At 63.4% G+C, this 57,671-nt stretch carries 49 protein-coding genes, 1 tRNA gene and 2 pseudogenes (1 of these 52 running past the window's edge); 37 read left to right on the forward strand and 15 right to left on the reverse strand.

Features of this window, described 5'->3' with window-relative positions:
- Window positions 1-218 precede the first annotated feature (218 nt).
- Window positions 219-884, reverse strand: coding sequence for an HAD-IA family hydrolase (locus tag NKJ77_RS18385; RefSeq protein WP_352535566.1), 666 nt, complete (start codon window positions 882-884; stop codon window positions 219-221).
- Between the two features lie 181 nt (window positions 885-1,065).
- Here NKJ77_RS18385 and NKJ77_RS18390 point away from each other — a divergent pair, with 181 nt between their 5' ends.
- A complete protein-coding gene (locus NKJ77_RS18390; RefSeq protein ID WP_023693194.1) occupies window positions 1,066-1,935 on the forward strand; it encodes a transglutaminase-like domain-containing protein in 870 nt (289 codons plus the stop codon).
- A gap of 387 nt (window positions 1,936-2,322) precedes the next feature.
- The gene (locus NKJ77_RS18395) at window positions 2,323-3,591 is read left to right on the forward strand and encodes a class I SAM-dependent methyltransferase (protein ID WP_023747329.1); all 1,269 of its coding nucleotides are present in this window, start codon (window positions 2,323-2,325) and stop codon (window positions 3,589-3,591) included.
- A 66-nt stretch (window positions 3,592-3,657) separates the two neighbouring features.
- On the opposite strand, the gene NKJ77_RS18400 is transcribed toward NKJ77_RS18395, so the two are convergent.
- The gene (locus NKJ77_RS18400) at window positions 3,658-4,395 is read right to left on the reverse strand and encodes an MOSC domain-containing protein (protein WP_023698245.1); all 738 of its coding nucleotides are present in this window, start codon (window positions 4,393-4,395) and stop codon (window positions 3,658-3,660) included.
- Window positions 4,396-4,404: 9 nt separating this feature from the next.
- On the reverse strand, window positions 4,405-6,360 hold the full coding sequence (acs, locus tag NKJ77_RS18405) for an acetate--CoA ligase (protein ID WP_352535567.1): 1,956 nt from the start codon (window positions 6,358-6,360) through the stop codon (window positions 4,405-4,407).
- A 306-nt stretch (window positions 6,361-6,666) separates the two neighbouring features.
- Between acs and NKJ77_RS18410 the strand changes: the two genes are divergently transcribed.
- On the forward strand, window positions 6,667-6,939 hold the full coding sequence (locus tag NKJ77_RS18410; protein WP_023668649.1) for an usg protein: 273 nt from the start codon (window positions 6,667-6,669) through the stop codon (window positions 6,937-6,939).
- A gap of 60 nt (window positions 6,940-6,999) precedes the next feature.
- Here NKJ77_RS18410 and NKJ77_RS18415 read toward each other — a convergent pair whose 3' ends face one another.
- Entirely contained in the window at window positions 7,000-8,034 is a 1,035-nt protein-coding gene (locus NKJ77_RS18415; RefSeq protein ID WP_023698243.1) for an aldo/keto reductase, read from the reverse strand.
- A 44-nt stretch (window positions 8,035-8,078) separates the two neighbouring features.
- A complete protein-coding gene (locus tag NKJ77_RS18420; RefSeq protein ID WP_023698242.1) occupies window positions 8,079-9,260 on the reverse strand; it encodes an MFS transporter in 1,182 nt (393 codons plus the stop codon).
- Between the two features lie 127 nt (window positions 9,261-9,387).
- Here NKJ77_RS18420 and NKJ77_RS18425 point away from each other — a divergent pair, with 127 nt between their 5' ends.
- Entirely contained in the window at window positions 9,388-10,296 is a 909-nt protein-coding gene (locus NKJ77_RS18425; RefSeq protein ID WP_023698241.1) for a LysR family transcriptional regulator, read from the forward strand.
- A 51-nt stretch (window positions 10,297-10,347) separates the two neighbouring features.
- Here NKJ77_RS18425 and NKJ77_RS18430 read toward each other — a convergent pair.
- The 3 genes and pseudogenes from NKJ77_RS18430 to NKJ77_RS18440 all read right to left on the reverse strand — a co-directional run bounded on the left by NKJ77_RS18430 (window position 10,348) and on the right by NKJ77_RS18440 (window position 12,547).
- A pseudogene (locus NKJ77_RS18430) lies at window positions 10,348-11,396 on the reverse strand (aldo/keto reductase).
- A 144-nt stretch (window positions 11,397-11,540) separates the two neighbouring features.
- Window positions 11,541-11,795: a type II toxin-antitoxin system Phd/YefM family antitoxin gene (locus NKJ77_RS18435; protein ID WP_023704952.1), complete on the reverse strand. Its 255-nt coding sequence runs from the start codon at window positions 11,793-11,795 to the stop codon at window positions 11,541-11,543.
- A gap of 89 nt (window positions 11,796-11,884) precedes the next feature.
- Complete coding sequence (locus NKJ77_RS18440; protein ID WP_352535568.1) at window positions 11,885-12,547, reverse strand: YggS family pyridoxal phosphate-dependent enzyme; 663 nt, start codon at window positions 12,545-12,547, stop codon at window positions 11,885-11,887.
- Window positions 12,548-12,695: 148 nt separating this feature from the next.
- Here NKJ77_RS18440 and leuS point away from each other — a divergent pair, with 148 nt between their 5' ends.
- Together leuS and NKJ77_RS18450 are read left to right on the forward strand one after the other, a co-directional pair.
- Window positions 12,696-15,323, forward strand: coding sequence for a leucine--tRNA ligase (gene leuS / locus NKJ77_RS18445; protein WP_023831795.1), 2,628 nt, complete (start codon window positions 12,696-12,698; stop codon window positions 15,321-15,323).
- A complete protein-coding gene (locus NKJ77_RS18450) occupies window positions 15,310-15,906 on the forward strand; it encodes an LPS assembly lipoprotein LptE (RefSeq protein ID WP_023831794.1) in 597 nt (198 codons plus the stop codon). Before leuS ends, NKJ77_RS18450 begins: the two co-directional genes overlap by 14 nt.
- Window positions 15,907-15,995: 89 nt before the next feature.
- Here NKJ77_RS18450 and fsa read toward each other — a convergent pair whose 3' ends face one another.
- Entirely contained in the window at window positions 15,996-16,652 is a 657-nt protein-coding gene (gene fsa, locus NKJ77_RS18455) for a fructose-6-phosphate aldolase (protein ID WP_023831793.1), read from the reverse strand.
- Between the two features lie 90 nt (window positions 16,653-16,742).
- Between fsa and NKJ77_RS18460 the strand changes: the two genes are divergently transcribed.
- The 4 genes from NKJ77_RS18460 (at window position 16,743) to NKJ77_RS18475 (ending at window position 23,082) form a co-directional block, all read left to right on the forward strand.
- Window positions 16,743-18,926, forward strand: coding sequence for a primosomal protein N' (locus NKJ77_RS18460; RefSeq protein WP_023831792.1), 2,184 nt, complete (start codon window positions 16,743-16,745; stop codon window positions 18,924-18,926).
- Window positions 18,927-19,205: 279 nt separating this feature from the next.
- A complete protein-coding gene (locus tag NKJ77_RS18465; RefSeq protein WP_023831791.1) occupies window positions 19,206-21,410 on the forward strand; it encodes a TonB-dependent receptor in 2,205 nt (734 codons plus the stop codon).
- Between the two features lie 8 nt (window positions 21,411-21,418).
- Window positions 21,419-21,799 carry a hypothetical protein gene (locus tag NKJ77_RS18470; RefSeq protein ID WP_155923988.1) on the forward strand — a complete coding sequence of 127 codons (381 nt, stop codon included), beginning with the start codon at window positions 21,419-21,421 and terminating at the stop codon, window positions 21,797-21,799.
- Entirely contained in the window at window positions 21,796-23,082 is a 1,287-nt protein-coding gene (locus NKJ77_RS18475; protein ID WP_023831789.1) for an MFS transporter, read from the forward strand. The genes NKJ77_RS18470 and NKJ77_RS18475 overlap by 4 nt, the downstream gene beginning before the upstream one ends.
- An 11-nt stretch (window positions 23,083-23,093) precedes the next feature.
- On the opposite strand, the gene NKJ77_RS18480 is transcribed toward NKJ77_RS18475, so the two are convergent.
- Window positions 23,094-24,266 carry an MFS transporter gene (locus tag NKJ77_RS18480; RefSeq protein ID WP_031195583.1) on the reverse strand — a complete coding sequence of 391 codons (1,173 nt, stop codon included), beginning with the start codon at window positions 24,264-24,266 and terminating at the stop codon, window positions 23,094-23,096.
- Between the two features lie 118 nt (window positions 24,267-24,384).
- On the opposite strand from NKJ77_RS18480, the gene NKJ77_RS18485 reads away from it, so the two are divergent.
- The 5 genes from NKJ77_RS18485 (at window position 24,385) to NKJ77_RS18505 (ending at window position 31,187) form a co-directional block, all read left to right on the forward strand.
- Complete coding sequence (locus NKJ77_RS18485; protein WP_031195581.1) at window positions 24,385-26,172, forward strand: IucA/IucC family protein; 1,788 nt, start codon at window positions 24,385-24,387, stop codon at window positions 26,170-26,172.
- Window positions 26,169-27,233 (forward strand): GNAT family N-acetyltransferase, encoded by a 1,065-nt coding sequence (locus NKJ77_RS18490; RefSeq protein WP_352535569.1) that lies wholly within the window; start codon window positions 26,169-26,171, stop codon window positions 27,231-27,233. The genes NKJ77_RS18485 and NKJ77_RS18490 overlap by 4 nt, the downstream gene beginning before the upstream one ends.
- On the forward strand, window positions 27,230-29,050 hold the full coding sequence (locus tag NKJ77_RS18495; RefSeq protein ID WP_050589915.1) for an IucA/IucC family protein: 1,821 nt from the start codon (window positions 27,230-27,232) through the stop codon (window positions 29,048-29,050). Before NKJ77_RS18490 ends, NKJ77_RS18495 begins: the two co-directional genes overlap by 4 nt.
- Window positions 29,047-30,381 (forward strand): lysine N(6)-hydroxylase/L-ornithine N(5)-oxygenase family protein, encoded by a 1,335-nt coding sequence (locus tag NKJ77_RS18500; protein ID WP_023831784.1) that lies wholly within the window; start codon window positions 29,047-29,049, stop codon window positions 30,379-30,381. The genes NKJ77_RS18495 and NKJ77_RS18500 overlap by 4 nt, the downstream gene beginning before the upstream one ends.
- 110 nt (window positions 30,382-30,491) lie before the next feature.
- A complete protein-coding gene (locus NKJ77_RS18505) occupies window positions 30,492-31,187 on the forward strand; it encodes an aspartate/glutamate racemase family protein (RefSeq protein ID WP_023831783.1) in 696 nt (231 codons plus the stop codon).
- A 16-nt stretch (window positions 31,188-31,203) separates the two neighbouring features.
- Here the strand turns inward: NKJ77_RS18505 and NKJ77_RS18510 are convergent, their stop codons facing one another.
- Entirely contained in the window at window positions 31,204-31,392 is a 189-nt protein-coding gene (locus NKJ77_RS18510) for a hypothetical protein (protein ID WP_023693181.1), read from the reverse strand.
- A gap of 138 nt (window positions 31,393-31,530) precedes the next feature.
- Here NKJ77_RS18510 and NKJ77_RS18515 point away from each other — a divergent pair, with 138 nt between their 5' ends.
- The 6 genes from NKJ77_RS18515 (at window position 31,531) to NKJ77_RS18540 (ending at window position 37,340) form a co-directional block, all read left to right on the forward strand.
- The gene (locus NKJ77_RS18515) at window positions 31,531-31,926 is read left to right on the forward strand and encodes an AGROH133_08824 family phage infection protein (RefSeq protein ID WP_023745337.1); all 396 of its coding nucleotides are present in this window, start codon (window positions 31,531-31,533) and stop codon (window positions 31,924-31,926) included.
- A 246-nt stretch (window positions 31,927-32,172) separates the two neighbouring features.
- Window positions 32,173-32,733 (forward strand): F0F1 ATP synthase subunit delta, encoded by a 561-nt coding sequence (locus tag NKJ77_RS18520; protein WP_023742211.1) that lies wholly within the window; start codon window positions 32,173-32,175, stop codon window positions 32,731-32,733.
- On the forward strand, window positions 32,733-34,262 hold the full coding sequence (atpA, locus tag NKJ77_RS18525) for a F0F1 ATP synthase subunit alpha (protein WP_023684101.1): 1,530 nt from the start codon (window positions 32,733-32,735) through the stop codon (window positions 34,260-34,262). The genes NKJ77_RS18520 and atpA overlap by 1 nt, the downstream gene beginning before the upstream one ends.
- Window positions 34,263-34,296: 34 nt before the next feature.
- The gene (locus NKJ77_RS18530; protein ID WP_023668672.1) at window positions 34,297-35,181 is read left to right on the forward strand and encodes a F0F1 ATP synthase subunit gamma; all 885 of its coding nucleotides are present in this window, start codon (window positions 34,297-34,299) and stop codon (window positions 35,179-35,181) included.
- A gap of 70 nt (window positions 35,182-35,251) precedes the next feature.
- Window positions 35,252-36,823, forward strand: coding sequence for a F0F1 ATP synthase subunit beta (gene atpD, locus NKJ77_RS18535; RefSeq protein ID WP_023698224.1), 1,572 nt, complete (start codon window positions 35,252-35,254; stop codon window positions 36,821-36,823).
- A gap of 109 nt (window positions 36,824-36,932) precedes the next feature.
- Complete coding sequence (locus NKJ77_RS18540; protein ID WP_023668674.1) at window positions 36,933-37,340, forward strand: F0F1 ATP synthase subunit epsilon; 408 nt, start codon at window positions 36,933-36,935, stop codon at window positions 37,338-37,340.
- A gap of 100 nt (window positions 37,341-37,440) precedes the next feature.
- Here NKJ77_RS18540 and NKJ77_RS18545 read toward each other — a convergent pair whose 3' ends face one another.
- Window positions 37,441-38,943 carry a mannitol dehydrogenase family protein gene (locus tag NKJ77_RS18545; protein WP_023831782.1) on the reverse strand — a complete coding sequence of 501 codons (1,503 nt, stop codon included), beginning with the start codon at window positions 38,941-38,943 and terminating at the stop codon, window positions 37,441-37,443.
- Window positions 38,944-39,118: 175 nt separating this feature from the next.
- Between NKJ77_RS18545 and uxaC the strand changes: the two genes are divergently transcribed.
- From uxaC to NKJ77_RS18595, 10 genes are all read left to right on the forward strand, one after another.
- Entirely contained in the window at window positions 39,119-40,528 is a 1,410-nt protein-coding gene (uxaC, locus tag NKJ77_RS18550; RefSeq protein WP_023831781.1) for a glucuronate isomerase, read from the forward strand.
- A gap of 38 nt (window positions 40,529-40,566) precedes the next feature.
- A complete protein-coding gene (locus tag NKJ77_RS18555) occupies window positions 40,567-41,544 on the forward strand; it encodes a TRAP transporter substrate-binding protein (RefSeq protein WP_023668677.1) in 978 nt (325 codons plus the stop codon).
- Between the two features lie 70 nt (window positions 41,545-41,614).
- The gene (locus NKJ77_RS18560; RefSeq protein ID WP_023831780.1) at window positions 41,615-42,178 is read left to right on the forward strand and encodes a TRAP transporter small permease; all 564 of its coding nucleotides are present in this window, start codon (window positions 41,615-41,617) and stop codon (window positions 42,176-42,178) included.
- On the forward strand, window positions 42,179-43,459 hold the full coding sequence (locus NKJ77_RS18565; protein WP_023684106.1) for a TRAP transporter large permease: 1,281 nt from the start codon (window positions 42,179-42,181) through the stop codon (window positions 43,457-43,459).
- A gap of 23 nt (window positions 43,460-43,482) precedes the next feature.
- Entirely contained in the window at window positions 43,483-44,259 is a 777-nt protein-coding gene (locus NKJ77_RS18570; RefSeq protein ID WP_023831779.1) for a FadR/GntR family transcriptional regulator, read from the forward strand.
- 23 nt (window positions 44,260-44,282) lie between these two features.
- Window positions 44,283-45,140 carry a 5-dehydro-4-deoxy-D-glucuronate isomerase gene (gene kduI / locus NKJ77_RS18575; protein ID WP_023831778.1) on the forward strand — a complete coding sequence of 286 codons (858 nt, stop codon included), beginning with the start codon at window positions 44,283-44,285 and terminating at the stop codon, window positions 45,138-45,140.
- Window positions 45,137-45,904 carry a 2-dehydro-3-deoxy-D-gluconate 5-dehydrogenase KduD gene (gene kduD, locus NKJ77_RS18580; RefSeq protein WP_023831777.1) on the forward strand — a complete coding sequence of 256 codons (768 nt, stop codon included), beginning with the start codon at window positions 45,137-45,139 and terminating at the stop codon, window positions 45,902-45,904. Before kduI ends, kduD begins: the two co-directional genes overlap by 4 nt.
- A gap of 10 nt (window positions 45,905-45,914) precedes the next feature.
- Entirely contained in the window at window positions 45,915-46,253 is a 339-nt protein-coding gene (locus NKJ77_RS18585) for a cupin domain-containing protein (protein WP_023693173.1), read from the forward strand.
- 262 nt (window positions 46,254-46,515) lie between these two features.
- On the forward strand, window positions 46,516-48,354 hold the full coding sequence (gene recQ, locus NKJ77_RS18590) for a DNA helicase RecQ (protein WP_023831776.1): 1,839 nt from the start codon (window positions 46,516-46,518) through the stop codon (window positions 48,352-48,354).
- Between the two features lie 392 nt (window positions 48,355-48,746).
- Window positions 48,747-48,899, forward strand: coding sequence for a hypothetical protein (locus NKJ77_RS18595; RefSeq protein WP_023831775.1), 153 nt, complete (start codon window positions 48,747-48,749; stop codon window positions 48,897-48,899).
- Between the two features lie 769 nt (window positions 48,900-49,668).
- On the opposite strand, the gene NKJ77_RS18600 is transcribed toward NKJ77_RS18595, so the two are convergent.
- Complete coding sequence (locus NKJ77_RS18600; RefSeq protein ID WP_023693170.1) at window positions 49,669-50,607, reverse strand: AraC family transcriptional regulator; 939 nt, start codon at window positions 50,605-50,607, stop codon at window positions 49,669-49,671.
- A gap of 125 nt (window positions 50,608-50,732) precedes the next feature.
- Between NKJ77_RS18600 and NKJ77_RS18605 the strand changes: the two genes are divergently transcribed.
- Window positions 50,733-51,626 (forward strand): SDR family oxidoreductase, encoded by an 894-nt coding sequence (locus NKJ77_RS18605; protein ID WP_352535570.1) that lies wholly within the window; start codon window positions 50,733-50,735, stop codon window positions 51,624-51,626.
- Window positions 51,627-51,902: 276 nt separating this feature from the next.
- Here NKJ77_RS18605 and NKJ77_RS18610 read toward each other — a convergent pair whose 3' ends face one another.
- Window positions 51,903-52,949 carry a class I SAM-dependent methyltransferase gene (locus NKJ77_RS18610; protein WP_023745332.1) on the reverse strand — a complete coding sequence of 349 codons (1,047 nt, stop codon included), beginning with the start codon at window positions 52,947-52,949 and terminating at the stop codon, window positions 51,903-51,905.
- 267 nt (window positions 52,950-53,216) lie between these two features.
- On the opposite strand from NKJ77_RS18610, the gene NKJ77_RS18615 reads away from it, so the two are divergent.
- A complete protein-coding gene (locus tag NKJ77_RS18615; RefSeq protein WP_352535571.1) occupies window positions 53,217-55,196 on the forward strand; it encodes a putative bifunctional diguanylate cyclase/phosphodiesterase in 1,980 nt (659 codons plus the stop codon).
- Window positions 55,197-55,336: 140 nt separating this feature from the next.
- On the opposite strand, the gene NKJ77_RS18620 is transcribed toward NKJ77_RS18615, so the two are convergent.
- Window positions 55,337-55,426, reverse strand: a tRNA-Ser gene (locus tag NKJ77_RS18620).
- A gap of 369 nt (window positions 55,427-55,795) precedes the next feature.
- On the opposite strand from NKJ77_RS18620, the gene NKJ77_RS18625 reads away from it, so the two are divergent.
- The 4 genes and pseudogenes from NKJ77_RS18625 to NKJ77_RS18640 form a co-directional block, all read left to right on the forward strand.
- Window positions 55,796-56,503 (forward strand): 50S ribosomal protein L21, encoded by a 708-nt coding sequence (locus tag NKJ77_RS18625; protein WP_023704931.1) that lies wholly within the window; start codon window positions 55,796-55,798, stop codon window positions 56,501-56,503.
- A 100-nt stretch (window positions 56,504-56,603) separates the two neighbouring features.
- A complete protein-coding gene (gene rpmA, locus NKJ77_RS18630) occupies window positions 56,604-56,873 on the forward strand; it encodes a 50S ribosomal protein L27 (protein ID WP_015315190.1) in 270 nt (89 codons plus the stop codon).
- Between the two features lie 132 nt (window positions 56,874-57,005).
- Entirely contained in the window at window positions 57,006-57,593 is a 588-nt protein-coding gene (locus tag NKJ77_RS18635; RefSeq protein WP_023688901.1) for a GNAT family N-acetyltransferase, read from the forward strand.
- 21 nt (window positions 57,594-57,614) lie between these two features.
- Window positions 57,615-57,671: pseudogene (locus NKJ77_RS18640) on the forward strand (GNAT family N-acetyltransferase) (its annotated part continues 443 nt past the right edge of the window); the annotation flags it as partial.

Here is a 57,671-nt window from a genome sequence, read left to right on the forward strand (position 1 = left end):
TCTGCCACCTGTTCGAGCCGGCCGAATGCCGAAACTTCTTCAAGGCTGCCGGATATGAGGCCAATTAATCGCGACGCGCTTTAGGGGTTCAGGAACGGAAGAACTGGGGAACTGGTGAACTGAAGAGTTGAAGAAAAAGGCGCATAGCAGTCCTCCAGTCCTCCAGTCCTCCAGTCCTCCAGTCCTCCAGTCCTCCAGTCCTCCAGTCCTCCAGTTCCTCAGGCCGCGCTGCGCCGTGCCCCCAGCGTCATCCAGCCGCTGTCATCGATGGCGATGGAGACGGTTTCGTAGCCGCCAATCGAGTTGTGCTGAGTCGTCATTGGATGCTGGTGAGTGGCGCTGATCACCATCACCGACGCGCCCGCTGCTTCCGCCGCCGCGATACCGGCCGGTGCGTCCTCGAAGACCAGACAGTCGCCGATATCGACGCCGAGCCGTTTTGCCGCCAGCAGGAAACAGTCGGGCGCCGGCTTGCCGAGCCACACATCCTCGGCCGCGACCACCAAGGCGGGAACCGGGATGCCGGCGGCCCGCATGCGCAGCAGCGCCAACGGGCGCGGCGCCGAGGTGACGATCGCCCAGCGCTCTGGCGGCAAAGCGTTGAGGAACGGCACGGCGCCGGCGATCGGCAGCACGCCTTCGACATCGTCCGACTCGGCCTGCAACAGCACAAACGCCTCATGAACAGGGTCGAGGCCGGGAAGCGCCAGCCTGGTGATGGTCTCGACCGCCCGCACGCCATGGATCGTCGGCAGGAAGGCTTCGACGTCGACACCGTGCTTAAGCGCCCACGCCGCCCAGACGCGCTCGGCCGAGGCGATCGAATTGAGCACCGTGCCATCCATATCGAACAGGAACGCGGCGAATTTTCTGCCTGCAAACATCAGGTTTTCCAAGGGGGTTAGGGATCGTTTCGGGAGGGTCGAAACATGTCGTGCGACCGTAACGTCGCCACGCCTGCCTGGGAAGCTGCGGGAGAGCCTTTTCGATAGTTCCAGGGAACCATGGTCCCGCCTCTGGCGTTTTGAGCATACTGTTTTCCACGGGATCGAAGGGGCAATCATTGTGCTGATCCGGCTCGGCTACGAAATCGCCATTGAATGCGTCGGCGCCACGCCGGTCATCTCGCTGCTTGATATCCACAGGGATCGTCAGGCCGACATCAAACGGCAGACGCGCGTGCTGACGTCGCCTTCAGTGCCGAGCAAGGTCTATCACGATCTGTTCGGCAATACCTGCCGCCGCTTCACCGCACCCGCCGGCAGTTTCCGCATTCTCTATGACGCAGCCGTCGAGGACAGCGGGGAGCCTGACGCGGTCAACACGCTGGCCAGGGAAGTGCCGGTGGCGGAACTGCCGGACGATGTGCTCGGCTACCTCCTCGGCAGCCGCTATTGCGAGACCGATCATCTGAGCAGTCTGGCCTGGCAGCTTTTCGGCCATGTTCCCTCCGGCTGGGCGCGGGTGCAGGCGATCGTCGACTATGTCCACAACCGGCTGTCCTTCGGCTATGGCTATGCGCGGTCGACGCGCACCGCAGCCCAAGCGCATGAGGAGCAGGTTGGTGTATGCCGCGACTTCGCCCATCTGGCGATCACGCTCTGCCGCTGCATGAACATCCCGGCCCGCTATGTGAACGGTTATCTCGGCGACATCGGCGTACCGGCCGACCCGGCGCCGATGGATTTTTCGGCCTGGATGGAAGTGTTCCTCGACGGCAAATGGTACACGTTCGACCCGCGTCATAATCGTCCGAGGATAGGCCGCGTCGTCATCGCGCGCGGTCGTGATGCCACGGATGTCCCGCTGCTGCACAGCTTCGGCCCGCACCAACTTTCGCTGTTCAAGGTCTGGACCTACGAGCAGGAAGGCAATCTGTTCAACCCGCCCTATCACGGCGTCGACAAGACGGTGAGCGCGCGGATGCTGGCGTGACCGGATTCTGATCCGCTTCGACACACAATCCGGAAATGGAAAAGGCCGCCGCTCCTTGACGAAGCCGGCGGCCTTCCGTGTTTCCGTCCGTGGCGCGGCCAATGGCGGCGACCGACGTCACCCGCCGCGCTTATCGCGCCTTAACGGGAAGACTGCTTCCCGAAAGTGCAATCCGCTGAGGCCACGTTCTGGAAAACGAAATCACTCGACATCGGATCACCTCCTTTCGATTTGTTGAACACGTACAGATGATGGGGTGCGTTGCAGCAAAAAACAAGATGCCGATTTGAAATAGCTGGCGAGCCGCCTTTTGCGCCGGGTTGCGAAGAGCCGCCAGGGCGGGCAAAATCCATGCAAGGTGGATTGTCAGGACTCGGGAGGATGGCCATGGAGGCAGCCGAGAAGGCCGCGCGCATCGTGCGAACGGTGATCGAAACGCTGAAGCCGGGTTTTGCGGTCAAGCTGTGGACCGGCGAGCGGATCGGTCCCGCCACCGGGCCCGTGCTCACCATCAACGACCAGGACATCGTCTGGCAGGTGGTGAAGCGGCCATCGTTGTCGACGCTGATCGAGATGTGGATTTCCAAGACGATAGACATCGAAGACGGGACGATTTTCGATTTCTACGCACTGCCGTCGCAAGGCAAGCTCAGGACCAAGCTCAAGTCACTGCCGAAGCTGGCGATCCTGCGCGACCTGCCGGCGGTGCTCCTGTCACGCAAGCAGATGAGTGCACGCACCGATCTGTCGGGTCGCAACCCCTATGTCAGCGGGTCGAGCCAGGAGGCGATCCAGCATCACTACGACATTTCGAATGCCTTTTACCGGCTCTTCCTCGACGAGCGCATGGTCTACAGCTGCGGCTACTTTACGGATTTCGCCAATGGCATCGACCAGGCGCAGGCCGACAAGCTCGACCATATCTGCCGCAAGCTCAGGCTGAAATCGGGCGAAAAGCTGCTCGACATCGGCTGCGGCTGGGGCGCCATGCTGATCCATGCGGCCAAAAATTACGGCGTCGTCGGCCATGGCGTGTCGCTGTCGCAGGCGCAGACCGATCTCGCCCGCGAGCGCATCCGCGCCGAAGGGCTGCAGGACCGCATCACCATCGAGATCAAATCCTATGCGGAACTCAAAGGCTCCTTCGACAAGATATCGTCGATCGGCATGTTCGAGCATCTCGGCCTCGCCAACCACGCCAGCTATTTCAAGACCATCCATCGCTTGCTGAAGCCCGGCGGCATCTATCTGCACCACGCCATCACCAGGCGCAGCAAGGGCGACTTGAAGAAAACCTTGCGCAAGGGGCCGGAGTTCAAGGCGCTGCTCAAATACATTTTCCCAGGCGGCGAACTCGACACGATCGGCATGACGCTGGGCAATCTGGAGGCGCATGGCTTCCTGGTCTACGACGTTGAGAATCTGCGCGAGCACTATGCGCGCACCTGCCGGCTGTGGGCCGAGCGGCTGCAGGCTCGCTTCGACGAGGCGGTCGCCGAAGTCGGCGATGCCAAGGCACGGCTGTGGCTGCTTTATCTCACCGGCTGCTCGATCACCTTCGAGCGCGCCTCGGCGCAGATTTTTCAGACCGTCGTCACCAAACGCGCACGCGGCCCGAGCGGGCTGCCGCCGACACGGGCGGATCTGTATCGGTAGAGATAGGATTCGGGGCCGAACCCCACGCTTTCCAAGGTCTGCGATTCGCTGCCTCGCGGTAGAGGCCTACACGAACCGCATCGGCGCGCCGATCTCGACGCGGGCAGGCCTGTCCACAGTGCAATAGACGCCGAGATTATGGGCGTTGTGGCGGACCAGATTGCGCAGGATGCCGGGATCGTGGTCGAAGCCGTCCTGGCTGATGATGGTGAAGCCGCAGCGGCGGCACGGCTCCGAGACGGTCACCAGCAGGTCGCCGATGGCAAGCTTGCGGCCAATCCATTCGGTCTCGGGAAACGAGCTTTCGACCGCCGCCATGTCGATAACGATGTTGGGGCGGAAGCGGCGCGGATCGGGAATGCCTTCGGGGTGCAGCGCCTTGAGCCGCGCCAGCGATGCGGTGGTCAAGAGATGGATCGGCGCTTTGCGGTAGCGCGCCGCGGTGAGCGGGCCGGTGTAGCCGGGGGCGTTGTCCTGGCTGAACGGCCGGATCGAGGCGGCGAAGCCGAGATAGGTCGAGACGGCGCTGTCGCATTCAGCGCCCGGCGCTACCAGCCAGTCGCCGTCGGGAACGGCGATCTCCAGCTTGCGGTCCTTGCTCAGCCGGGTGCGGATGCGCGGCACCTTGTGCCACTTGGCGTCGCGGTCGGGCCGCGCGATCTCATTGTCCGAGACATCGACAAGGCCGAACAGCCGGTCGCCGTCGATGGTTTCAAGGCCGACCGAAATGGCGTCCTGGCGTTCGCCGGCAAGCGAACTTGCAGGGTAACGCCAGAGCTCCGTGACTGCGCCCAGTGCAGCCATCAAATCCCCTCAGCCCTTCTTGTTCTGGCGGTTGGCGATCAGATCATCGACCACGGCCGGATCGGCCAGTGTCGAGGTATCGCCGAGTGCGGAAAAATCGTCCTCGGCGATCTTGCGCAGGATACGGCGCATGATCTTGCCGGAGCGGGTTTTCGGCAGTCCGGGCGCGAACTGCAGCTTGTCGGGCGAGGCGATGGCGCCGATCTCCTTGCGGACATGGGCCACGAGCTCCTTGCGCAGTTCCTCGCTCGGCTCCACGCCTTTCATCAAGGTAACGTAGCTGTAGATGCCCTGGCCCTTGATGTCGTGGGGATAGCCGACGACAGCTGCTTCCGACACCTTCTCATGGCTGACGAGCGCCGATTCGACCTCGGCCGTTCCCATGCGGTGGCCGGAAACGTTGATGACGTCGTCAACGCGGCCAGTGATCCAGTAATAGCCATCGGCGTCGCGGCGACAGCCGTCTCCGGTGAAGTATTTGCCCTTGTAGGTGGAGAAATAGGTCTGCACGAAGCGGTCGTGATCGCCATAGACCGTGCGCATCTGGCCGGGCCAGGAATCGGCGATGCAGAGATTGCCGTCGGCCGCCCCTTCCAGCACCTTACCTTCGCCGTCGACCAGCTGCGGCTCGATGCCGAAGAAGGGCCGCGTCGCCGAACCCGCCTTGAGGTCGGTGGCGCCGGGCAGCGGCGTGATCAGGATGCCGCCGGTCTCGGTCTGCCACCATGTGTCGACGATCGGCACCTTGCCGTTGCCGACGATGTTGAAATACCACTCCCAAGCTTCCGGATTGATCGGTTCGCCGACCGAGCCCAGCACGCGCAGCGACTTGCGCGAGGTCTTCTTCACCGGTTCGTCGCCGGCGCCCATCAGCGCGCGCAGTGCCGTCGGCGCGGTGTAGAAGATGTTGACCTTGTGCTTGTCGATGACTTCCCAGAAGCGCGACTGCGAGGGGTAGTTCGGCACGCCCTCGAACATCAGCGTGGTGGCGCCGTTGGCGAGCGGGCCATAGACGATATAGCTGTGGCCGGTGACCCAACCGACATCGGCGGTGCACCAGTAGATATCGCCATCATGGTAGTCGAAGACATATTGGTGGGTCATCGAGACATAGACGAGATAGCCGGCGGTGGTGTGCAGCACGCCCTTCGGCTTGCCGGTCGAGCCTGAGGTATAGAGGATGAACAGCGGATCCTCGGCCTTCATCTTCTCCGGCTTGCAGTCGCCTTTCACCGTGGCGATCTCGTCATGGTACCAGATGTCGCGTCCCTGGACCCAGCCGGTCTTGCCGCCGGTGCGACGAACGACGACCACCTTATCGACCTTGGTGCCGGCCTTGGCGGCGATTTCGATCGCTCTGTCGGTGTTTTCCTTCAGCGGGATCGGCTTGCCGCCGCGCAGGCCTTCGTCGGCGGTGATGACGAAGGTCGACTTGCAGTCATCGATGCGGCCGGCCAGCGCGTCCGGTGAAAAGCCGCCGAAGACGATCGAGTGGATGGCGCCGATGCGGGTGCAAGCCAGCATCGCGTAGGCCGCTTCCGGGATCATCGGCATGTAGATGGTGACGCGGTCGCCCTTCCTGACGCCGTGCTTCTTCATCACATTGGCGAGCCGGCAGACATGCTCGTAGAGCTCGTTATAGGTGATCTTCTTGTCGTCGTAGGGATTGTCGCCTTCCCAGATGATGGCTGTCTGGTTGCCGCGCTTCTTCAAATGGCGGTCGATGCAGTTGTAGGAGACGTTGGTTTCGCCGTCCTCGAACCATTTGATCGAGACCTTGCCCTCGAAGGAGGTGTTCTTGACCTTGCTGAACGGCTTGAACCAGTCGATGCGCTTGCCGTGCTTGCCCCAGAACTTGTCCGGATTCTTCACGCTGTCGGCATACCATTTGAGGTAGGTGTCGTTGTCAATGAGCGCGTTCTTCTTCCACGCCGGCTGGACGCGGTGGATCTTCACCTCGGACATGTCTTCACTTACCTCCCAAACGAGCCCGCCGGCTTGACCACCGCCAGGATCACGGCGACGCAGCCGCGAATTCGGCGGCATTATTAACAGTTCCGCGCTGACGGCAACATTAGACGTTGGATTCGCGTGGCGGGATGCCGCAGCTTCCCTTTTCGGTTGTATCAGCACTCGGCAGCGGTCGCTGCTAACTGCATGTTTTCGTGCATAAAACCCGACTGGGATCAGGAAAATCATAGACAGTTAAGGAACGGCGCGCACAATTCGGTGTTGGGAGGAATGGAGAATCAACTAGGCCAAGGGGCTGTCATGCGCGATCATTCCGAAATGGACCTGATGCTCAAGGGGTATGGCCTGACCACGGCCAAGATTCTATACCATTTTCCCGACCACCCGCATCTGCTGCAGAGCTTCATCTGGCAGGATTACGATCTGGCGCCGAAGTTTCCGGTGCTGATCAAGTTCATCGAGTTCTGGAAGGCCAGGCTCGACGGGCCGCTGCATTCGATCAGCTACACCCACCAGAAGCTGATCGCGCCGAACGAATGGCGGAAGGTGGATGGGGAGTTCGTGCTGCACTGAGCGGCAGTATAGCTGATCTCCCCCGCAAGGGGGGAGATTGGCAGCTTCAACGTCGTGCGATCACACCGCAGGCGGGTTCAGTCGGGCGAAACCTTCCTGGCGGCGATAGGGGAAGTACGGGTAGGGCGCGGTCACTTCGCTTGCGGCGTCGAGCTTTTTGACCTGCTCCGGCGTCAATGCCCAGCCGACGGCGCCGAGGTTCTGGCGCAGCTGTTCCTCGTTGCGGGCGCCGATGATGACCGAGGACACGGTCGGGCGCCGCAACAGCCAGTTGATGGCGATCTGCGGCACGGTCTTGCCGGTCTCTTCAGCCATCGCATCAAGCGCATCCATGACCCGGTAGAGATGTTCGTCCGCGACCGGCGGGCCGAAATCGGCGGTGTCGTGCAGCCGGCTCTTTTCCGGCAGGGGCTGGCCGCGGCGGATCTTGCCGGTCAGGCGGCCCCAGCCGAGCGGGCTCCACACCAGCGCGCCGATGCCCTGGTCGATACCGAGCGGCATCAGCTCCCATTCATAGTCGCGGCCGACCAGCGAATAGTAGACCTGGTGTGCGGCATAGCGCGGGTAGCCATGCTTGTCGGCCTCGGCCAGCGATTTCATCACCTGCCAGCCGGAGAAGTTGGAGACGCCGACATAGCGCAGCTTGCCGGCGCGCACGAGGTCGTCCAGCGTCGACAACACCTCCTCGATCGGCGTGCCGGCATCGAAGGCGTGCAGCTGCAACAGGTCGATGTAATCGGTGCCCATGCGCTTCAGGGACGCGTCCACGGCCTTGATCAGCCGCGAGCGCGACGAGCCGTAATCGGCCCGGCCGTCGCCCATCGGCAGCGAGGTCTTGGTCGAGATCAGCACCGCGTCGCGGCGGCCTTTGATGGCTTCGCCAAGCACTTCCTCGGAGGCGCCGTTTGAATAGACATCGGCGGTGTCGAACAGATTGACGCCGGCCTCGAGGCAGATGTCGATGAGCCGCCGCGCTTCCTTGGCGTCGTTGTTGCCCCACGCCCCGAACAGCGGCCCGGAGCCGCCGAAAGTGCCGGCGCCGAAAGACAGTGCGGGCACTTTCAGGCCCGATGCGCCGAGACGTCGATAATCCATTTTATGCTCCTTGATGATGTCGAAGAAGGATTTGCGCGTGATGCTCATGACGGGGCGCAGACCGGCGCCCCGATTGTGGGGGCGCGATCGAGGCGCAGCGCCAGGGCAGCGACGCCAAGAGCCGCGACCGGCAGCAAAGCGGCGATCCAGGTTAGTGAGCCGAGGCCGAGGCCATGGGCAATCACCGCGCCGCCAAGCCAAGCGCCGGCGGCATTGCCGAGGTTGAAGGCGGCGATGTTGAAGGACGAGGCGAGGCTCTGGCCCGCGCCTTGCGCCTTTTCCAGCACCCACATCTGCAGCGGCGCCACGGTGGCGAAGGCGGCGGCACCAAGCAGGCCGACATAGATGACGGCCAGGATTTGGCTGTGGACGGCGAAGGTCATTGTGGCCAGCACCAACGCCAGCACCACGAGGCTGCCGAGCACCGCCGGCATCAACCAGCGGTCGGCGACCTTGCCGCCAAGCAGATTGCCGGCGATAAGACCGCCGCCGAAGACCAGCAGGATCGGCGACACCGCGGCCTCCCTGAAGCCGCTGATCTCGGTCAGCAGCGGGGCGATGTAGGTGAAGACGGCGAAGACGCCGGCATAGCCGAGCACGGTGGTGGCGACGCCGAGCAGCACCGGCGTGCGGCGCAGCACGGCGAGGTCGGCGCGCAGATTGGTCTTCTCGGGCGCTTCCTTGCTGCGCGGCACCAGAAGCAGGATGACGGCAAAGGCTGCCAAGCCGACCAGGGTTACCGCCCAGAAGGTGGCGCGCCAGCCGAAGGCCTGGCCTAGCCAGGTGCCGAAGGGCACGCCGAGGATGTTGGCGATAGTCAGTCCGGTGAACATCAGCGCGATCGCCGAGGCTTTCTTGTTGGGCGCGACCAGGCCGGTGGCGACCACCGAGCCGACGCCAAAGAAAGTGCCATGGGCAAAGGCGGTGATGATGCGGGCGCCCATCAGCGTCCAGTAGTCGGGGGCGATCGCACAGGCGAGGTTGCCGAGCGTGAAGATCGCCATAAGGGCCAGAAGGACGGTCTTGCGGGGCCAGTTGCCGGTGGCGATGGTCAAAAGCGGCGCGCCGATGACGACGCCCAACGCGTAGCCCGAAATCAACTGGCCGGCGGCCGAGATCGAGACTCCGAGATCTTTGCTGACATCGATCAGCAGCCCCATGATGACGAATTCGGTGACGCCGATGCCGAAGGCGCCGGCAGCGAGGGCGTAGAGAGCAAGATGCATGGCGGTTTCCAGTTCGAACTCGAATGAGCGCGCTGTCCAGACCCGCGCCCCGACCGCAGAGATCGTGTTGCCATGCCTTGTGAACCAGACTTGCCTTGGGCATATTTCCTGTGAAATAGATTCACAAATGGCCAGACCCGATATCAACCGTTCCGGCGAGATCGAAGTGTTCGTCCGCGTCGTCGAGGCGAGCAGCTTCTCGGCTGCGGCTCGTTCGCTGCGTATGACACCGTCGGCGGTGAGCAAGCTGATCGCGCGACTGGAGGCAAGGCTCGGCGCGCGGCTGGTCACGCGCTCGACGCGCAAGCTGCAGCTGACGCCGGAAGGGACGGCGTTCTATGACAGCGGGGTGCGCATCCTGGCCGATATGGCGGCGGCCGAGCGCGAGGCGGCCGTGGGTGCCGCGCCGCGCGGACGGCTGCGCGTCAACTCCTATGTGCCCTTCGGGGTGCATCGGCTGATCCCGCTGCTGCCTGATTTCCTCGAACGCTACCCCGGGATTTCGGTCGATCTGGTGCTGACCGACAGCGTCATCGATTTGATGGCTGAGCGTGCCGACGTCGCCATCCGCGCCGGGCCGCTCGGCGAATCGCGGCTGGTGGCGCGCAAGCTCGGGCAAAGCCGGATGACAGTCGTTGCCGCACCGTCCTATCTCAAGACGCATGGCACGCCGCTGATTCCAGCCGATCTCGACCGGCACAATCGCATGGCTTTCGGCTTTGCCCGGCATGTCGATGGCTGGTCGTTTGTCGATGCAACCGGGAACGCCGTCATGGTGCCGATCGCCGGCAACACGCTGGTCGGCGATGGCGAGTCGATGCGGCTGATGGCGGTCGGCGGCGCCGGCATCGCCCGGCTGGCACACTGGCATGTGGCCGATGACATCGCGGCGGGGCGGCTGACGGCGCTGCTGGAGGATTTCAATCCGGGCGACGAGGAGCCTACCCACGCCGTCTATGTCGGCCAGGGCCGGCATTTGCCCGCACGGGTGCGGGCGTTTCTTGACTTTCTGGTCGAGAGCGTGCGGATGAGCTGAAAAGACGTTGGGGAGCCAGATGACCCCCCAAGCATCAGGCGACAGCGATGACTATTTCTTCGGGGTGAACGGCGCCGGGCGGCGACCGGCGCCCTGACGCTCCAGCATCCAGCCGGGATATTCGGCCGGCAGCGCACTGACCTCATCCAGTCTGGCGAGATCGTCGGCGTCGAGCTTCAGCTCAGTGGCGGCAAGGTTCTGCTCGAGCTGCTCCATGCGGCTGGCGCCGATGATGACGCTCATGACGAAAGGTTTGGCCAGGACATAACCGAGCGCGACCGTAGCGACGCTGACATCGTGCTTTTTCGCGATGTCGCGCATGACTGCGACGGCTGCCCAGGCACGATCCTCATCGACCGGCGGGAAGTTGAAGGCAGCGCGGCGGCCTCGCCATTGCCGGGCGCGCCCGGTCCGTATTTACCCGACAGCAGGCCGCCGGCCATTGGCGACCACACCATCAGGCCGAGCTTTTCCTCGTTGATGAGCGGCACGATCTCGCGCTCGAGGTCGCGGCCGGCGATCGAATAATAGGACTGGATGGTCTCGAAGCGGGAAAACCCCTTGCGCTCGGCTATGCCGAGGGCCTTAGAGATGCGCCAAGCCGCCCAGTTGGAGACGCCGACATAGCGGACCTTGCCGCTGGCAACGAGATCGTCGAGCGCCCGCAGCGTCTCGTCGACTGGCGTCACGGTGTCGGTGCCGTGCAGCTGTTAGAGATCGATATGGTCTAGCTGCAGCCGCTCCAGGCTGCCCTCGACCGAATCCATGATGTGGCCGCGCGAAGAGCCGCGCTCGTTCGGGCCCTGGCCCATGGCGCCATGCACCTTGGTGGCAATGACGACGTCCGAGCGCTTGACGCCAAGATCCTTGAGCGACTGGCCAAGCAGGCGTTCGGACTGGCCGAATGAATAGACGTCGGCCGTGTCGAAGAAATTGACGCCGGCGGCGATGGAACGGGCAACGATGTCGTTGACGCCCTTCTGGTCGAGGCTGGCGATCAGGCCCCATTGGGCATTCTCGCCGGCGGCGCCGAAGGTCATGGTGCCGAGGCACAGTTCGGAGACGAACATCCCCGTATTTCCGAGTTGATTGTAGCGCATGGTGGCGGCTCCAGCAGATGTGTGATGACGCCAAGCAAATAGGAACGGTGCGTTTCGTTTCCAGTGGTGGCACAATGGACCTAACGCAGTTGGCCCATAGAGCCCGTCAACCGTCGCGAGATGATCTTCATGCCGAAAAATCTATCAGAATTCCACGGGCCGGATGATCGTCTTTGAGCGGCGGTTGACCTCCTCGTCGAAATCGTCGTCCCACGCGGGACCGGAGAGGAGATATTCGGCAAGCGAAGGCTTTGCGCCGATCAGTTGGTCATAGTCATCAGGAGATAATACGACGGCAGCCGGCTTTCCGCGCAAGGTGATGGTTTGCGCCCCTTCTTCGTGCGCCTGTCGTACAAGCTTCGAAAGATTGTTTCTCGCGTCCCTGAGGTGCCAGTCCAAGAAGAATAGTCCTCGCTAACTCGGCCGGATGTGCTCGATACATTAGCTCGAAAAATCGGGGATCGACAGGTGTCTCGCGAAGCCGACGACTACCGGCTCCCAAAAATCGCCGAGCCGACCCGGACGCTGGTGGCGCCGAAGGCGATCGCGGTCTCGTAGTCGCCGGACATGCCCATCGACAGTTTGGCGACGCCGGCCTCCTTGCCGAGCTTTTCCAGCAGGGCGAAATGCGGGCCGGGGTTTTCGTCCGCCGGCGGGATGCACATCAGGCCTTCGATGGCGAGGCCGTGGACATCGCGGCAGCGGGCAACGAAGGCAACGGCGTCGCGCGGCTCGATGCCGGCCTTTTGCGGCTCCGAGCCGGTATTGACCTGGACGTAGAGTTTCGGCGTGCGGTCCTGGCGCACGATTTCCTTGGCGAGTTCGGCGGCGATCTTCTCGCGGTCGACGGTCTCGATGACGTCGGCGAGCGCGACGGCTTCCTTCGCCTTGTTCGACTGCAGCGGGCCGATCAAATGCAGTTCGATATCAGGGAATTCCGCTTTCAAGGCCGGCCATTTGCCTTGCGCTTCCTGCACGCGGTTTTCGCCGAAGACGCGCTGGCCTGCTTCGATGACCGGGCGGATGGCGTCGGTCTCAAAAGTCTTCGACACCGCAACCAGCGTCACCGAACCGGCGTCACGGCGGGCCTCGCGCTCGGCGGCAGCGATCCTCGTCTTGACGGCGAAAAACTGTTCGACGGCGCTGGCCATGCCTATATCCTGCCTGTCTTTAATCGCGCTCGCCGGCTCGCCGCAGTTGACGGGTCCGGCAATCCATGGTGAACACCGCGACGACATTTACCTTGGCCACCGGGCCTTGTCCGGCGGTCTGCGCCTGCTTTTAAGTGAAAATCATCCGATGGCAACCGAACGATATAATCCGCGCGCGTCCGAGCCCAAATGGCAGAAAGCCTGGGCCGAAAAGAAGCTGTTCGAAGCGCAGAACGACGACCCGAAGCCGAAATACTACGTGCTGGAGATGTTCCCCTATCCCTCGGGGAAGATCCATATCGGCCACACCCGCAACTACACGATGGGCGACGTGGTGGCGCGCTACAAGCGAGCCAAGGGTTTCAACGTGCTGCACCCGATGGGCTGGGACGCTTTCGGCATGCCGGCCGAAAATGCGGCGATGCAGAACAAGGTCCATCCTAAGGAATGGACCTACGCCAACATCGCCGCCATGCGCGAGCAGCTCAAGATGATGGGCCTGTCGCTGGACTGGTCGCGCGAGTTCGCCACCTGCGATGTCGACTATTACCACCGCCAGCAGATGCTGTTCCTCGATTTCGTCGAGAAGGGGCTGGTGACCCGCAAATCCTCCAAGGTCAACTGGGACCCGGAGGACATGACCGTGCTCGCCAACGAGCAGGTCATCGACGGCCGTGGCTGGCGTTCGGGCGCGCTGGTCGAACAGCGTGAGCTGACGCAGTGGTTCTTCAAGATCACCGATTACGCGCAGGACCTGCTGGATTCGCTGGACGGCCTCGGCGAATGGCCGGAAAAGGTCAAGCTGATGCAGCAGAACTGGATCGGCCGCTCGGAAGGGCTGCTGATCCGTTGGCCGCTGGCCGCTCCGATCGGCGATGCGCACGAACTGGAAGTCTACACGACCAGGCCCGACACCATCTTCGGCGCCTCCTTCATGGCGGTCGCCGCCGACCATCCGCTGGCCAGGAAGGCCGCCGAGACCAATCTCGATCTGGCCAAGTTCATCGACGAAATCAGGCATATGGGCACGTCGGTGGCCGCACTGGAGACGGCCGAGAAGAAAGGTTTCGACACCGGCATCCGCGTCGTGCATCCGTTCGACGACTCGTGGACCCTGCCGGTCTACGTCGCGAATTTCGTTTTGATGGAATACGGCACCGGCGCCATATTCGGCTGCCCGTCGGGCGACCAGCGCGACCTCGATTTCGCCAACAGGTACGGCCTGCCGGTGATCCCGGTGGTGATGCCGGAAGATGCCGACGCCAAGACCTTCCATGTCACGGAAGAGGCCTATGTCGATGACGGCGTGATGATCAATTCGCGTTTCCTCGACGGCCTGAAGCCGGAGCAGGCGTTCGACGAGGTGGCAAAGCTCCTGGAGCAGAAGACCATAGGCGGGCGGCCAATGGCGGAGCGCAAGGTGAACTTCCGCTTGCGCGACTGGGGCATTTCGCGTCAGCGCTACTGGGGCTGCCCGATCCCGATGATCCATTGCGAGGATTGCGGCGTCGTGCCGGTGCCGAAGGCCGACCTGCCCGTCAAGCTGCCCGACGACATCGAGTTCGACCGTCCCGGCAATCCGCTCGACCGCCACCCGACCTGGCGGCATGTGAAGTGCCCGCAATGCGGCAAGGATGCGCGCCGCGAGACCGACACGATGGACACGTTCGTCGATTCGTCCTGGTATTTCGCGCGCTTCACCGCGCCCTGGGCCAATGAGCCGACGGAGCCCAAGGCTGCCGATGACTGGCTGGCCGTCGACCAGTATATTGGCGGCATCGAGCACGCGATCCTCCATCTGCTCTATTCGCGCTTCTTCACCCGCGCCATGCGCGCGACCGGGCATCTCGACCTGGCCGAGCCATTCAAGGGCCTGTTCACGCAAGGCATGGTGGTGCATGAGACCTACCGCGTCGGCGGTGCGTCGAACAATGGCCGCTGGCTGTCGCCGGCTGAGGTCAGGATCGAGGATGTCGGCGGCAAGCGCCGCGCCATCGAGATCGCCACCGGCGAAGAGGCGGCGATCGGCTCACTCGAAAAGATGTCGAAGTCGAAGAAGAATACGGTAAGCCCGGAAGACATCACCGACGGCTACGGCGCCGACACCGCACGCTGGTTCATGCTGTCGGATTCGCCGCCCGAGCGCGACGTCGAGTGGACGGACGATGGCGCCGCCGGCGCACATCGCTTCATCCAGCGTGTCTGGCGCCTGGTGTCCATTGCCGCCGAGACGCTTGACGGCGCCAAGCCGCAGGCGGCGCCGGAGGGCGAGGCGGGCGCCGTTTCCAAGGCCGCGCACAAGATCCTAAAGGCTATCGGCGAGGATATCGAGAAGCTCGGCTTCAACCGGGCCATCGCCCGCATCTACGAACTGGCCAATGCCTTGACCGCGCCGCTCAACGACGTCGCCGAGGGCAAGGCCGACGCGGCGCTGAAAGGCGCCTGCCGCGAGGCGGTGGAGATTCTTGTGCATGTGGTCGCGCCGGTCATGCCGCATTTGGCCGAAGAGTGCTGGCACACGCTGGGCGGCACCGATTTGGTCGCCGAACGGCCATGGCCGGTCTATGATCCGGCGCTGGTCGTCGACAACGAGATCGTGCTGCCGGTCCAGGTCAACGGCAAGAAGCGCGGCGATTTGACAATTGCCCGCGACGCGGACCAAGGTGCGGTCGAAAAAGCGGTTCTGGCTCTCGACTTCGTGCAGAAAGCGCTGGAAGGTAAGGCGCCCCGTAAGGTGATCATCGTGCCGCAGAGGATCGTCAATGTCGTTGCTTGACTTCAGAAGGATGGGGCCTGATCTGGAAAAGACGACGCTATTGCTGCGCCGCGCAGCGCTGTACGGCATGGTCGCCTCGGTGGCGCTGGTTTCGGCCTGCACGGTGAGGCCGCTCTATTCCAGCGCGCCGCTGAGCGCCGGTTCCACGGTCAGCGCTTCGGCGGAACTGGCGTCGATCGCGGTCAAGCCGGTCAAGACACGCTACGCCCAGCAGGTCCGCAACAATCTGATCTTTGCCTTTGGCCAAGGCGCCGGCGAGCCGCCGGCGCCGGTCTACATGCTCGATCTCGGCGTCACCGAACTGGTCGAATCGGCCGCGGTGGTGCAGATCCAGACCGACGAAGACGAGCCGACGGCAGGCACGGTGACGCTGACCGCAAACTATGTGCTGACCGATGCCAGGACCGGCGTGGTGATCGCAACCGGCAAACGGTCGATCCCATCATCCTTCGACAAGCCGACGCAGGAGTTCGCCTCCTACCGGGCACAGCTCGACGCCGAGAACCGCGCCGCGCGTGAACTGGCTGAAATGGTGAGCCTGTCGGTCGCCCAGGACTTGGTCAGGCACGGCAAGAAGGCCTGAGCATTCCCTGGCGCTGCCAACTAGACTTTTAGCAGTCCGCAACAAAAAGGCCGGTTTCCCGGCCTTTTTTCGTTTGTATCGAACCGATCTCAGCCGATCTTCTGGCCGGTCTTGGCCCAGTCGGCAGCGAACTGATCCAGGCCCTTGTCGGTCAACGGGTGCTTGACCAGCGCCTTCAGCGTCGCGGCCGGCGCGGTAACGACATCGGCGCCGATCAGGGCTGCCTGCTTGACGTGGTTCACGGTGCGAACCGAAGCGACGAGGATCTCGGTGTCGAAATCGTAATTGTCGTAGATCTGCCGGATCTCCTGGATCAGTTCCATGCCGTCCGCGCCGGTATCGTCGACGCGGCCGACGAAGGGCGAGATGAACGAGGCGCCGGCCTTGGCCGCCAGCAGCGCCTGGTTGGCCGAGAAGCACAGCGTTACATTGACCATGCGGTTCATCTCGGTGCGGATCGTCTTGCAGGCGCGCAGGCCGTCGAGCGTCAGCGGCACCTTGATGCAGACATTGTCGGCGATCTTGGCCAGGATGTTGGCCTCGGCCATCATGTCCTTGTATTCGACCGCAACAACCTCGGCCGAAACCGGGCCCTTGACGATGTCGCAGATCTGCTGGGTGACCTCGGCGATCTTGCCGCCGGATTTCAGGATCAGCGAGGGATTGGTGGTCACGCCGTCGAGCAGCCCCAGGTCGTTCAGTTCCTTGATGTCCTTGATGTCAGCGGTGTCGACAAAAAATTTCATGGGGGTCTCCTGAAAGATTTCCATGTGCATGCCATGCACATTCGGGGTTGCCCTTTGATCTAGACCAAAGTCGGGGCAAGGTCACGCCCGATGATCGAAGATTCGCCCTTTGTCGCAGCCGCGCCGGTGCTGGTGCCGATGCCCGCCGAACGGCCCTACACCTACGCTGTGCCCGCCGGCATGCGCGTGGTGCCGGGCTCGATCGTGCGCGTGCCGCTCGGTCCGCGCCAGGTTGCCGGCATCGTCTGGGATGGTGCGGTCGAGAATATCGACGCCAAAAAGCTGCGCCCGATCGAACAGGTCTTCGACTGCCCGCCGATCGACCGCGGCATGCGCCGCTTTGTCGACTGGCTGGCGCAGTACACGCTGTCGCCGCCCGGCATGGTGGCGCGCATGCTGTTGCGCGCGCCGGAGGCGTTCGATCCCGAACCATGGATCGAGGGCCTGCAGCGGACCCTCGTCATGCCCGACCGGATGACGGATGCCAGGACGCGCGTGCTGGAGACGGCGGAAGGGGGGCTTGCCTGGACGCGATCCGGCCTGGCGCACGCGGCGGGCGTGTCGTCGACGGTGGTCGAGGGACTCAAGGCGCAAGGCGTGTTCGAGACGGTGATGATCCCGCCTCGACCGGTGGTCGCCGCGCCCGATCCCTCCTACGCCATGCCGGAGCTGATGCCGGACCAGGCAGACGCGGCCGCCATGCTGCGCGCCAATGTCGCGGCCGCTGCTTTCAACGTCACGCTGCTCGACGGCGTCACCGGCTCGGGCAAGACGGAAGTTTATTTCGAGGCGGTGGCGGCAGCCCTCGACCAGGGCAGGCAGGTGTTGATCCTGCTGCCGGAGATCGCGCTGACGCATGCCTTCCTCGAACGCTTCCAGCAGCGTTTCGGCGCCAAGCCGGCGGAATGGCATTCCGATCTGCCGCCCCGAATGCGCGAAAAGGTCTGGCGGCAGGTGGCGGAAGGCGGCGTGCGCGTCGTTGCCGGGGCGCGTTCGGCGCTGTTCCTGCCGTTCCGCGAGCTCGGGCTGATCGTGGTCGACGAGGAGCACGACCCCGCCTACAAGCAGGAGGATCGCGTCTTCTACAATGCGCGCGACATGGCGGTGGTGCGCGGCCATATCAGCGGCTTCCCGGTGGTGCTGGCGTCGGCGACGCCATCGGTCGAAAGCCGGGTCAATGCGCAGCAGGGCCGCTACAGCAGGGCGGTGCTGTCGGCGCGCTTTGCCGAAGCCGCGCTTCCCGATCTCAAGACGATCGACATGCGGCGCGCGCCGCCGGCCCGCGGCGGCTTTCTGTCGCCGCTGCTGATCGACCAGATGCAACGTACGCTGGAGAAGAAGGAGCAGTCGCTGCTGTTCCTCAACCGGCGCGGCTATGCGCCGCTGACGCTGTGCCGTGTCTGCGGCCACCGCTTCGGCTGCCCGGTTTGTTCGGCCTGGCTGGTCGAGCACCGCTTTCGCGGCCAACTCGTCTGCCATCATTGCGGGCACAATGAGAAGCGGCCGGAGGCTTGTCCGGAATGCGGCACGCTCGACCATCTGGTAGCCTGCGGGCCTGGCGTCGAGCGGATAGCTGAAGAAGTCGTGGCGCATTTCCCCGACGCGCGCACGATCGTCCTGTCGTCCGATTTGATGGGTGGAGTGCGCCGGCTGCGTCTGGAGCTTGAGGCCATTGCCAATGGCGAGGCCGACATCGTCATCGGCACGCAGCTGGTCGCCAAGGGCCATAACTTTCCCAACATGACGCTGGTCGGTGTCGTCGATGCCGATCTCGGCCTCGCCAATGGCGATCCGCGCGCCGCCGAACGGACCTTCCAATTGCTCAGCCAGGTGACTGGACGCGCCGGCCGCACCGGCAAGAAGAGCCTCGGCCTGCTGCAGACTTTCCAGCCGGACCATCCGGTGATGCGGGCGATCGTCTCGGGCGATGCCGAGGCCTTTTACGAACGCGAGATCACTGAGCGCGAACGGGCAGCCCTGCCGCCCTTCGGCAGGCTTGCCGGCGTCATCGTCAGTGCGGTGACGCGGGCCGAGGCCGAAGGCCACGCGCGCGGCCTGCGCCGTGCAGCACCCCAGGCCAGCGACCTGTTCGTGCTCGGCCCGGCCGAGGCGCCGCTGTCGCTGCTTGGTGGGCGCCATCGTTTCCGTTTGCTGATCCAGGGTGAAAAGCGCGCCGACATCCAAGGCTTCATCCGCACCATGCTGGCCGAAGGGCCGAAGCAGCGCGGCTCGGTCCGCGTGCAGGTCGACATCGATCCGCAGAGCTTCTTGTAAGCACAAAGGCTGACGCCGCCGCCGCCCGCCCGTAAGCCGTTTGTCAAGAAAACTCAGCATCTTAGTGCCGGCTAAAATGCGCGCCGTTCATGTACCCGGCTCCCATCCGTTCGCTGACTAATCCTGATTTGAAAAGCCACAAATAAATGTTGACTCGTTTTATCATGAATTATAACTGGGCCTTTCCGCTCTGGCGCTGGGGACCAGGGCATGGATGGGGACAGCATGCGCAGATTTTTCAGTACGCTTCTTTGGTCATCGGCTTTGGGTTCGTCGATTATGGCAGGCGCGGCATTTGCCCAGGAAGCCGCTCCGACGGACCAGCAGGGAGCCACCGTGCTCGATCAGATACTGGTCACCGGCCGCAATGAAAGGTCGATTTCCAGCGTCGCTCAGTCTGTCCAGGTCGTGGAACAGGAACAGGTCGAGGAAGCCGCGCAGGAAAATATCGACGCCGCGACCCTGATCAGCCGCATCGTCCCCGGCTACGCGCCACGCAACCAGACCATTTCCGGCGCTTCGGAAACCTTCCGCGGGCGCAGCGTTCTCATCATGGTCGACGGTGTGCCGCGCAACACACCGCTGCGGGACGTCTCACGCATCCTGTCGATGATCGACCTGAATTCGGTCGAGCGCATCGAAGTCATCAATGGCGCGTCCAGCCTTTATGGCGCCGGCGCCACCGGCGGCACGATCAACTTCATCACCAAGCGCGGCGACAGCGACAAGCCGAAGGTGACGGTGCGCACCGGCGTCACCGCCTTCACCGAAAACCCCGGCAAGTCGGCCGGGCCAAGCACCAGTGTCTCGGTCGAGGGCAAGAAAGGCGATTTCGACTATTTCTTCTCGGCGTCCGGTGATCTGTCGCGCCGCACCTATGACGGCCACGGCAACGAGGTGGCTTCCGACGCCATGCTTGGGCAAGGCGGCGGCGACCGCACCGGCACGGGCAATCTCTTCAGCGTGGCCGGCTACCAGTTCGATTCCAGGCGCTTCGAGGCCAGCGTCGACTGGACCTATGCCAACCAGAAGCCGGACTGGTTCACCGATTACACGACCAATCCCGTCTCCCCGGATTTCGGCGATCCCTATGAAGGCAAGCCGCTGAAGGAAGATTCGAAATATCTGACCGCCAAATACACCGACAGCGACTTCGCGCTCGGAAACCTCGAGGTCAAGGCGTTCTACAACGACATCTTCAAGCAGTCGCCCTTTACCAAATTCTCGGCCGTCAACAGCCAGGTGTATTTACCGACGAACCCGACGCGGCCGGTGATCCTGCCGCCGGGTACGGACCCGACCGCCGACTTCAACCAGACGGCGCTGCAATCGCGGCGCAGCGGCGTCAACCTGACCGTCAACACGCCGATGGACTTTATCACTCAGGGCAGCACACTGACCTGGGGCGCCGACTACGTTTTCGATGCCACCGATCAGCAGCTGACCAACGGCCAGGACGCCATCTCGCCCACGACCCAGAACTCGGTTGCCTTGTTTGCGCAGGGCGAAATTTCGGTGACGGATCGCTTTCGCATCAGCGGCGGCGCGCGCTACGACCAGTTTTATCTCAACGTTGAAGACTTCACCCGGCCTGCCGCTGCCGTTCTGCTAGGCCGGAACATTATCGGCCTGCCGGCGATCCAGGTGACCGGCGGCTCGTTCGACTACGACGCCGTCACCTTCAACGCCGGCGCCGTCTACGATCTGACCGAAAGGATGCAGCTTTTCGGCAATTTCTCGCAAGGCTACAGCCTGACCGACATTGGCGGCTTCACCCGCCGGGCCGGGTTGAACTCCAACGCCGAAACCTGCGACGCCTATGGCACCGCCATCCGGCCGCTGCTGCCATGCACCAACGCGCCGGATTACGCGATCAGCTATGCCGATATCGCGCCTGAACCCCAGCTGGTGAACACATGGGAAGCCGGTCTGCGCGGCGATTGGGGCGACTATCGCGGCGGCGTCAGCACCTATCTGTCGACCTCGGACAACGGCGTCAGCTACGACATCGTCAACAACCGGGTATCGCAGCAGAAGGAACGTATCTGGGGCGTCGAAGCCAATCTCGAGGCAGACCTCAGCGGCATGTTCACGCTGGGCGGATCGGTCGGCTATGTCGAAGGCAAATACGATGCGGATCACGACGGCCACATCGAAGCTAACGAATATCTGCCCAACAACCGTATCCCCTCGACCTACAAGGGCCTGGTCTATCTCACCACCCGTTTCGAGAACGAGCTGACCCTGCGCAGCGAGTTGGAGCTGTTTTCCGGGCGCGACCGCATCGCCACCCAGGAACTGGACGGTGCAGCACTGGTCAATCTTGCAGTCTCGAAGACGTTCGCCAATGAGAGTGTGCTGAACCTTGCCGTGCGCAATGTGTTCGACACCTATTACATCAACCCCTCCGCATCGGCGACGCGCGGCGCCGACGTTCCCGGTCTGGGGCGTTCCGTCGCTCTGTCGTACCAGATCACCTTCTGAGGGCGGCAATGGCGGTGTCTCTCCAACGAAACGGTGCATTGGTTTCGCTGCTGGCAGAAGCGCCCGCCGATCCGGCGGATGGCGGGGCCTATATCGAGGCGCTCGGCTGCCTTTCACAGGAGAGGGAGCCGTTCGTGCTGTTGGTCGATATCCGCATCGAGATCGCGCTGAGCGACGCCCAGCGCAAGGCGCAAAACCTCTGGTACAAGGCGGAACGCGAGCAGCTCGAAAAAGCCTGCCGCGCCTGTGCGCTGGTGCGCCCCGCCGCCGACGAGAACATGCAGCGCGTCTGGCAAAGCCTGTTCGGCTTTCCAGTGCTCGTCACCCGCAGCCGGGCGGAGGCCGGCGCCTTCCTGAACGGTTACGCACCGAAGGACTATGTCAAATGAGCGCCGACGCAGACCGGCCGGCGCCCGCCGGGCTTCCGCGCCTGCGGCTTTTCGTCGTTCTCGCCTGCCTTTATCTGGCGCAGGCCATCCCGAGCTATCTGTTTGCCGCGGCGATCCCGCCGATCCTGCGCGAGCAGGGCGTGTCGCGCACCGCCATTGGCTTGATCGCGCTGCTGATGCTGCCGCTGGTGCTGAAATTCCTATGGGCGCCGCTGGTCGACCGCTTTCGGCCAATGGCCCGCGCCCATCGCGCCGGCTGGGTCATCATCACCCAGATCGGCGTCATCGCCGGCATCGCCGCCATGCTTTGGATCGAGCCGACCGATGTCGCCGGTATCTTTGCCGTCGGCCTTGTCGTGAGCCTGTTGATGTCGACCCAGGACATCGCCACCGACGGCTACGCGGCCAAATATCTCGACCCGAAGGACAGGCCGATCGGCAATGCGATCCAGGGCGGCGCCGTCGCGCTCGGCGTCGTTCTCGGCGGCACGCTCGGCCTGTTGGCTTATCATCATGCCGGCTGGCAAACCATGGTGGCCATGGTGGCCGCGCTGTCCATCATCCCGCTGGTCGCCGCCTTCGCCATGCGCGAGACCGATCCCGTCGCCAGCGCGCCGCAGGCGGCCATCGACCGCCCCTCGATCCTGCGCTTTCTGCGCCGGCCGGAGGCACGCCAGATCCTGTGGATCGCGCTCATCTACCGCGCCAGCGAGGGGCTGGTGAAGTCGATGGAAGGCTCCTATCTCGTCGATGCCGGCGTGCCGCTCGATATCATCGGTTATCTCTCGGGCGGTGCCGCGCTCACCGTCGGGCTCGGCGGCTCGGCGCTGGCGGCGTGGCTGCTGCACAACAGGGGCGCCGCCTCGGTGCTCGGCCTGCTCGGCGCGCTGCGAACCATCTGCTTCCTGATCTTCGCGCTGCACGCTTTCGGCGCTATCGCCGGCTTCTGGCCGATCTTCGGCGCCTCGTTCCTGCAGACGCTGGTGCGCTACATGGAGATCGTGGCGCTCTACAGCCTGTTCATGTCCGTCACGTCGTCGGACCAACCCGGCACCGATTTCACCATCCTGTCCTGCGCCCAGCTCATCGTCTACCTCGTCGGCTCCATGCTTGCCGGCCGCCTTGCCGACATGCTCGGCTACTCCGCGCTGTTCACCCTGGCGACCGTGCTGTCGGGCATAGCCGTGGTGGCGACCTATCGCATGTTGAATGCCCATTTCGCCGATACCGCAAAAGCCCAACCGGGTACTCCGATGCCGCCATTGCCGGAGGTCGCCGAATGAGCGCGGTCTTCCTAACGCCCGGTCTCACGAACCATGGCAGCGAGACAGGCGGCGGCCAGCGCCAACGCCGCGCAGCCAGCCAGTGGCGCAAAAGGCCAGAGCGTGAAGGCGAAGCCGCCGGCCAATGCGCCGATGCTCTGGCCGAGCACATGGGTGCTGGTGAGCCAGCCGGCCGCGGCGCCCTGCTCGCCGGGCTCCAGGCGCTTCATCAGCCAGGCGGTGTAGCCGGGTGTCGCCAGGGCAATGCCGGCCGCCGCCACCACCAGAGACACTGCCGAGGCAACATGGCTGGCCATGACGGCCAGCGCCGTCATGCCGACGCAAACCATGAGACAGCCGACGACGACGCTGTTGCGCTCCGCCAGCCGCAGGCGCGCCATGAGCAGTCCCTGGACCAAAACCATGACGATGGCGACCAGCATCAGGGCCAGGCCGGTCACCGTCGTGGCCTGCGTCGCACCAAGGCCAAAACGCTGCTGGGCCATCGGGCCGAGCATCATCTGCACCTGTCCGAAGCCGAGCGTCAGGCACAAGCCCATCGCCAGGCAAGGCAGAGCGCGGCGATCGAAGGGCGATATTCCACGGCCGGCATCAGCCGCCTTGCCGTCGATCTGTCCGCCGCCTGCCTCCTTGCCCGGCGCGAGCCACAGCAACAGCGGGCTGAACAGGAACAGGATGGGCGGCAGCAGCGGCGACAGGACGGCAGCCGTCGCCGGCAGCGCGCCGGCCAGCCGTCCCATGCTGACGCCGGCGCCAAGCAGTCCCAGCGCCGCCTGTCGCCTGTCATCGGCAACCGAGCGGCTGGCCCAGATCTGCGCCGTCGGCATGACGCCGGACGCGGCAAAACCGTACACGAAGCGCGAGAGCATCAGCAAAGCGATGCCGAGCGCGGCTCCCATGCCGGCTATCAGCAGAATGGCGAACACCGCCTGGCCGGCCAGCATGGCGAGGCCGATCAAGCGCAGCAGCCTGGCATGGCCAAGCCGCTCGCCCATGCGGCCCCACAGCGGCGAGCCGACCAGAAAGGCCGCCGCGCCGACAGCAGTTGCCGCGCCGATGGCAAACGTGTCGACCCTCAGCCGCTCCATCACCAGGGGAACGAGCGATACGAAGGCCGACTGGCCGAAGCCGATTGCCGAGACCGCGATTGCCAGGCGGCGCAGAAGCGAAGATCGATTTTTCACCCGGGTCGTCATAAGGCGAAGCTTATTTCTTGTCTAGAATAGATAATCAACAGAAATGTTTAAAGTCGACACGTATAAATGTAATGCATGCAGTATATTATGATTTATGAGGATGCACATGGAACAAGCAAAACCAGATTCTTCCTCTGCATTAAGCCCGTTCCTCAACGCGTTGCTGCGGGAATGGGATGGCTGGGAATTCGTCGACGCCAGGCAAACCGGGCTGTTTCGGCCGCAGGCAGCCGTGCTGCGTCTGAATTTCCCTGCCTCGCGCGCGGCGGTGCTCGTCGAGGCGCGGCATCGCTCGAAGGTTGGTTACCACGATTTAGCGATGCCGCTCTGGCGCCTCGATATTAGTAACGAGGGGGCCGATGGCGAAGCGACCGAGATCGACCTTTTCAGCCTTTTGGCGCTGATCCTGGCGGATCCCGACATTGCCGGCCGGGCGACAGCGAAAAGCCGACTGACCTTCCTGCGCCGCAGCCTGGCCAGCATCGCCGCAATCGCTGACGCGACTGCGGCGCGTGGATCGTCGCGGCCCTTCTCCGAAGGCGATCCTGATTTCATCGATGCCGAAAGCGCCCTGCGCTTCGGCCATGCCGTGCATCCGGCGCCGATGAGTCGCGAAGAGTTCACGCACACGGATTCCGCGCGCTTCGGGCATGAATACTGCAATGCGTTCAAACTGCGCTGGTGGGCCGTCGACCCGACCATCCTCACTGGAGGCAGCGTCGAGCCGCTAGATGTCATCGAGATGGTCCGCGGGCTTGCCGCCAGCGATCCGCAGCTGCTTGCTCGGGCTGGCAAGCAACAGGGCAAGGTTCTCGTTCCGATGCATCCGTGGCAGGCCGTACGGCTCATGCTGGAAGACCGCGTCGAGCGCCTGTTTCGCGCCGGTCGTATCGTCGATGTTGGGCTCGGCGGACCAGCGTGGCGGGCCACGACCTCGCTGCGCACGGTTCATTCGTCTGAAGCCGAGTGGATGCTGAAATTCTCGCTCAGCCTGCGCCTGACCAATTCCAGGCGCATCGTCGAGGAGCATGAGTGCCGGCGCGGCCTTTCGGTGCACCGGCTGGTCAAGGGCAAGCTCGGCTATGCCTTGCAGCGGCGCTGCCCGACCATGACGGTGCTGGGTGAGCCCGCCTGGTTCGGCCTGCGTGGCGAAGACGGCCGGCTGATGACGGATACCATCGTCTCGTTTCGCGAAAATCCGTTTCGCGGCACGGGCAATCCGCCGGCTGCCGTTCTCGGCGCGCTTTGCGAGCGCCATCCCGGCCGTACCGAAAGCCATCTGTCCGACCTGGTCCACCGTATCGCCCGCGACGAGAAGCGACCTGTCGAGGAAACGGCGCGTTTGTGGTTCGAGCGTTTCCTTCATGCCGCCATCGAGCCGTTTATCGTTGCCTTCTCGGAATTCGGCCTCCTGTTCGGCGCCCATCAGCAGAACCTCGTCGTCGGTCTTTCCGGAGGCTGGCCGAATGCGCTCTATTTTCGCGACTGCCAGGGCACCGGTTATGTCGAGGAATTTCTGCCCAGGCTGCGCGAATTCGTGCCCGAGGCCGGTCAGGCGGGCGATCATGTCTTCCCAGCGGAAGCGGCCGCGAAGCTGTTCGGCTACTATCTGGTCGTCAATGGCGCTTTCGCCGCCGTCGCAGCCCTTGCCGCCGCTGGCCTCACCAACGAAGACGATCTGCTGGCGATATTCCGCCGCTCGCTCGAGCGGCTGGCCGCCACGCCGATGGCTGACCGGTCCTGCGTCGACTATTTGCTCAACGCGCCGACGCTTGCTGCCAAGGGCAATTTCCTGATCGCGCTGCGCGACATCAATGAGAACACCGAGGTGACCGACCCGCTGGCCGGTTACGTCGAGCTTCCCAACCCCCTGCATGTGAGAGAATACGCATGAACATCGAGGCTGCGAAAAACTGGTCACCCGCCACCGTCGCCGGCAACGAAGGATGGCAGCATCTGGCCTCGGCCGCGGAGCCGCTCGCCATCCGTGCCGGCGATGGCCATGTCAGCCTGGTCAACGCTGAGGGAACAGCGGTGGGACAGGCCCGCATCTCCATCGCGGATGGCCGCCTGCTCATCGATGACGTCGCGTTCACGGGAGGCCGTCTCGATCAGCCGCAGGTCCTGGCGGGCCTCGTCGACGCGGCACTGTGCCTGCATCCTATCTTCGACCGCGCCTTCCTGCCGGCGGCCAAGACGCTGTGGCCGGTTTCGGCGCTGGCCACCGAGACGGCCGCAGGCGAACCGGAGCGCGCCGTCATTCATCGCTCGGTCCTGCGCCAGCTGCCGCTGCTGTGGCGCAGCCAGGCCTCGCATGTCACCTATCCGGCATTGACGACCGCTATCGGCCCGGAAGACCGGCTGCCGCCATTGCGCCAACCGCGCCCCTGCGGCCCGATGTACGAACGCTGGATTCCGGAAATCGGCCTCACCGTGTCGCTGCGGCCGATCGACCGCCGGACCGATCTCGACCTCTTCCATCGCTGGATGAACGATGGCCGCGTCGCCTTCTTCTGGGAACTTGCCCAGAACCATGAGGATCTCGACAAATATCTCGCCGAGCAGGAAAGCGATCCGCATATTTTCGGCGTCATCGCCAGCTTCGACGGCGAGCCGACCGGCTATTTCGAGTTCTACTGGGCCAAGGAGGACCGGCTCGGGCCCTATTATGAGCCGCACGACTGGGACCGCGGCTGGCATGGGCTGATCGGCAATATGCGCCATCTCGGCCGGCCGAAGACGCTGTCACTGTTCCGCTCCGTCACCCACTATCTGTTCCTCGACGAGCCGCGCACGCAGCGCGTCGTCGGCGAGCCACGCGCCGCGCACCAGAAGATGCTGAGCTATTGCGCCGGCGCCGCCTACGACAAGGTCAAGGAGTTCGACTTCCCGCACAAGCGCGCGGCGCTGGTCTGCTGCGAACGCGAGCGCTTCTTCCGCGAGGTGCCGCTGTGACGGTGCAGCAACCGATTGCCAAAGCGGGGGAGGCGACACGCTGGGCCGCGATCAACCGCGACGCCGTCGCCAAGGCCATTTCCGAACTGACCTTCGAGGAGTGCCTGTCGCCGCGCGAGCTTTCGCCCGGCCGATGGGAGCTGACGCCCGGCCCCGGCGTGACCTATCGCTTTGCCGCGACGCGGCGCCTGTGGGGCCAGATCGCCGTCCGTCCGGAGACGCTGACTCGCGACGCCGGCATCGAGCTGCCGGTCGACGATGCGGTCGCCTTCTTCGCCGACGCGCGCGAGACGCTCGGCATGTCGCCGGCAACATTCTGCACCTATGCGAAGGAGCTTTACAACACGCTGATGGCCGACATGCGGATCGCCAAGGCACGCGGCAATCGACCGGCCGCCGATCTAGCCGCGCTGCCGGATACCGAGTTGCAGGCATTGCTCGACGGCCATCCGAAGGCCCCTGCCAACAAGGGACGGCTTGGCTGGGGACGGGACGACTTCGAGCGCTACGCGCCAGAATCGGCCACCGCATTCCAGCTCTTCTGGCTTGCCGCCGCCAGCGATCGCTGCCTGCTGGCGCTTGACTGCGGGCTCGACGAAGAGGCGCTGCTGCAGGCCGCACTCGGCGACTACGAGCGCGCAAGGCTCGAAGCGGCTTTCAGCGCCGCCGGGATCTCGCGATCGACGCATAGGCTGCTGCCGGTCCACCCCTGGCAGTGGCAGGCGATGATCGCCTCGCAATATGGTAGCGAGATCGCCGCCGGCCGGCTGGTGCCGCTTGGCCAGTTCGGCGATCCGTTCCTGCCCTTGCAGTCGCTGCGCACGCTTGCCAATGTGGCACGGCCCGAGGCGCTGCACGTCAAGCTGCCGCTGACCGTCCTCAACACCTCAGCGTGGCGCGGCGTGCCGGGCAAATACATGGCGATCGGCGCCGATCTGTCGCGCTGGCTGGCCACGGTGGCGGCCGCGGACCCGATGCTCAAGGACGTCAAGGTCTTGCAGGAAGTCGCCGGCGCCTTCTATCCGCATCCGCACTATACCGGCGTTGAAGGCGCGCCCTATCAGTTTTGCGAGATGCTGGGCGCCATATGGCGCGAAAGCCCCGAAAAGGATCTGACAGCGGGCCAGCGGCCGATGATGATGGGCGCCCTGCCGCAGCGCGACGCGCATGGCAGGCCGATCGCCAGCGCCCTGATGGAGCAGTCCGGCCTTGGTCCGGAGGCATGGCTCGATCGCCTGTTCTCCACGGCCTTCGTGCCGCTCTACCACTTCATGTGCCGTTACGGCGTCGGCTTCATCGCCCATGGCCAGAACGTCACCATCATCCTCGACGGAGCGACGCCTCTCGGCGTGGCGGTCAAGGATTTCCAGGGCGACCTCGATCTCGTCGACCAGCCGTTTCCCGAACTGGCCGGCCTCGACCCCAAAATCCTGTCGACGCTGAAGCGCCGGCCGCCGGCACATCTTCTCCAGCATCTGCAAACGGGACACATCGTCAGCGTTCTGCGCTTCCTATCCGAGGCGCTGGCCGCCTATGACCGCTTCGACGAGAGGACTTTCTACGCCATCCTGGCCGCCGCCATCCGGCGCTACCAGGCGCAGAACCCGGATCTGTCGGAACGGTTCGCGCTCTTCGATCTGTTTGCTCCGAAGATCCCACGCATCGCCATCAACAAGGTGCGCTTCGCCATCGGCTACGGCGACAGCGGCGAACGCCCTCTGCCCGACCTTGGCACACCGCTCGACAATCCGCTTAACCCTGAGTCAGCCCGGCGATCTCCCATCAGCCCAGCCAGCTCCATAAGGAGTTCGCCATGACCCATACGCTTGACCTCGCAGGCATCGGCATCGGGCCGTTCAATCTCAGCCTCGCCGCCCATCTCGATGCGGTGGACGGCGTCGAAGCGCGCTTCTTCGATCGGGCGACGCGGCTCGAATGGCACCCGGGCATGATGCTGCCGGGCGTCGAACTGCAGACATCCTTCCTCAAGGATCTCGTCACCGCGACGCATCCGACCAGCCCATGGTCGTTCATGTCCTATCTGGTCGCGCAGAAGCGGTTCTATGAATTCCTCAACGCGGATTTCTCAGCCATCCCGCGGCCGGAATTCGCCCGCTATCTCGGATGGGTCGGCGAGAACTTGTCTTCGCTGCGCTTCGCCAGCGCCGTCGACCGGATCGACTTCGACGGAACGAATTTCAGGCTGCGTATCGGCTGCGACCAGGTGAACGCGCGCAATCTCGCCATTGCCGTCGGGCTGGTGCCCAACATCCCCGCCTGGGCGCGGGCGGCGGCCTCCGATCAATGCTTCCACAACGCCCAGGCCGCCAACCGCCTCGATCGCCTGAGCGGACGGCGTGTCGCCGTGATCGGCGGTGGCCAGAGCGGCGCCGAAGTGCTTCTGCATCTGATCTCCTCCGACCGCTTCGCCGGCCGCGAAATCGAGTGGATCTCGATGCGGCCGAATTTCCTGCCACTGGACGACTCGCCTTTCACCGACGAACTCTTCACGCCGGGCTATGTCGAAAACTTCCATCGGTTGCCGCAAGGGCGGCGCGAGACGATCCTGGAACAGCAACTGCTTGCCGGTGACGGCGCATCGACGAGCACGCTGAAGGCGATCTATCGCCAGCTTTACATGCTGCGGCACCTCTCGGAGGAAACGACGGCGGTCAACATGACGCCGCACCGCGAAGTGCTGAACGTGACGCGGGAAGGCAGCGAATACCGGCTGATCATGCGCAACGGCTTCGACGGCGCCATCGAGACGCGCACCGTCGATGCGGTGGTTCTGGCCACCGGCTATGCCTTTGCCATTCCTGATTGCATGGCGCCGCTCATGAACAGGATCGCGCTGGACGAGCGCGGTCATTACAGGCTCAACGCCAGCTTCGAGGTCGAATGGGACGCGCCCGACGACCGCCGGATCTACGCGCTCAATGCCGGCCGGCTCAGCCATGGCATAGCCGAGCCGCAGCTCAGCCTGATGGCTTGGCGCAGCGCCAAGATCGTCAATTCGCTGCTCGGGCGGGCACAGTTCGATCTCGATCTGCCCGATCCGCCGGTTGCCTGGAGTTCAAGGCACACGACACAAAGCCTGCATCATCTCGGCGCCAATGCGAGGATGACCGAATCGGGCGCGCGGTGATGTTTGTGGAGGCGGGCCGAAGAGCGTGGTACGGCGCGCGTTAAGGTTGACATCGACCCGTAAAGCTTTTCTGTGAGAGAGATCGTTCGGTCCTGCTGGAGGCTCAGCGCATGAAAACCCTTGGCCTCATCGGCGGCATGAGCTGGGAATCGACGGCGATCTATTATCGCCTGCTCAACGAGATCGTGCGCGAGCGGCTGAGCGGGCTGCATTCGGCAAAGCTGTTGCTCTATTCCTTCGACTTCGCCGAAATCGCCGACCGGCAGCATCATGGCGACTGGGACGGTGCGGGCGTGCTGCTGGCGGATGCGGCGCGCAAGCTGGAGGCGGGCGGCGCAGAGGGGCTTTTAATCTGCACCAACACCATGCACAAGCTCGCCGACCGGGTGCAGGCGGCGGTGTCGATCCCGCTTATCCACATTGCCGACGCCACGGCCGTCGCGGTCAAGGGCGCCGGCGTCAAGCGGCCGGCGCTGCTGGCGACCCGCTTCACCATGGAGCAGGATTTCTACAAGGGCCGGCTGAGGGAGAAATACGGGCTGCAGCCCGTGGTGCCGGACCAGGCCGGGCGCGACATGGTGCACCAGGTAATCTACGACGAGCTTTGCCGGGGCATCGTCAACGCGGCATCGAAGGCGGCCTATATCGACGAGGTCGCCCGTCTGCGGCGCGATGAGAAGATCGATGGCGTCATCATGGGCTGCACCGAGATCACCATGTTGATTGGCGAGCGCGATTTCGACATTCCGGTGTTCGACACCACGCGCATCCATGCTGAGGCGGCGGTCGCATTCATGCTGCCCTGAAGGGTCAAAACAAGGATCAGGGCTGGGCAGCCACGGCGACATTGCCGCTGCCGGCCACTTTCAGCTTCCATCGATCTGCTTCCGTGCCGGCCAGATTGAGGTGCCCGGTCAGGAAATAAAGGCGACCGGTGTCGGGGCCTTTGGCTGTGCAAAACCGGTCTTGCAGATAGGAGGGAGGCGTCGCCTGACAATACAGGTTGGCCACGATGCTGGCCGGACGCGTGCGCGGCCTAAACAGCCTTCCGCTCCTTCACGAATTGCGCGCCGAAACTGCCGCGCGCTTGACTTCTTTTTGCAGCGACATTCAATGCATCCGGCATTGCTGTGAGGGGATGAAAGCAAGATGGAATTCGCGTTTCCGTGGCCGACCAGCCAGGGCGAATGGCTGGCTTGGTCCAGCGCCGTCGTCACCTTGGCGCTCGGTCTGCTGTTTTTCCTCGCGCCAGGGCTGGCATTTCGGATTCTGCGGCTGCAGGTCCGGCCCGAAAGGGCAGCGGCAATCGCGGAAGGGCGCGGCCGCATGTCGGGCTTCTATCTCGGCGTCAGCCTGTGCTGCATTCTGTTGGCGCAGCCGTGGCTCTATATGGCACTCGGCTTTTCCTGGCTGTTCACCGCTTTTGGCCGTTTGCTGTCGATTATGTCGGACGGCGCCAACACGCCTTTCAACTGGGCGTCGATCGTCGTCGAACTCGTCCTGGCCGCGTTGCCGCTCGCCTTCGTCTTCGGCTTTCTGCCCTGAATCGGCAGCCAATCCAAAGGCTTCAGTTGAACTCTGCGGCCGGATGCGACAATAGTGCCCGAAAAGCATGCGGGACGACGCATTGCGGTCTTAAAATGCCTGTGCTAGACGGCAATCGACTTTCGGCCGGGGATAGCGGAAGCCGCGCCTCCGTGCTTGGAAAAACTTAGTAAGGTCAAAGATTTAGCCAGAGTTTTTGCTCGCGCCAACAATCTGCGGCCCCTCAGACAAGAGAAAAGACGGTCCGTGGCTCAATCGTCATCGCCAATCTCGGGTGTCGCAGAACGCTACGCGGGTTCGCTGTTCGAACTTGCGCTGCAATCGAATTCGGTGGCCAAGGTCGAGGCCGACCTCAACAGTTTCGCCAAGATGCTGGATGACAGCGCCGACCTGACGCGCCTCATCAACAGCCCGGTGTTCTCCAGCGAGGACCAGGCCAAGGCAATCGCGTCGATCGCCGACAAGGCCGGCATCACCGGCCTGACCGGCAATTTTCTGCGCGTCGTCGCCCGCAACCGCCGGCTCTTCGCGGTGCCCGGCATGATCAAGGCTTTTCGCCGGATCTCTGCCGAACAGCGCGGTGAGACATCAGCCGAGGTCACTTCGGCGCATGAACTGACGGCTGCCCAGCAGACCGAACTCAAGGTCGCGCTGAAAGGCGTCGCCGGCAAGGACGTGGCCATCACTGTTACCGTCGATCCGTCGCTGCTCGGCGGGCTGGTGGTCAAGATGGGCTCGCGCCAGATCGATACGTCGCTCAAAACCAAACTCAATTCGCTCAAGCTTGCACTGAAAGAGGTCGGCTGATGGACATCCGCGCCGCGGAAATTTCCGCAATTCTCAAAGACCAGATCAAGAATTTCGGCAAGGAGGCCGAGGTCTCCGAAGTCGGCCAGGTGCTGTCCGTGGGTGACGGTATCGCTCGCGTCTACGGCCTCGACAATGTCCAGGCCGGCGAAATGGTCGAGTTCCCCGGCGGCATCCGCGGCATGGCGCTCAACCTCGAAGCCGACAATGTCGGCGTCGTCATCTTTGGCGCCGACCGCGACATCAAGGAAGGCGACATCGTCAAGCGCACCGGCGCCATCGTCGATACGCCTGTCGGCATGGGCCTGCTCGGCCGCGTCGTCGACGCGCTCGGCAATCCGATCGACGGCAAGGGCCCGATCAAGGCGACCGAACGCAAGCGCGTGGACGTCAAGGCACCAGGCATCATCCCGCGCAAGTCGGTCAACGAGCCGATGTCGACCGGCCTCAAGGCCATCGATGCATTGATCCCGGTCGGTCGCGGCCAGCGCGAGCTGGTCATCGGCGATCGCCAGACCGGCAAAACCGCGATCATCCTCGACACGATGCTCAACCAGAAGGCCGTGCACGACAACGGACCGGAAAAGGAAAAGCTCTACTGCGTCTACGTCGCCATCGGGCAGAAGCGCTCGACGGTCGCGCAGTTCGTGAAGGTTCTCGAAGAGCGCGGCGCGCTTGAATATTCGATCATCGTCGCCGCCACCGCTTCCGATCCGGCGCCGATGCAGTTCCTGGCGCCGTTCACCGGCGCCACCATGGGCGAATATTTCCGCGACAACGGCATGCATGCGCTGATCAGCTATGACGATCTGTCGAAGCAGGCCGTCGCCTATCGCCAGATGTCGCTGTTGCTGCGCCGCCCGCCGGGCCGCGAAGCCTATCCGGGCGACGTGTTCTATCTGCATTCGCGCCTGCTCGAGCGCGCCGCCAAGCTCAACGACGATCTGGGCGGCGGTTCGCTGACCGCGCTGCCGATCATCGAGACCCAGGCCAACGACGTGTCGGCCTACATTCCGACCAACGTGATCTCGATCACCGACGGTCAGATCTTCCTCGAAACCAACCTGTTCTTCCAGGGCATCCGTCCGGCGGTCAACGTCGGCCTGTCGGTGTCGCGCGTTGGTTCGTCGGCGCAAATCAAGGCGATGAAGCAGGTCGCCGGCTCGATCAAGGGAGAGCTGGCGCAGTACCGCGAAATGGCTGCGTTCGCGCAGTTCGGCTCCGATCTCGACGCCGCCACGCAGCGCCTGCTCAACCGCGGCTCGCGCCTGACCGAACTGTTGAAGCAGCCGCAGTTCTCGCCGCTCAAGGTCGAGGAGCAGGTCACGGTGATCTTCGCCGGCGTCAACGGCTATCTCGACAAGCTGGCGCTGAACCAGGTCGGCAAGTTCGAGCATGGTCTGCTCAGCCATATGCGCTCGGCCGGCAAGGACGTGCTGGACGGCATCCGCAAGGAAAAGGCGCTGTCGGACGATCTGCGCGCCAAGCTGAAGGCCGAGATCGACGCCTTCGCCAAGACCTTCGCTTGAGAAGAAGCCGGACGCTCGGGATCAGGTTTGAAGCATGCCTTCATTAAAAGACCTTCGTAACCGTATCGCCTCGGTCAAGGCGACGCAGAAGATCACCAAGGCGATGCAGATGGTCGCCGCGGCGAAGCTGCGCCGCGCGCAGGAAGCAGCGGAGGCGGCGCGTCCCTATTCCGAGCGGATGGGTGCGGTGCTGGCCAATATCACGCAGGCGATCGGCGGCGGCGGCGATGCCCCGGCGCTGATGACCGGCACCGGCAAGGACGATGTGCATCTGCTCGTCGTCTGCACCGCCGAGCGCGGCCTGTGCGGCGGCTTCAACTCGCAGATCGCACGTCTGGCCCGCGACCATATCCGCCGGCTTCTGGCCGACGGCAAGCAGGTCAAGATCATCTGCGTCGGCAAGAAGGGTTTCGACATTCTGCGCCGAGACTATGCCTCGCTGATTATCGACCGCGTCGACCTGCGCGATGTCAAGAAGCTCGGCTTCGTCAATGCCGATGCGATCGCCCGTAAGATCATCCATCTGTTCGGCGAAGGCGGCTTCGATATCTGCACGCTGTTTTATTCGCAGTTCAAGTCGGTGATCAGCCAGATTCCGACCGCGCAGCAGATCATTCCTGCCGGCGTGGCTTCCGCTCCCGCCGAAGCGACCGCCGGTGGCAATGCCGTCTACGAATACGAGCCGGAGCCGGGCGAGATCCTCACCGACCTCATTCCGCGCAACATCTCGGTCCAGGTCTTCCGCGCGTTGCTCGAAAACGCAGCCGGCGAGATGGGCGCCAAAATGAGCGCCATGGACAATGCAACGCGCAATGCCGGCGACATGATCAACAAACTGTCGATCACCTATAACCGCCAGCGGCAGGCGCAGATCACCAAGGAACTGATCGAAATCATTTCGGGCGCCGAAGCGCTCTAGGCGCGACCGCCAGGAGGTCATCGACCTTCTGATGGAGCGTGAGAAACAAAGGACGAGAAGGGTAAAGACGATGGCGAAAGCAGCGACCCCCGCGAAGACGGCCCCCAAGGCGGCCGCAAAGGCTCCGGCAGCAGCGGCGAAGGCCGCTCCGGCCAAGAAGGCGGCCGCGCCCGCCAAGGCCGCGGCCCCGGCAGTGAAGACGACGAGCGTTGCCGTCAAGAAGACCGGCGCCATCGGCAAGGTTCGCCAGGTCATCGGCGCCGTCGTCGACGTGCAGTTCGGCGATCATCTGCCGGCCATTTTGAACGCCATCGAAACATCCAATGTCGGCAACCGCCTGGTGCTCGAAGTTGCCCAGCATCTGGGCGAAAACACCGTGCGCTGTATCGCCATGGATTCCACCGAAGGCCTGGTTCGCGGCCAGGACGTCTATGACACCGGCGCGCCGATCACCGTTCCGGTCGGCCCGGGCATGCTCGGCCGCATCATCAACGTCATCGGCGAGCCGGTCGACGAAGAAGGCCCGGTCGACGGCATCGAGATGCGCGCCATCCACCAGCCGGCGCCTACCTATGTCGAACAGTCGACGGAAGCGCAGATCCTGATCACCGGCATCAAGGTGCTCGACCTTCTGGCACCCTACGCCCGCGGAGGCAAGATCGGCCTGTTCGGCGGCGCCGGCGTCGGCAAGACGGTTCTGATCCAGGAGCTGATCAACAACGTCGCCAAGGCGCATGGCGGCTTCTCGGTCTTCGCCGGCGTCGGCGAGCGCACCCGCGAGGGCAACGATCTTTATCACGAGTTCATCGAGTCCGGCGTCAACAAGAAGGGCGGCGGCGAAGGCTCCAAGGCGGCACTGGTCTATGGCCAGATGAACGAGCCGCCGGGCGCGCGTGCCCGCGTCGGCCTGACCGGCCTGACGGTCGCCGAATATTTCCGCGACCAGGGCCAGGACGTGCTGTTCTTCGTCGACAACATCTTCCGCTTCACGCAGGCCGGTTCTGAAGTGTCGGCGCTGCTCGGCCGTATTCCTTCGGCCGTGGGTTACCAGCCAACGCTGGCCACCGACATGGGTGCGCTGCAGGAACGCATCACCACAACGACCAAGGGTTCGATCACTTCGGTGCAGGCGATCTACGTGCCGGCCGACGATTTGACAGACCCGGCGCCTGCGACCTCGTTCGCCCACCTGGACGCGACGACCGTGCTCAACCGCGCGATCTCGGAAAAGGGCATCTACCCCGCCGTCGATCCGCTCGACTCGACCTCGCGCATGCTCGATCCGCTGGTCGTCGGCGAGGAGCACTATGCCGTCGCCCGCCAGGTGCAGTCGATCCTCCAGCGCTATAAGTCGCTGCAGGACATTATCGCCATCCTTGGCATGGATGAGCTGTCGGAAGAGGACAAGCAGACGGTGGCCCGCGCCCGCAAGATCGAGCGCTTCCTGTCGCAGCCGTTCTTCGTCGCCGAAGTGTTTACGGGTGCGCCGGGCAAGCTGGTCGACCTCGCCGACACAATCAAGGGCTTCAAGGGCCTCTGCAACGGCGACTACGATCACCTGCCGGAAGCCGCCTTCTACATGGTCGGCGGCATCGACGAAGCGGTCGAGAAGGCTCAGCGCCTGGCGGCTGAAGCAGCGTAATCAAGGCAATAGGGAGTAGTCAGTAGTCAGTAGTGAATAGCGGCCGGGTGATCAGGACAGCTGTCCTCTCCCTACTCCCTACTCACTATTCCCTACTCACTAAATTGACATGGCTGAAGCTTTCAAGTTCGAACTGGTCTCGCCGGAGCGCCTCCTGGTTTCCGAGCAGGTCGAGTCCGTCGTCATTCCAGGCGCCGAAGGTGAAATGACAGTCATGGCGCACCATGCGCCGGTCATGACCACGATCAAGCCGGGCGTCGTCACGCTGAAGACCGCCGGCGGCAAGGAAGAACGCTATGTGGTGTTCGGCGGCTTTGCCGACATCGTCCCTGCCGGCTGCACGCTGCTGGCCGAATCGGCGGTCGCCGTCGGCGATATCGACCGCGCCGATCTCGCCCGCCGCATCCAGGAAGCCAAGGAAGACGCCGCCGACGCCAAGGACGACCAGAGCCGCAGCAAGGCGGAGCAGTTCCTTAGCCAGCTTACCACGCTCGAAGGCGCGCTGCTGCCGGCGTAAGCCGCAGAATGATTGGACGTGATCCGAGGGGTCATGGTCGGGCAAAGGTATGAAACAGGCCGGGCTTAAGCCCGGCTTTTTGTATCCGGGCGACGTCAGGTCACCTGGTCTTTCCCGGTACACCCAGTGCCGCGAGCGCGAGCGCCACCCCGCCTTGCAGGATATGCTCGCGATGGGCGGCAACCAGTTCGATCAGCGTCTGGCGCTCGGGGCTGCCGCTGGCGAAGCCGGCGAGGTCAAACACCGTCACCACCCGTTCCAGCGTCGGCTGCGCTCCGAGCGCGGCCAGCGCCGCGTCGAGCGGATCGGTGAAGTGGGCTTCCGGCAGGTCCTTGCCGCGCGCCTCGCAGGCGGCGATCCAGGCGGCGATCACCAGCGTCAGATGCTCCGGGACCAGGCCGGCCTGGATGCGCGCGATGGCGGTAGCGACAATGCGCTGCGGCAATTTCTGGCTGCCGTCATTGGCGATCTGCGCCGTGCGGTGGGCCAGCGCTGTGTTGGAGAAACGTTCGGCAAGTTCGGCCGTATAGGCTGAGGTGTCGAGCCCGGCATCCCTAGGCAAGGTCGGGATGGCCTCGGCCCAGAGCCGGTCGACGAACGCGCGGATCGCGGGATCCGCGAAGGCGCGGTCGACCGTGACGTGGCCGCTGAGCAGGCCGATATAGGCGATGCCCGAATGGGCGCCGTTGAGCAGCCGAAGCTTCATGTCCTCGAACGGCCGGACATCCTCGACCATGGTGACGCCGAATTTCTCCCAGGCCGGTCGTCCGGCTGGAAACCTGTCCTCAATCACCCATTGCCGGAATGGCTCGGTCATCACCGGCCATGCGTCCTCCATGCCGAGTTCGCCGGCGATGCGCGCCCGGTCGGCATCGGTGGTTGCCGGCACGATGCGGTCGACCATGCTTGATGGGAATGCAACGTCGCCGGCTATATGACCGGCGAGGGTGGCTTCGCCTGACGCAGCACGCCGGGCGTCGCGCAATTTTGCAAACGCGATCAGCAACCGGTGCAGCGTGGCGCCATTGGCCGGAAGGTTGTCGCAGCACAGCACGGTGAAGGGCGGCGTGCCGGCGGCCCGGCGTCGCACCAGCGCTTCCGCCAGGAATCCATGCGCTGTCCTGGGAGATCCGGGATTGCCCAGATCGTGGACGATATCGGGATGGTTTTCGTCGAGGCTGCCGTCGGCGGCCCTGAGATAGGCCTTTTCGGTGATGGTCAGGGTGACGATGCGGGTGCGCGGGTCGGTCAGCGCGGCCAGCACCGCGCCGGGGTCTTCCGGCGCGACCAGCATCGACTGGATCGAGCCGATAATGTGCAGCGCTTCGCCATCGCTGCCGCGCACCGCCAGCGTGTAGAGCCCGTCCTGTGGCGTCAGCGCATCGCGCGTGTCGGGGCTGCGCAGCGAGACGCCGACAATGCCCCAGCCGGTCTCGCCGGCCGCTAGGCAGTCATCGACATAGGCGGCCTGATGGGCACGGTGGAAGGCTCCAACGCCGAGATGGACGATGCCTGGGGCGACACTGGCGCGATCATAGGCGGGGACGGCGACCGAGGCCGGCAAGGATTGCACTGTTGCGTTGGAAAGGCGTCTGCTGGTCATGGCGCGGCTTGTCGCTGGATGGTGTGCGGGGCGGGATCTGCTAGCGGCGTAACATCCGCTCTTCCGCCGCACAATGACCTGACGCCGGTTAAAAGTCATCATACAACAATCCAGTTTTTGTATGTTGACATTATTTCTTTCCAATCCTACCGATATCGCCCCTGGGAGGAACGACGTGGCGGGACTGACCGATCCGGATCTGCTTTTTGCCGCCGAAGGGCGCGCGCTGTCGATCGCGCGCGATCTCCATGCCGGCATCAAGGACCTGCCGATCATCAGCCCGCACGGCCACACCGATCCGCGTTGGTATGCGCTCAACGAGCCATTCCCCGATCCCGCGCAATTGCTGGTGGTGCCCGACCACTACATTTTCCGTATGCTGTTCAGCCAGGGCGTGCGGCTGGAAGATCTCGGCGTCCCGACTCTCGACGGCTCGCCGGTCGAGACCGATCCCAGGGCGATCTGGCGGCGCTTCGCCGAGCACTATTACCTCTTCCGCGGCACGCCGACGCGGTTGTGGCTCGACCATGTGCTCGAGCATCTGTTCGGCATCGAAGAGCCGCTCAACGCCAGCACCGCTAGCCGCCATTACGACACCATCGCGGCGCTTTTGCAGCGCGACGATTATCGCCCACGCGCGCTGTTCGAGCGCTTCAACATCGAGGTCATCGCGACGACCGAGGGCGCGCTCGACGATCTCCAATGGCACAAGACGATCCGCGACAGCGGCTGGCAGGGCCGCGTCATCACTGCCTACAGGCCGGATGCTGTCGTCGATCCCGACTTCGAAGGATTTTCTGCCAATCTCGATCGTCTGGGCGAGATCACCGGCTGCGACACCGGCACATGGGCCGGCTATCTCGACGCGCATCGCAATCGCCGCGCTTTCTTCAAAAGCTTCGGCGCAACCTCATCGGACCACGGCCATCCGACGGCCGAGACCGCCAATCTTTCCGATGCGGCGGCGGAAGAGCTGTTCAACCGCATCCGCCGCGGCTCGGACGACGAGCGCGAGCGCAAGCTGTTTCGCGCCCAGATGCTGACCGAGATGGCCAAGATGAGCCGCGACGACGGGCTGGTCATGCAGATCCATCCCGGCTCATGGCGCAACCATTCGCCCGGAATTCTTCAGAGATTCGGCCGCGACAAAGGCTTCGATATTCCGACCCGCACCGACTATGCCGCGGCGCTCAAACCCTTGCTCGACTGCGTCGGGCTGGAGCGCGACCTCTCCATCATCCTGTTCACGCTCGACGAGACCAGCTACGCGCGTGAACTGGCGCCGCTTGCCGGCGTCTATCCGGCGCTGAAGCTCGGGCCTGCCTGGTGGTTCCATGACAGCCCGGAAGGCATGCGCCGGTTCCGCGAGATGACCACCGAGACCGCCGGCTTCTACAACACTGTCGGTTTCAACGACGACACCCGCGCCTTTCCATCCATACCCGCCCGCCACGATGTGGCGCGCCGGGTTGACTGCGCCTTTCTCGCCCGTCTCGTCGCCGAGCACCGGCTGCGTGAGGACGAGGCGCATGAGCTGGCGCGGGAGCTTGCCTACACGCTTGCCAAGAAGGCGTACCGGCTGTGAGCCGGGCGCGTGGAATTTTAAAAGGGAGGAAGACAGTCATGTTGCATTTTTCAAAACTGGTGGCAGCCACATTCGCCTTCGGCTCGCTGATGATCGGCGTTGCCGGCGCCCAGACCGTACTGCGCTCGGCCGACACCCATCCGGACGGGTATCCGACTGTCGAGGCGGTCAAATATCTCGGCGAGCTCATCAAGGAGCGCACCGCCGGCCGCTATTCGGTCGAGGTCTATCATTCGGCGCAGCTCGGCGAGGAAAAGGACACGATCGAGCAGACGCAGACCGGTGTCATCGATCTGAACCGCGTCTCGATGGGTCCGTTCAACGGCATCGTGCCGGAAACCGCGGTGCCGTCGCTGCCCTACATGTTCCGTTCGGTCGAGCACATGCGCCATGTCATGGACGGGCCGATCGGCGACGAGATCCTCAAGGCCTTCGAGACGCATGATCTGGTCGGCCTTGCCTTCTACGATTCCGGCGCCCGTTCTTTCTACAACACCAAGAAGGACATCACCTCGATCGCCGATCTGAAAGGCATGAAGTTCCGCGTCATCCAGTCCGACGTGTTCGTCGACATGGTCAACGCGCTTGGCGCAAATGCCACGCCGATGGCCTATGGCGAGGTTTATTCGGCGCTCGAAACCGGCGTCATCGACGGCGCCGAGAACAACTGGCCCAGCTTCGAATCCGCCAAGCACTACGAAGTCGCCAAGCACTATACCGTCGACCAGCACCAGATCGTGCCGGAAGTGCTGGTGATGTCGAAATCGAGCTGGGACAGATTGACGCCGGAAGACCAGGCGATCGTCAAGCAGGCGGCCAAGGATAGCGTCGTCAAGATGCGCGAATTGTGGGACGCGCAGGAGAAGAAGTCGCGAGAGATCGTCGAGAAGGCCGGCGTCAAGGTCAGCGAGATCGACAAGCAGCCGCTGATCGATGCGATGAAGCCGGTCTACGACAAGTATCTGAAGACGCCGGAGCTCAAGGACCTCGCGACGCGCATCCAGGCGACCAAGTGATTTTCTGGCGGGGCGGCATGGCGCCGCCCCGCCAATCGCTTTTAGGGGACGGAAAGACCGGGAGGATCGGATGACTGCGGGAACGGCCAGGAGCGGAGCGCCACCGCGCTTCAGCGCGGTGCTTTCGAAGATTTGCGACGGTGCGCTCTATCTCGCGGGCATCGGGATGGTCGCCATGACCGCGCTTGTTGCCTACCAGGTGTTTTCCCGCTTCGTGCTCAACGCGTCACCGAGCTGGACCGAAGTCACCGCCATCATGCTGATGAACTGGTTCATCTTCCTGGGCGCTGCCGTCGGCGTGCGCGAGAATTACCATATGGGCTTCGACGTGCTGCTCTATATCCTGCCCAAGGGCAGCAAATGGGCGCTGCGCACCCTGTCCGACCTGATCGCGTTTGGCTTCGGCTTCGGCATGGTCTGGTACGGCTGCAAGCTGGTCGGGCTGACCTGGCACACTGTCATCCCGGCGCTCGAACTTCCCGGCGGTTTCGACTATCTGCCGCTGGTTGCCGGCGGCTTTCTGATCTGCCTGTTCGCGGCCGAACGCATCGCGCTGCGCTGGTCCGGCGCCGACATCGACAAGGATATCAATCTCGAAGAAGTGCCGGAAATGCCGGCCGTGCAGGAGGCCTAGATGGAACTCTGGATCCTGTTTGGCGTCTTCACGCTTTTGATGTTTGCCGGCACGCCGATCGCCTTTTGCCTGGGTGCGGCGTCCTTCGCCACCGTGCTTTATCTCGGCCTGCCGCCCCTGGTGGTGTTCCAGCAATTGAAGTCGGGCATGTCGGCGTTCTCGCTGATGGCGATCCCGTTCTTCATCTTTGCCGGCGACCTGATGGTGCGCGGCGGCATCGCGCAGCGCATCGTTTCCTTTGCCGGCTCGCTGGTCGGTCATGTCCGCGGTGGGCTCGGTCAGGTCAACATCATCGCCGCGACGTTGTTCGGCGGCATTTCCGGCTCGGCTGTGGCGGAAGCCGCTGCCGTCGGCGGGCTGATGATCCCGCAGATGAAAGCGCGCGGCTACGGCGCCGACTATGCCGTCAACGTCACCTCGATGGCGGCGCTGATCGCGCTGCTTCTGCCGCCGTCGCAGAACATGATCATCTATTCGATCGCCGGCGGCGGCAAGATTTCGATCGCCGACCTGTTCACCGCCGGTATCCTGCCTGGTCTGCTGTTCGCCGCTTCGCTGATGGTCACCGCCTATTTCGTCGCCCGCAGCCGCGGCTACCCGGTCGAGGCTTTTCCCGGCTTCTCGCGTGTCGGCCAGCTGGCGGTCATCGCCATCCCCGGACTTCTGCTCATCGGGATCATCTTCGGCGGCGTTCGCTCGGGCATTTTCACGGCGACGGAAAGCTCCTGCATCGCCATCATCTACGCTTTGCTGGTCACCGTCTTCGTCTACCGGTCGATGGCCTGGGGCGATTTCGTCCATGCCACAAAGGGCGCGGTGCGCACGACCTCAATGGTGCTGCTGATCATCGGCACGGCGGCCTCGTTCAGCTGGCTGATGGCCTATCTCAAAGTGCCGGTGCTGCTGATCGCAGGCATGAACGCCATCTCCACCGATCCGCTGGTGGTGCTGCTTCTGCTCAACGTCCTGATGCTGCTGCTCGGCACCTTCATGGACATGGGGCCGATGATCATCATCTGCACGCCGATCTTCCTGCCGCTGGTCACCCATTACGGCGTCGACCCCGTGCATTTCGGCGTCATCACCATCCTCAATCTCGGCATTGGCCTCAACACGCCACCGGTCGGCACGGTGCAGTTCGTCGCCTGTGCCGTCGGCAAGATTACGGTCTGGGAAGCGATGCGCTCGATCTGGCCGTTCTATGGCGCGGGCATCGTGGTTCTGGGGCTGGTGACCTATATTCCGGCGATTTCGCTCTGGTTGCCGAGCGTGTTCAAATAGGCGTCTTCAAACAGGGGTGCGATATGGCATCGGATAGCGCTGTCGATCTCAGGGTCGAGAGAAAACCCAAACTGTCGGAGACCGTCGTTGCGGCGATCCGCAAGCAATTGCAGGCGAGCGAGATCCTGCCCGGCCACAAATTGCCGACCGAGGGCCAGCTGACCGAGACCTTCGGCGTCAGCCGCACCGTCATCCGCGAAGCGCTGGCCAAGCTCGCCGCCGACGGGCTGGTCGAGGCGCGCCAGGGCGCCGGCGTGTTCGTCACCGAGCACATCTCAACGATGTTCGGCGCGCTCGCCGCCGATATGGGCAGCAAGGATTCCATCGCGCTCAATGTGCTCGAAGTGCGCCTGGCCGTCGAAATCGAATCGGCCGGGCTCGCCGCCATTCGCCGCAACGCCGCGCAGGAAGCGGCGATCCAGGAAGCCTTCTTCGAGTTCGAACGGCTGCTTCTCAACAGCGAGCCGACCGGTCCGGCCGATCTCGCCTTCCACCGGGCAATCGCCAGCGCCACCAACAACCCGTTCTATGTCGAGATGCTCGATGTGCTCGGACGCCGCGCCATTCCTTGCGACGTGACCTCGCCCTGGTCGACCGAACTGGTGCAATCCGACAGCTATCAGCGAGGGCTGCAACGCGAGCATCTGGTGATCCTGAATGCGATCACCTCAGGCGACGCCGAAGCCGCGCGCGAGGCGATGCGCGCTCATCTCACCGCCAGCCAAGAGCGCTACCGCGAGCGGCTGCACGCCCGCCAGGTCTACTACGCCGACTCGGTCAAGGCGTCGGCAACCAAATAGCCATTCATTCAGCTGGAGCAGCAATGACTCAAAGTCACCCGCATACCGATTTCACCTCGCGTTTCGCCATCGACCCGGTCGCCGCTGCTTCCATGGGCACCGACGAACTGCGTCACAATTTCCATATTGACGACCTGTTCCAGCCGGGACGCATCAGCCTGACCTACACCCATTATGACCGCATGATCGTTGGCGGCGCCGTGCCGGAAGGGACAGCGCTGCCGCTGGAGGCGATCAAGCCGACGGGAACCAAGAATTTTCTCGACCGCCGCGAGCTGATCATCGTCAATATCGGCGGCGCCGGCTCGGTGACGGCAAATGGCGAGACCCACCAGTTGCAGGCGCGTGACATGCTCTATCTCGGCATGGGCAGCACCGACGTGTCGTTCGCGTCGGCCGACGCGGGCGCACCGGCCAAATTCTACCTGCTCAGCGCGCCGGCGCATCATACCCATCCGAGCCGGCTGATCCGCATTGGCGACGCCAAGCGCCTCGATCTCGGCAGCAAGGAAACCTGCAACGAGCGCTCGATCTTCCAGTTCATTCATGCTGATGGCGTCAAGACCTGCCAGCTGGTGGTCGGCATGACGCAGCTGGCGCCGGGCTCGGTGTGGAACACCATCCCTTGCCATGTGCATGACCGGCGCATGGAGGCCTATCTCTATTTCGACCTGCCGGAGACGGCGCGCGTCTTCCATTTCATGGGCGAGCCGGACGAAACCCGCCACATCGTCATCGCCAACGAGGAGGCAGTGCTGTCGCCGGGTTGGTCTATCCATTCCGGGGTCGGCACCTCGAACTACGCCTTCGTCTGGGCGATGGCCGGCGACAACGTCGACTACACCGATGTCGACCCGGTGCCGCTGGGCGAACTGCGTTGAGCGGCCCTTCCTCCTTCAGCCTGGCCGGCAAGCGTATCCTGGTCACCGGCGCGAACACCGGCATCGGCCAAGGCATCGCCGTCTCGATCGCGCGCGCCGGCGGCATCGTCATCGGTGTCGGCCGCTCTGTGATGGACGACACGGAAAGGCAAGTCGCGGAAGCCGGCGGCCAGTTCGAGACTGTGCGGTGCGATCTCGCCGATCATGTTGCCGCCAAGGCCATGCTCGACCAGGTGTGGGAGAAGACCGGCCCGATCGACGGCCTGGTCAACAATGCCGGCATCATCCGCCGCGCCGATGCGGTCGATTTCTCCGAGGCCGATTGGGACGACGTCATCGACGTCAATCTGAAGACGCTGTTCTTCCTCAGCCAGGGTTTTGCCAGGCGCGTGATGGCCGATTCCGGGCAGCGCGGCAAGATCGTCAACATCGCCTCGGTGCTGAGTTTCCAGGGCGGTATTCGTGTCGTGTCCTACACCGCGTCGAAACATGGCGCGCTCGGCATAACCCGGCTGCTGGCCTGCGAATGGGCGGCAAAAGGCATCAATGTCAATGCCATTGCGCCCGGCTATATTGAAACCAACAACACCGAGGCGTTGCGCGCCGATCCCGACCGCAGCGCCGCTATATTGGCGCGCATCCCGGCCGGGCGCTGGGGCGGACCGGAAGACATAGGCGACGCCGCTGTCTTCCTGCTGGCCCCCGCATCCGACTATATGCACGGCGCCGTGATCCCGGTGGATGGCGGCTGGCTGGCGCGATGAGGAAACAGTCATGATCGAGCATAAGATTTTTGCCCAACCCGGCGAGAGCGCGTGGACGCCGACGCCGGACGGCAACAGGCGGCGCGTTCTCCTGCATACGGATGAGCTGATGATGGTCGAGTTCGGCTTCGACAAGGGCGGCGTCGGCGCACTGCATTCGCACCCGCATGTCCAGGCCAGCTATGTCGCCGAAGGTCGCTTCGAGGTGATTATCGACGGCCGCACCGCGACCATCGAGACCGGCGGCAGCTTCATCGTGCCGTCCAATCTGGTGCACGGCGTCAAGGCGCTGGAGGCCGGGCGCCTGGTCGACAGCTTTACCCCGCACCGCGCCGATTTCCTGGCCTGAACCTTTTTCGGCAATTCCAGAAACAGGAAACCCGCGCCTCCTGGGGAGGCGCGGGCTGTTGCCTGTGCGCTCGTGGCGCAGCGGTACTCGAAACATCGCCGCAGGGTTGGACGGTGCCGCAACATGGTGAAGATAGGTTTAACGATGCCAACCAGGTCGATCGCCGGTGGGGTGTTGCTGCTGCTTGTTGTGGTCACGCAGGGGCTGCGCTAATCGTTCTGTCCACGCCGCTGCTTCGGGCGGCCGATCGAAAACATCAGTGATGCAGATATCGACGACAAGCGTGCCGACGCACGATCCCAAACGGCGCGTCCTCAAGGACGTGTTCGGCTTCGACGATTTCCGTCCCGGACAGGCCGCGGTGATGGAGGCGCTGCTTGGCGGCCGCCATGTGCTGGCCGTCATGCCAACGGGTGCCGGCAAATCGCTGTGCTACCAGGTTCCGGCGCTGGTCAAGGGTGGGCTGACCATTGTCGTTTCGCCGCTGGTGGCGCTGATGCAGGATCAGGTCGCGGCACTGCGCCTCGCCGGCGTCGCCGCCGATACCATCAATTCCTCGATCGACCGTGATGCCAATGTCGCGGCATGGCGCCGCGTCGCGTCGGGCCAGACGCGGCTGCTCTACCTCGCGCCGGAACGGCTGATGACCGAGCGGATGCTGGATGCGCTTGCCAGGCTCGATGTCAGCCTGATCGCCATCGACGAGGCGCATTGCATTTCGCAGTGGGGGCCGGCGTTCCGGCGCGAATATGAAGACCTGTCGCAGCTGCGTGGCATCTTTCCCGACGTGCCGATCATTGCGGTGACGGCGACGGCGGACGAGACGACGCGGGCAGACATCGAGAGACGGCTGTTTGGCGGGCGTGTCGAAACGCAGGTGCTTGGCTTCGACCGGCCCAACATCAAGCTTGCCATCGAGCCCAAGCAGGACAGCAAGCGGCAGTTGCTCAATTTCATCGGGCGCCATCAGGGACGCAGCGGCATCGTCTATTGCCTGTCGCGCAAGAAGACCGAAGAGATGGCGGCATTCCTCGAAAAGAACGGCGTGACCGCGCTCGCCTATCACGCCGGGATGAGCAAGGAGGCGCGTGATGCCAACCAGAACGCCTTCATGACGCTGTCGGGCATCGTCATGGTGGCGACCATCGCCTTCGGCATGGGGATCGACAAGCCTGATATCGCCTATGTCTTCCACACCGACCTGCCGGGCAGCCTCGAAGCCTATTACCAGGAAATCGGCCGCGCCGGTCGCGACGGCCGGGCGGCGGAGGCGCATATGCTTTACGGCCTTGGCGACATCCGCATGCGCCGCATGTTCATCGACGACGAGGACGCCGCTGTCGAACACAAGCGCCGCTCGCATGGCCGGCTCGATACGCTGATCGGCTATTGCGAGACGGCCGAGTGCCGCCGCCAGGTGCTGCTCGGTTATTTCGGTGAAGAGGCGGTCCCCTGCGGCAATTGCGACAATTGCCTGGAACAGGCGCCGCGCGCCGACGGCACCGCCGAGGCGCGCCTCATCCTGGCGGCGGTGGCGCAGAGCGGCGAGCGCTTCGGCGCCGGCCATGTCATCGACATCCTGATCGGCCACGAGACTGAAAAGATCGCGGCAAGGGGGCATCACAGGCTGGCAGCCTTCGGCAATGGCGCCGCGCACAAGAAGGATTTTTGGCAATCTATGATTCGCCAGCTGGTCGCGAACGGTTTCCTGATGCCGGACCCGGCCGGCCATGGCGGGTTGGCCATCGCGGACAAGGGCCACGCACTCGGCCGGGGCGAGGTGCCGTTCCAGTATCGGGTCGAGATGCGCACGCGCGCCGCGCGCCGCGCGGCTCGTGCCGGGCAGAGCCCTCAGAGCGAAAATGTAGATGCGTCGCTGCTCGCGACGCTGAAGACGCTGCGGCTGCGTCTGGCCAAGGAACGCCAGGTGCCGGCCTATGTGGTGTTTTCGGATCGTACACTGATCGACATGGCCGAGCGTCGTCCGCAAGACCTCGACGATTTCGCCGGGGTCAACGGCGTAGGTGCGGCCAAGCTCAAGGAGTTCGGCAAGGCTTTTCTGAGCGCCATTGCCGCGCACTTTTCCGAGGCGTCAGGCTGAGAGGCTTTTGCTGGACCAAAGCCCGATCCGGCATCAGTACGCCTTCAACTTGCCCGCCCGCTTATTCATTTTGGCGCTACCCTGCCGTAGGGGAATGGCCTTCCAAATTGTATGGAACCGTGACGACAACACACATTCCTGAATCTATGCGGTCGATTCTTCGGATGTAGCCGTGACTATGGAAACCCGCTGTTGCGCGCGTATGGTGGTTTTCTCGGCCTTGGAGACGCTACGTCGGCAGCCGCTATCCGCTGACCCGAATGGTATGATTCAGACCATCTTTGTTGTTGAAAACCCGCTTTCGACGGGAGTATAAAACTCGAGGTTACCATTGCTTTTCGTATAGAGGCTGTGGTGGAAACGTGGGTCCAATCCGCAAAGCATTGCCTTGCGTGGAAGTGATCGAAGCCGGCGGCGGATGGTCCGTTCCTGTGGCCAAGGAAGACCAGGAAATTACCCGATCATTCGTGATTGAACCGTTTGCGCTGTCCTATGCTGAGGGCCAGCGGATACGCCTGCATCTCGACAAGTTCGTTCGTCTGTAGAGAGGCTAAGCCCGATGAAAGACCGGTGGGAACCTGACCACCAGTTCATTGAAAGCGCCCGCCGTAGCCAGCTCCGAGCGGAGAGCCAACTGGACTCCCTGCAATCGACCATCGCCGAAACGCGACGCGTCCTAGAGGCTTCACGGAAGTTCTTGGAAAAGATTGCCGAGCGGGAACACCATACCCAGCCATAGGGAATGGCCGGTGCAGGTTGGGCATGCTTGTGGGGCTTCACCGCACCGGCCACTGCGGGAAGATATGAGGCCCCCCGCGCCGCCTAAGATATAGGCATATTAGCAATCGCGCAATTAACCCTATTGCGCTACCCAGCCGTAGAGGCAAGGAAATCGGAGAAGTTGGTGCCGGTTAACCGCCAGCACGCGAGCAAGTCATTCTGAAAGCATGAAAAACGCGATTTTGCTCGTGCCAATTGAGCGTCTGAAATCTAGTTCCTGCTGCCGATTATCCCTAAGTTAACTGGAATACTTATATCCCCGAAGGGTTGCGAATCAGTCGATTGTCAAGCGCATGCCATGGAGCAAGCAAGGGATCGATTTGAGCAGAAGGGCCGCAGCGGTCGAAGCGCGCTGGGAAATCCGAGCGGCTTCGGCAATTGTCCGCTCTGGCTCGCCCGCTACAACTCGACTCGCGCAGTGTGGACGGAATCACCGGCCATGTGGACGAGAACAATCTGGCGATGTCGTTCACCGAGTTTCGTTCGCGCTACAGCCTCTAAGGGCAAGGTAATCAAGGCGCTCGGATCGCCGCCTCAGGCGGCTTCGCGTTCGGCCTGCGCAGTCAGGTCCGGCTCCCGGCGGCTGTACTGCCGCGGCGAACAGCCCATGACGCGCTTGAATGCCGTGCTGAAGGCGCTTTCGGATTCGTAGCCGAGCGCCAGCGCGATGACGGAAACCGGATCGCCGGAATGCATCAGCCTGTCGCCGGCCAGCATCATGCGCCAGCGCGTCAGATAATCCAGGGGTGAGGCCCCGACCGTCTGCTTGAATCTGAGCGCAAAAGTCGATCGCGACATGCCGGCGCGCTCCGCCAGTTGCTGCAATGTCCAGCCATGCGCCGGGTCCTCGTGCATGGCGCCGATCGCCGCGCCGATCTGCCTGTCGGTCAGTGCGAACAGCCAGCCGACATTGCCTTGCGCGGTCATATGCAGGCGCAAGGCCTCGATCAGGATCATGTGGGCGAGGTGCTCGACGATGAGAAAGCCGCCGGGACGCCGCTGGCGCAATTCCTGCATCATCCGCTCCACCGGCCAGCGAAGCGCCGAATGGTCGCTCTCGCCGCGGATGTGGACGATGGGCGGCAGCATCCGCAAGAGGATGCCGGCATGGTCGCCGGACAGCGTGAAGCGACTGCTGACCAGGAGGAAATCGCCGCCGCCATTATGGACGGTGATGCCGCCGGTCCGCGCCGGTGAAAAGATCGTTCGCGCATCGACCGTCGGCAGGCCGAGATCGCTGGCAAGGCGGAAAGGCCGGCCGCGCGGCAACAGGAAGCAGTCGCCCACGTCCAGCCGCACCGCGTCAGGGACGCCCTCGACCGACAGCCAGCATCGGCCGGACACCACGGCGCCGCATTTGATGGCGGCCTGCTGGTCAGGAAACTGGATCGCCCAGTCGCCACCGGTTTCCAGCCCAGCCGACAGGTAATTGCGCGGCTTTAGTAGCGACAGCACGTCTGACAGCGGATCCATGAGCGTTCTCGGACGATTGCGAAGATATCTCGGATTCTACAGTATAGATCGTATGATCTCAAACTTCTATCTCCTTCGCAACGGGCTGCCTGTACGGCCTCGACAAAAACCAAGGAGAAATCATCATGCGTGTGTTCGTTACCGGGGCTACCGGTTTTGTCGGTTCGGCTGTTGTGCGGGAATTGCTCGGGGCGGGCCATCAGGTGCTTGGCCTCGCGCGGTCGGAAGCAGGTGCGGAGTCGATCATGGCCGCGGGTGCCGAGGCGCATCGCGGCGATATCGAGGATTTCGACAGCCTGCGCAGCGGCGCTGCCCAATCGGATGGCGTCATCCACACGGCCTTCAACCACGACTTTTCGAGATTCGCCGCCAGTTGCGCAGTTGACCAGCGCGCCATCGAAACGCTCGGCGCGGCGCTCGAGGGTTCCGAGCGGCCGCTGCTTGTCACCTCCGGCCTCGCCGGTTTTGCGCAGGGAAGGCCGGCAACCGAAGACGACAAACCCGCGCCTCCATCGGCCGCCATGCCGCGCGCTTCGGAAGCAACGGCCGTGGCGCTCGCAGCGCGCGGGGTGCGCGCATCGACGGTGCGGCTGGCGCCGACCGTCTATGGCGAGGGCGATCACGGTTTCGTGCCGATGCTGATTGCCATTGCGCGTGAAAAGGGCGTCTCGGCCTATGTCGGCGACGGCGCAAATTGCTGGGCGGCGGTGCACCGGTTCGACGCCGCCACCCTGTACAGGCTGGCGGTGGAGAAGGGGACGGGCGGCGTCAGCTATCATGCGGTTGCCGAACAGGGCGTGGCGAGCAAAGAGATCGCCGAGATCATCGGCCGCCGGCTCGGCCTGCCGGTCGTTTCCATAGGCCCCGAGGACGCGGCTGCGCATTTCGGCTTTCTCGGGCATTTCATCGGCAGGGACTTGTCGGCGTCAAGTGAGCAGACCCGCACTGCGCTGGGATGGCAGCCGACCGGGCCGGGGCTCATCGCCGATCTCGATCGTGCCCGCTATTTCGAGGCCTGATCAGGCCGGCCAGTCGCGTTGCATTGCACGACCGACAGCCTGGCGATCAGCGGCAGTGCCAGCAACACGGCCAGACGCAGCCCGCCGAGCGGGCAGCACCGTCGTGCTGCTGGAACCGCCGCCACATCTGTATGGCGGCAAGCAGAACGAACACGGCGTAGGCCGCCCGCAGCCCGGACGACCTGCTCGCCCGTCGCCGGAAAGCCGGCGAAGGCATGGCCTCGTCATGGCAGACCTACCTTGTTACGGGGATGCGCGCGCGATTCCCGCGCCTAGTTAGAGATCGCCCTTCCTCACCTTGCCGTAAACGATATTCCGGTTCGAGCCATAGTAGACTTTCGCGTCGAAAGGACTCCCGCCGAGCGCGGCATTGATGATGTCCCACATATCGTCGGCCGAACGTAGGATGAGCGGCCAATCCATGAAAGTCTCCATGTAACCATCCGTCGTTATCTCGTCGCTGAAATTGGCAAACAGGAATTCGCCACCGGGCTTGACGAGTTCCATGGCTCTTTGAAGCAGGCGGACGCCGATGGCACGGGGCAGGTAATCGTAAAGCCCCGATGCGTAGACGAGATCGAATGTGCCAAGGGCGTAGGCGCGGCGCAGGATGCCGCGTACGGAACCCTGGACTGCCTCGACTGCCGTGCCGGCAAAGTCGTGGTTCACCGTGGCTACGCTGACGGGGTCCTGATCCAGGCCGATCCAACGTTGCAGTTTATGCCTGGCCAACGCGTCGGAGCGTTCGGCTTCCCTGAGGTGGCCGCATGCAATCGCCAGCACCTCAGCCTTTTCCACACTGCTGGCTGTCTCGTCCACGGTCCTGGCCAGAATATCCCGCCGCTCGCGCCCCGCCACCGAACTGGCAGCTTCACTGGTGTACGCATAGATTTGCCGACCAAGTAAGGTCGACGAGGCCACGATCTCGTCGGCGATCGGATGCTTGTAGTAAATATCCAGCAGGCCTGCATCGCCCGAATACCCGCGCGGTTTTTCGACCGACCACCGCGTGAACGGGTCCTGGAGCAAATATTCCGCAACCCGATGCTGCTGAGCCAAAGGAACGAGTTTCTGCCAAACCGCGGGAGCAACCTGCCGGCGGAGCTTGTGGAGTCGCCCCGCCAAACGATGGACAATGGGGGCGGCCGGTTTGTGTCGCGCAAAGGCTTGATGAGCAAGGTCCAGTATCAGGGCGAGCTGGGCCGTGCTGTCCCTCAACTCGTCGGAGTCAGCTGCCTCTTCGGAGGTCGCAACATGTTTCTTCATCAGCCTGGTGGTGACCAGGCTGTATTGGTCGAGCTGCAGTTTTGGCTTGATAGGCATGCCGTTTACTCTCCGGTTACCGCCCCGGTCCCCGGCCAGCAGCATAGGTGCGCCGCCAACCAATGCTAACAATTTTAATAAAATTTTAATAAAATTTTAGTCGATGGAGCGGCCATCAATTCTGCAAAACTGGCTAAATCCGAACCACCCGTTTACCCTCGGTTAGCGACATCTGACTTTTCCTGCGGACAGGGGCGTCTTCATTCCCCGACCGCAGGCGACGTCGGCTGTTGCATTCGCTACTGCAGATCGCGGAGGAGCGTTGCGATGCAACTGAGCGAGGACGTTGCCCACAAGGTGGCGGCAGCGATTGGACGTCCGCGGTGGCATTCCGCCGATCCGGAACTGCTGGCACTGTTCCTGCAGAAGGATGCCGATGAGAATCGCAGTCTTGTGCGATGGGGTATTGCGGCTGCTGTATTCAGCTATGTGGCCTATGGCCTTTTCGATTGGTTTCTTTTTCCGGATATCGCCGGCCGGCTTGTTTTGACGCGCGTTACGCTAGGGATCACTTCCCTGGCGCTTGTCGAATTTGTCGCCCGACGGGGCTTTGCCCTTGCCACCTTGCACCTTGTAGCAGCGCTGGCGATTGTATCCGGTGCCCTTGGGTGGCTCGTCTCCGCTGTTGGAACAGAGCATCAGGATGCCCTCTCCCATTTCATGGTTTTTGGCACCGTGTTCATCCTGGGTGCGAATCTGTTCTTCAACTTCCGTTTTTGGCTTTCAGCCCTTGCCTCCGCGACGGTCGCCGCAAGCTTTGTGTACGCCGCGATGTTCTCCCTTCAGGCCGACATCGCCGGTCGGGCCGTGTTGTCGGCCTATTTCGTGAACTGCCTCGTCTTGTCGCTTTATCTTTCGTGGCGGCTGAGCCTGGAGCGTTACCAGACCTTCCTGCACGCGCTTCGGGCACAATTCCAGGAGCAGGCTGCTATCAAGAAGGGGCAAAAGCTAACCGAAATCGCCGACACCGATCCGCTCACGGGAATGAAGAACCGCAGGGCGATCATTCGAGAATTCTCGGAGCTGCGCGAAGACTGGGCCGCGGACGACGACGAGATAGGGCTCATTCTGATCGACGTCGACTACTTCAAAAGGTTCAATGACGGACTTGGTCATCAGGCCGGCGACGATTGCCTGATCAAACTCGCCCATGTCCTTTCCGAGATGGCGGCTGCCAACAACGCCATCGCGGCCCGCTATGGCGGAGAAGAATTCGTCATTCTCTGCAAGGTCACCGGGCGGGCTCACCTTCATGAGATAACGAAGAAATTCTGTCGCGCTGTAGAGGATTTGGATATCTACCACCCTGATCGGGGCGACAAGCTCAACATCGTAACGATCAGTGCCGGGGCGTCGTTGACGCGCGCCGATCAGAGCATAGAGCTTAGAATCCTGCTGCAGGAAGCTGACCGCGCGCTCTACGCGTCCAAGTTTGCCGGTCGGGCTACGTTCACGATTTACGACCCGCACGCCACCAGCCAGGATCGCTCCGGCGAAAATCTTTCAGAACTGCTGAAGGCGGCAGTTTCCAACCAGCTCGTTTCTGTCGCTTACCAGCCAATTCGCGAGCTGGCGTCGGGCCGCGTGCTGGGGCACGAGAGTCTGATGCGTGTATGCGACTTCGACGGCACCATGATCAGTCCGTCCGTATTCATACCCGTTGCCGAGCAGACCGGAGCGATCGTGGAACTGGGTACATGGCTGATCGACCGAGCCTGCGGTGACATGGCGGAATACGGATTGGGCTCGGTCGTGACGGTGAACGTATCCGTTCTTCAGCTCAAGGCTCCCAACTTTTCACTCCGGATCACCGAAATCCTTGGCAGGCACGGCCTTGCGCCCCAGAAACTGGCCATCGAAATCACCGAAGGCAGTGACATCTTTCTGGAGGCGCAAGCGGTAAGAAACGTGGAGCGGTTGCGAAAACTCGGCGTTCAGATCTGGCTGGACGACTTCGGAACGGGATTTGCCGGCTTGACATGGCTCCGCCGCTTCAAATTCGACGTGGTCAAGATTGATCGCAGCTTCCTCCACGATTGCCAGACGTCTCGTGGCTTGAGCCTGTTGCGGGACATGGTCGGGCTGCTTCGCAATCTCGGCCATGTCGTGCTCGCCGAGGGCGTCGAAACGGAGGAGCAGTACATATTGCTGCAGCGCCTGGGGGTAAATTTGATGCAGGGCTTCCTCACCGGGCATCCAGTCCCGATCGAAGAGGTAAACCAAATGAGGCAAGGCCTTGTTGCCTAGCGGCAGCCCCTTCGCTGAAGCTTCGGAGGGCATCCTGCTTCGTTCCGGTCCCCCTACGCTACTTCGTAGCTTCGGGCGACACTCCTATGCCCAGATGCGGTTCCGGGTGGCCTGCCACCCGAAGCCCGCAGGGCGTAGGGTGGCGGAGAGGGAGGGATTCGAACCCCCGATGGGCTTGCACCCATGCCGCATTTCGAGTGCGGTGCATTCGACCACTCTGCCACCTCTCCGCGGTCATGGTCGGCCGTTGCCGGCGCGGCGCACTAGATAACGGCTGGGCGGGCAGGTTACAAGGCCAAATCCGCGGGGGAATTCAGCTTCCTGTGCGGGCTCTGTCTGGAGGGCTGCGTTGCGGCCACGTCGGCAGATGGGGCCAACCGGTCCTCGACCGGAGAGATCGGGGGCGGCAAGGAGGCGGCGTGTCCAAGGATTCCGCCCGTTTGCCTTGACTCGTACCGAACCTTCGGTTAGGGGAAGCGCGCAATCGGCGTGGAGGGTTCTTCCACGCCGCTTGTTTTTCGAACCCGCAGACTGACAAAAAGACGGCCGAACCGCGTGACGCGGCTCATCGAGGCCGACCGAACAGCGAAAGGCAAAAAATGTTCGCAGTCATTAAAACGGGCGGTAAGCAGTATCGCGTTGCCGCCAACGATCTCCTGAAGATCGAGAAGCTCGAAGCTAATGTCGGCGATATCGTCGAAATCGGCAGCGTCCTCGCCCATGGCGAAGGCGAAAATGTCACCTTCGGCGCCCCGTTCGTCGATGGCGCTCTGGTCACGGCCGAAGTCGTCGAGCAGGGCAAGAACCGCACCGTCATCGCTTTCAAGAAGCGCCGCCGGCAGAATTCGCGCCGCAAGATCGGCCACCGCCAGCTTCTGACCACCGTGCGGATCGCCGAGATCCTGCTGGGTGGCGCCAAGCCTTCCAAGAAGGCCTCAGCCAAGGTGGAAGCCAAGGAAGTCAAGGCTGACGTAGCGCCCGAGGCGAAGGCCGAGGCCGCGCCGAAGGAAGCCAAGGCGAAGAACGAAGCCAAAGCCGAGGCTGCTCCGAAGGATGAAGCCAAGACGGAGACCGCCGTCGCCGCGCCGCTGTTCAAGGCGCCGAAGGGCGAGCCGGACGATTTGGCCGTGATCAAGGGCATCGGCCCGGTTGCCGCCGGCCAGCTGCACGAGCAGGGCATCACCACCTTCGCCCAGCTTGCCAAGCTGTCGGACAAGGACGTGGCCAAGATCGACGCGCACATGCCCTTCAGCACCGACCAGATCAACGACTGGCGCGAGCAGGCCAAGGAACTGGCGAAGAAGTAAAACGAACCGGCGACAAGGTCGCCGGATCGGACTTGAAACGGAACGCGAACGCGTTCATAAGACCATTCAAGCGCCCCAGGGGCGCATCGGAGTTAGTTAGATGGCACACAAGAAAGCTGGCGGCTCGTCGCGCAACGGTCGCGACTCGCATTCCAAGCGTCTGGGCGTGAAGAAGTTCGGCGGCGAAGCCGTCATCCCGGGCAACATCATCATCCGTCAACGCGGCACCACCTGGCATCCCGGCGTCAATGTCGGCATGGGCACGGACCACACCCTTTTTGCGCTCGAGACCGGCGCAGTCACCTTCAACAAAAAAGCCAACGGCCGAACCTACGTATCGGTCAACCCGATTACCAAAGCCGCGGAGTAGCCGGTTCCGCACTATAAAACCGGCGCCCATCTCGGGAACCGGTGTCTGGCCAAACCAGTGAATGGAGCCAGGAAAAGGATCAGGGGAGATGGGTTTTCCATCTCCCCTTTTTTCTTGCCTGGAGGACGTCGAATGGTTGCCGAAGCGGAAGACACCGAAGACGAAAGTTACGCGATAGATTGCCCGGTGCTGGCCACGGAGCGGCTGGTGATGCGCGCCCCGTGTGAAGCCGACATCGCGCAACTGGTCGAGCTTGCCGACAACCGTCACGTCGCCGAGATGCTGGCCCGCATGCCGCACCCCTATGGCGAGGCCGAGGCACGCGCCTTCCTGGCCATGACCAGGTCGCGCCGGGCCGGCATCGCCTACGCCCTGACGCTCGCCGGCACCGACATTTTCGTCGGCTGCGCCGGCCTCAACATGACCGATCGCGGGCTGGAACTCGGCTACTGGATCGGCGAGCCCTATTGGAAGCGCGGCTATGCGACGGAGGCCGCGCATGCGTTGGTCGACCTCGCCTTCCAACGGACGTCGATCCAGGTGCTGCAGGCTTCGACGCGGGTGATCAATCCGGCCTCGCGCCGGGTCATCCACAAATGCGGCTTCCAGTATGCCGGCCAGGGCATGCTGAACTCGATCGTCGCCGGCCAGGTGCCGGTCGAGCGGTACCGGCTGGACAGAAAGACCTGGATCAGCCTGCGCAACTGGGTCCACTTCTGATGGTTTGTTCCGATCAAGCCGATGGCCGATTATAGCAACGATATCGAAGCGGTCACGATTGCGCCGATGACGCCGCGC

This window comes from Mesorhizobium sp. M0052, from assembly GCF_040323255.1.
Taxonomy (GTDB): domain Bacteria; phylum Pseudomonadota; class Alphaproteobacteria; order Rhizobiales; family Rhizobiaceae; genus Mesorhizobium.

Coding starts and splice junctions, on each gene's coding strand:
- NKJ77_RS18610 (WP_023745332.1), bottom strand. CDS start 52,949: ATGCCTATCAAGCCAAAACTGCAGCTCGACCAATACAGCCTGGTCACC.
- fsa (WP_023831793.1), bottom strand. CDS start 16,652: ATGAAATTTTTTGTCGACACCGCTGACATCAAGGACATCAAGGAACTG.
- kduI (WP_023831778.1), top strand. CDS start 44,283: ATGACTCAAAGTCACCCGCATACCGATTTCACCTCGCGTTTCGCCATC.
- NKJ77_RS18515 (WP_023745337.1), top strand. CDS start 31,531: ATGGAATTCGCGTTTCCGTGGCCGACCAGCCAGGGCGAATGGCTGGCT.
- NKJ77_RS18385 (WP_352535566.1), bottom strand. CDS start 884: ATGTTTGCAGGCAGAAAATTCGCCGCGTTCCTGTTCGATATGGATGGC.
- NKJ77_RS18425 (WP_023698241.1), top strand. CDS start 9,388: ATGGCCAGACCCGATATCAACCGTTCCGGCGAGATCGAAGTGTTCGTC.
- NKJ77_RS18450 (WP_023831794.1), top strand. CDS start 15,310: ATGTCGTTGCTTGACTTCAGAAGGATGGGGCCTGATCTGGAAAAGACG.
- NKJ77_RS18540 (WP_023668674.1), top strand. CDS start 36,933: ATGGCTGAAGCTTTCAAGTTCGAACTGGTCTCGCCGGAGCGCCTCCTG.
- rpmA (WP_015315190.1), top strand. CDS start 56,604: ATGGCACACAAGAAAGCTGGCGGCTCGTCGCGCAACGGTCGCGACTCG.
- NKJ77_RS18635 (WP_023688901.1), top strand. CDS start 57,006: ATGGTTGCCGAAGCGGAAGACACCGAAGACGAAAGTTACGCGATAGAT.
- NKJ77_RS18565 (WP_023684106.1), top strand. CDS start 42,179: ATGGAACTCTGGATCCTGTTTGGCGTCTTCACGCTTTTGATGTTTGCC.
- NKJ77_RS18600 (WP_023693170.1), bottom strand. CDS start 50,607: ATGGATCCGCTGTCAGACGTGCTGTCGCTACTAAAGCCGCGCAATTAC.
- NKJ77_RS18400 (WP_023698245.1), bottom strand. CDS start 4,395: ATGGCTGCACTGGGCGCAGTCACGGAGCTCTGGCGTTACCCTGCAAGT.
- NKJ77_RS18460 (WP_023831792.1), top strand. CDS start 16,743: ATGATCGAAGATTCGCCCTTTGTCGCAGCCGCGCCGGTGCTGGTGCCG.
- NKJ77_RS18500 (WP_023831784.1), top strand. CDS start 29,047: ATGACCCATACGCTTGACCTCGCAGGCATCGGCATCGGGCCGTTCAAT.
- acs (WP_352535567.1), bottom strand. CDS start 6,360: ATGTCCGAGGTGAAGATCCACCGCGTCCAGCCGGCGTGGAAGAAGAAC.
- NKJ77_RS18440 (WP_352535568.1), bottom strand. CDS start 12,547: ATGGCCAGCGCCGTCGAACAGTTTTTCGCCGTCAAGACGAGGATCGCT.
- NKJ77_RS18475 (WP_023831789.1), top strand. CDS start 21,796: ATGAGCGCCGACGCAGACCGGCCGGCGCCCGCCGGGCTTCCGCGCCTG.
- atpA (WP_023684101.1), top strand. CDS start 32,733: ATGGACATCCGCGCCGCGGAAATTTCCGCAATTCTCAAAGACCAGATC.
- atpD (WP_023698224.1), top strand. CDS start 35,252: ATGGCGAAAGCAGCGACCCCCGCGAAGACGGCCCCCAAGGCGGCCGCA.
- NKJ77_RS18505 (WP_023831783.1), top strand. CDS start 30,492: ATGAAAACCCTTGGCCTCATCGGCGGCATGAGCTGGGAATCGACGGCG.
- NKJ77_RS18560 (WP_023831780.1), top strand. CDS start 41,615: ATGACTGCGGGAACGGCCAGGAGCGGAGCGCCACCGCGCTTCAGCGCG.
- NKJ77_RS18395 (WP_023747329.1), top strand. CDS start 2,323: ATGGAGGCAGCCGAGAAGGCCGCGCGCATCGTGCGAACGGTGATCGAA.
- NKJ77_RS18485 (WP_031195581.1), top strand. CDS start 24,385: ATGGAACAAGCAAAACCAGATTCTTCCTCTGCATTAAGCCCGTTCCTC.
- NKJ77_RS18585 (WP_023693173.1), top strand. CDS start 45,915: ATGATCGAGCATAAGATTTTTGCCCAACCCGGCGAGAGCGCGTGGACG.
- NKJ77_RS18420 (WP_023698242.1), bottom strand. CDS start 9,260: ATGCATCTTGCTCTCTACGCCCTCGCTGCCGGCGCCTTCGGCATCGGC.
- NKJ77_RS18570 (WP_023831779.1), top strand. CDS start 43,483: ATGGCATCGGATAGCGCTGTCGATCTCAGGGTCGAGAGAAAACCCAAA.
- NKJ77_RS18415 (WP_023698243.1), bottom strand. CDS start 8,034: ATGGATTATCGACGTCTCGGCGCATCGGGCCTGAAAGTGCCCGCACTG.
- NKJ77_RS18545 (WP_023831782.1), bottom strand. CDS start 38,943: ATGACCAGCAGACGCCTTTCCAACGCAACAGTGCAATCCTTGCCGGCC.
- NKJ77_RS18605 (WP_352535570.1), top strand. CDS start 50,733: ATGCGTGTGTTCGTTACCGGGGCTACCGGTTTTGTCGGTTCGGCTGTT.
- NKJ77_RS18625 (WP_023704931.1), top strand. CDS start 55,796: ATGTTCGCAGTCATTAAAACGGGCGGTAAGCAGTATCGCGTTGCCGCC.
- NKJ77_RS18470 (WP_155923988.1), top strand. CDS start 21,419: ATGGCGGTGTCTCTCCAACGAAACGGTGCATTGGTTTCGCTGCTGGCA.
- NKJ77_RS18530 (WP_023668672.1), top strand. CDS start 34,297: ATGCCTTCATTAAAAGACCTTCGTAACCGTATCGCCTCGGTCAAGGCG.
- NKJ77_RS18490 (WP_352535569.1), top strand. CDS start 26,169: ATGAACATCGAGGCTGCGAAAAACTGGTCACCCGCCACCGTCGCCGGC.
- NKJ77_RS18615 (WP_352535571.1), top strand. CDS start 53,217: ATGCAACTGAGCGAGGACGTTGCCCACAAGGTGGCGGCAGCGATTGGA.
- NKJ77_RS18410 (WP_023668649.1), top strand. CDS start 6,667: ATGCGCGATCATTCCGAAATGGACCTGATGCTCAAGGGGTATGGCCTG.
- NKJ77_RS18555 (WP_023668677.1), top strand. CDS start 40,567: ATGTTGCATTTTTCAAAACTGGTGGCAGCCACATTCGCCTTCGGCTCG.
- recQ (WP_023831776.1), top strand. CDS start 46,516: ATGCAGATATCGACGACAAGCGTGCCGACGCACGATCCCAAACGGCGC.
- NKJ77_RS18465 (WP_023831791.1), top strand. CDS start 19,206: ATGGCAGGCGCGGCATTTGCCCAGGAAGCCGCTCCGACGGACCAGCAG.
- leuS (WP_023831795.1), top strand. CDS start 12,696: ATGGCAACCGAACGATATAATCCGCGCGCGTCCGAGCCCAAATGGCAG.